The 57671-nt window shown below is 42.8% G+C and carries 47 protein-coding genes (1 of these 47 running past the window's edge); 23 read left to right on the top strand and 24 right to left on the bottom strand.

Going from position 1 to position 57671, the window contains the following annotated elements:
* Window positions 1–1090: the 3' portion of a DUF1176 domain-containing protein gene (locus tag G561_RS0108540; protein WP_028859174.1), read on the top strand. The gene continues 80 nt to the left of window position 1, outside the view; only the last 1090 of its 1170 coding nucleotides appear in the window; its start codon lies off the left edge, out of view; it ends in the stop codon at window positions 1088–1090.
* Window positions 1091–1120: 30 nt separating this feature from the next.
* On the opposite strand, the gene G561_RS0108535 is transcribed toward G561_RS0108540, so the two are convergent.
* Window positions 1121–1351: a DUF2788 domain-containing protein gene (locus G561_RS0108535; protein WP_007394386.1), complete on the bottom strand. Its 231-nt coding sequence runs from the start codon at window positions 1349–1351 to the stop codon at window positions 1121–1123.
* 242 nt (window positions 1352–1593) lie between these two features.
* On the opposite strand from G561_RS0108535, the gene argS reads away from it, so the two are divergent.
* The 3 genes from argS (at window position 1594) to G561_RS0108520 (ending at window position 5169) form a co-directional block, all read left to right on the top strand.
* Window positions 1594–3426, top strand: a complete 1833-nt coding sequence (gene argS / locus G561_RS0108530) for an arginine--tRNA ligase (protein WP_028859173.1) — start codon at window positions 1594–1596, stop codon at window positions 3424–3426.
* 143 nt (window positions 3427–3569) lie between these two features.
* Window positions 3570–4376 (top strand): SPOR domain-containing protein, encoded by an 807-nt coding sequence (locus G561_RS0108525; RefSeq protein ID WP_028859172.1) that lies wholly within the window; start codon window positions 3570–3572, stop codon window positions 4374–4376.
* A gap of 34 nt (window positions 4377–4410) precedes the next feature.
* A complete protein-coding gene (locus G561_RS0108520; RefSeq protein WP_028859171.1) occupies window positions 4411–5169 on the top strand; it encodes an IclR family transcriptional regulator in 759 nt (252 codons plus the stop codon).
* 137 nt (window positions 5170–5306) lie between these two features.
* Here the strand turns inward: G561_RS0108520 and mmsB are convergent, their stop codons facing one another.
* The 12 genes from mmsB to rdgB all read right to left on the bottom strand — a co-directional run bounded on the left by mmsB (window position 5307) and on the right by rdgB (window position 21517).
* Window positions 5307–6251, bottom strand: a complete 945-nt coding sequence (gene mmsB / locus G561_RS0108515) for a 3-hydroxyisobutyrate dehydrogenase (protein WP_028859170.1) — start codon at window positions 6249–6251, stop codon at window positions 5307–5309.
* Window positions 6252–6317: 66 nt separating this feature from the next.
* Window positions 6318–7562, bottom strand: coding sequence for an enoyl-CoA hydratase/isomerase family protein (locus G561_RS0108510; protein WP_028859169.1), 1245 nt, complete (start codon window positions 7560–7562; stop codon window positions 6318–6320).
* Between the two features lie 71 nt (window positions 7563–7633).
* Window positions 7634–8416: an enoyl-CoA hydratase gene (locus tag G561_RS0108505; protein WP_028859168.1), complete on the bottom strand. Its 783-nt coding sequence runs from the start codon at window positions 8414–8416 to the stop codon at window positions 7634–7636.
* A 120-nt stretch (window positions 8417–8536) separates the two neighbouring features.
* On the bottom strand, window positions 8537–9703 hold the full coding sequence (locus G561_RS0108500; protein ID WP_028859167.1) for an acyl-CoA dehydrogenase family protein: 1167 nt from the start codon (window positions 9701–9703) through the stop codon (window positions 8537–8539).
* Between the two features lie 255 nt (window positions 9704–9958).
* Complete coding sequence (locus G561_RS0108495) at window positions 9959–11446, bottom strand: CoA-acylating methylmalonate-semialdehyde dehydrogenase (RefSeq protein WP_028859166.1); 1488 nt, start codon at window positions 11444–11446, stop codon at window positions 9959–9961.
* A gap of 210 nt (window positions 11447–11656) precedes the next feature.
* Window positions 11657–13669 (bottom strand): propionate--CoA ligase, encoded by a 2013-nt coding sequence (locus G561_RS0108490; protein ID WP_037032048.1) that lies wholly within the window; start codon window positions 13667–13669, stop codon window positions 11657–11659.
* A 261-nt stretch (window positions 13670–13930) separates the two neighbouring features.
* Entirely contained in the window at window positions 13931–15067 is a 1137-nt protein-coding gene (locus tag G561_RS0108485; protein ID WP_051584470.1) for an MFS transporter, read from the bottom strand.
* Window positions 15068–15306: 239 nt separating this feature from the next.
* Entirely contained in the window at window positions 15307–16233 is a 927-nt protein-coding gene (locus tag G561_RS0108480) for an SDR family NAD(P)-dependent oxidoreductase (protein WP_051584469.1), read from the bottom strand.
* A 263-nt stretch (window positions 16234–16496) separates the two neighbouring features.
* Entirely contained in the window at window positions 16497–17774 is a 1278-nt protein-coding gene (gene clpX, locus G561_RS0108475) for an ATP-dependent protease ATP-binding subunit ClpX (protein WP_028859162.1), read from the bottom strand.
* Between the two features lie 173 nt (window positions 17775–17947).
* Entirely contained in the window at window positions 17948–18574 is a 627-nt protein-coding gene (clpP, locus tag G561_RS0108470; RefSeq protein WP_028859161.1) for an ATP-dependent Clp endopeptidase proteolytic subunit ClpP, read from the bottom strand.
* A gap of 479 nt (window positions 18575–19053) precedes the next feature.
* Window positions 19054–20391, bottom strand: coding sequence for a trigger factor (gene tig / locus G561_RS0108465; protein WP_028859160.1), 1338 nt, complete (start codon window positions 20389–20391; stop codon window positions 19054–19056).
* Window positions 20392–20878: 487 nt separating this feature from the next.
* On the bottom strand, window positions 20879–21517 hold the full coding sequence (gene rdgB / locus G561_RS0108460) for an RdgB/HAM1 family non-canonical purine NTP pyrophosphatase (RefSeq protein WP_028859159.1): 639 nt from the start codon (window positions 21515–21517) through the stop codon (window positions 20879–20881).
* Between the two features lie 638 nt (window positions 21518–22155).
* Between rdgB and G561_RS0108455 the strand changes: the two genes are divergently transcribed.
* The 6 genes from G561_RS0108455 (at window position 22156) to G561_RS0108430 (ending at window position 26143) form a co-directional block, all read left to right on the top strand.
* On the top strand, window positions 22156–22785 hold the full coding sequence (locus G561_RS0108455) for a superoxide dismutase (RefSeq protein WP_028859158.1): 630 nt from the start codon (window positions 22156–22158) through the stop codon (window positions 22783–22785).
* A 268-nt stretch (window positions 22786–23053) separates the two neighbouring features.
* A complete protein-coding gene (locus tag G561_RS0108450; RefSeq protein WP_051584468.1) occupies window positions 23054–23314 on the top strand; it encodes a hypothetical protein in 261 nt (86 codons plus the stop codon).
* Window positions 23315–23396: 82 nt separating this feature from the next.
* Complete coding sequence (gene sodN, locus G561_RS0108445; RefSeq protein WP_028859156.1) at window positions 23397–23885, top strand: superoxide dismutase, Ni; 489 nt, start codon at window positions 23397–23399, stop codon at window positions 23883–23885.
* Between the two features lie 63 nt (window positions 23886–23948).
* On the top strand, window positions 23949–24422 hold the full coding sequence (locus tag G561_RS0108440) for a hypothetical protein (protein WP_172462158.1): 474 nt from the start codon (window positions 23949–23951) through the stop codon (window positions 24420–24422).
* A gap of 209 nt (window positions 24423–24631) precedes the next feature.
* A complete protein-coding gene (locus tag G561_RS0108435; protein ID WP_028859154.1) occupies window positions 24632–25801 on the top strand; it encodes a Na/Pi symporter in 1170 nt (389 codons plus the stop codon).
* Between the two features lie 60 nt (window positions 25802–25861).
* Window positions 25862–26143 (top strand): hypothetical protein, encoded by a 282-nt coding sequence (locus G561_RS0108430; RefSeq protein ID WP_028859153.1) that lies wholly within the window; start codon window positions 25862–25864, stop codon window positions 26141–26143.
* A 231-nt stretch (window positions 26144–26374) separates the two neighbouring features.
* On the opposite strand, the gene G561_RS0108425 is transcribed toward G561_RS0108430, so the two are convergent.
* Window positions 26375–27292: a DUF72 domain-containing protein gene (locus tag G561_RS0108425; protein ID WP_037032051.1), complete on the bottom strand. Its 918-nt coding sequence runs from the start codon at window positions 27290–27292 to the stop codon at window positions 26375–26377.
* Between the two features lie 375 nt (window positions 27293–27667).
* Here G561_RS0108425 and hemA point away from each other — a divergent pair, with 375 nt between their 5' ends.
* The gene (gene hemA / locus G561_RS0108420) at window positions 27668–29029 is read left to right on the top strand and encodes a glutamyl-tRNA reductase (protein ID WP_028859151.1); all 1362 of its coding nucleotides are present in this window, start codon (window positions 27668–27670) and stop codon (window positions 29027–29029) included.
* Between the two features lie 125 nt (window positions 29030–29154).
* Here the strand turns inward: hemA and G561_RS0108415 are convergent, their stop codons facing one another.
* On the bottom strand, window positions 29155–29775 hold the full coding sequence (locus G561_RS0108415; protein WP_028859150.1) for a rhomboid family intramembrane serine protease: 621 nt from the start codon (window positions 29773–29775) through the stop codon (window positions 29155–29157).
* Between the two features lie 400 nt (window positions 29776–30175).
* Here G561_RS0108415 and G561_RS0108410 point away from each other — a divergent pair, with 400 nt between their 5' ends.
* Window positions 30176–31783 (top strand): OmpA family protein, encoded by a 1608-nt coding sequence (locus tag G561_RS0108410; RefSeq protein WP_028859149.1) that lies wholly within the window; start codon window positions 30176–30178, stop codon window positions 31781–31783.
* 149 nt (window positions 31784–31932) lie between these two features.
* Here G561_RS0108410 and nagZ read toward each other — a convergent pair whose 3' ends face one another.
* A complete protein-coding gene (nagZ, locus tag G561_RS0108405; RefSeq protein ID WP_028859148.1) occupies window positions 31933–33000 on the bottom strand; it encodes a beta-N-acetylhexosaminidase in 1068 nt (355 codons plus the stop codon).
* 254 nt (window positions 33001–33254) lie between these two features.
* Here nagZ and G561_RS0108400 point away from each other — a divergent pair, with 254 nt between their 5' ends.
* Window positions 33255–35462 carry a carboxy terminal-processing peptidase gene (locus G561_RS0108400; RefSeq protein ID WP_028859147.1) on the top strand — a complete coding sequence of 736 codons (2208 nt, stop codon included), beginning with the start codon at window positions 33255–33257 and terminating at the stop codon, window positions 35460–35462.
* A 717-nt stretch (window positions 35463–36179) separates the two neighbouring features.
* On the opposite strand, the gene G561_RS0108395 is transcribed toward G561_RS0108400, so the two are convergent.
* The 3 genes from G561_RS0108395 to G561_RS0108385 all read right to left on the bottom strand — a co-directional run bounded on the left by G561_RS0108395 (window position 36180) and on the right by G561_RS0108385 (window position 39894).
* On the bottom strand, window positions 36180–36383 hold the full coding sequence (locus G561_RS0108395) for a CsbD family protein (protein WP_028859146.1): 204 nt from the start codon (window positions 36381–36383) through the stop codon (window positions 36180–36182).
* 1141 nt (window positions 36384–37524) lie between these two features.
* The gene (locus G561_RS0108390) at window positions 37525–39192 is read right to left on the bottom strand and encodes a sensor histidine kinase (protein WP_028859145.1); all 1668 of its coding nucleotides are present in this window, start codon (window positions 39190–39192) and stop codon (window positions 37525–37527) included.
* A gap of 30 nt (window positions 39193–39222) precedes the next feature.
* Entirely contained in the window at window positions 39223–39894 is a 672-nt protein-coding gene (locus tag G561_RS0108385; RefSeq protein WP_028859144.1) for a response regulator transcription factor, read from the bottom strand.
* 371 nt (window positions 39895–40265) lie between these two features.
* Here G561_RS0108385 and G561_RS0108380 point away from each other — a divergent pair, with 371 nt between their 5' ends.
* Window positions 40266–40811: a Spy/CpxP family protein refolding chaperone gene (locus G561_RS0108380; protein ID WP_028859143.1), complete on the top strand. Its 546-nt coding sequence runs from the start codon at window positions 40266–40268 to the stop codon at window positions 40809–40811.
* A gap of 107 nt (window positions 40812–40918) precedes the next feature.
* On the opposite strand, the gene ygfZ is transcribed toward G561_RS0108380, so the two are convergent.
* Complete coding sequence (gene ygfZ / locus G561_RS0108375; RefSeq protein WP_028859142.1) at window positions 40919–41662, bottom strand: CAF17-like 4Fe-4S cluster assembly/insertion protein YgfZ; 744 nt, start codon at window positions 41660–41662, stop codon at window positions 40919–40921.
* 245 nt (window positions 41663–41907) lie between these two features.
* On the opposite strand from ygfZ, the gene G561_RS0108370 reads away from it, so the two are divergent.
* Together G561_RS0108370 and ppk2 are read left to right on the top strand one after the other, a co-directional pair.
* Window positions 41908–42264, top strand: a complete 357-nt coding sequence (locus G561_RS0108370) for a zinc ribbon domain-containing protein YjdM (RefSeq protein WP_028859141.1) — start codon at window positions 41908–41910, stop codon at window positions 42262–42264.
* A gap of 356 nt (window positions 42265–42620) precedes the next feature.
* Entirely contained in the window at window positions 42621–43730 is a 1110-nt protein-coding gene (ppk2, locus tag G561_RS0108365; protein WP_028859140.1) for a polyphosphate kinase 2, read from the top strand.
* Between the two features lie 127 nt (window positions 43731–43857).
* On the opposite strand, the gene G561_RS14995 is transcribed toward ppk2, so the two are convergent.
* The 3 genes from G561_RS14995 to cydD all read right to left on the bottom strand — a co-directional run bounded on the left by G561_RS14995 (window position 43858) and on the right by cydD (window position 47937).
* Window positions 43858–44256 carry a hypothetical protein gene (locus tag G561_RS14995; protein ID WP_051584467.1) on the bottom strand — a complete coding sequence of 133 codons (399 nt, stop codon included), beginning with the start codon at window positions 44254–44256 and terminating at the stop codon, window positions 43858–43860.
* 98 nt (window positions 44257–44354) lie between these two features.
* Window positions 44355–46121, bottom strand: coding sequence for an amino acid ABC transporter ATP-binding/permease protein (locus tag G561_RS0108355; protein ID WP_028859139.1), 1767 nt, complete (start codon window positions 46119–46121; stop codon window positions 44355–44357).
* Window positions 46114–47937, bottom strand: a complete 1824-nt coding sequence (gene cydD / locus G561_RS0108350; RefSeq protein WP_028859138.1) for a thiol reductant ABC exporter subunit CydD — start codon at window positions 47935–47937, stop codon at window positions 46114–46116. The genes G561_RS0108355 and cydD overlap by 8 nt, the downstream gene beginning before the upstream one ends.
* Window positions 47938–48597: 660 nt before the next feature.
* On the opposite strand from cydD, the gene G561_RS0108345 reads away from it, so the two are divergent.
* The 4 genes from G561_RS0108345 to hemL all read left to right on the top strand — a co-directional run bounded on the left by G561_RS0108345 (window position 48598) and on the right by hemL (window position 53149).
* Window positions 48598–50196 carry a cytochrome ubiquinol oxidase subunit I gene (locus G561_RS0108345; protein WP_028859137.1) on the top strand — a complete coding sequence of 533 codons (1599 nt, stop codon included), beginning with the start codon at window positions 48598–48600 and terminating at the stop codon, window positions 50194–50196.
* Entirely contained in the window at window positions 50189–51325 is a 1137-nt protein-coding gene (gene cydB / locus G561_RS0108340) for a cytochrome d ubiquinol oxidase subunit II (RefSeq protein WP_201586251.1), read from the top strand. Before G561_RS0108345 ends, cydB begins: the two co-directional genes overlap by 8 nt.
* A 26-nt stretch (window positions 51326–51351) precedes the next feature.
* Window positions 51352–51504 carry a cytochrome bd-I oxidase subunit CydX gene (cydX, locus tag G561_RS15190; protein ID WP_028859135.1) on the top strand — a complete coding sequence of 51 codons (153 nt, stop codon included), beginning with the start codon at window positions 51352–51354 and terminating at the stop codon, window positions 51502–51504.
* A gap of 343 nt (window positions 51505–51847) precedes the next feature.
* Window positions 51848–53149, top strand: coding sequence for a glutamate-1-semialdehyde 2,1-aminomutase (gene hemL / locus G561_RS0108330; RefSeq protein ID WP_028859134.1), 1302 nt, complete (start codon window positions 51848–51850; stop codon window positions 53147–53149).
* A 97-nt stretch (window positions 53150–53246) separates the two neighbouring features.
* Here hemL and G561_RS0108325 read toward each other — a convergent pair whose 3' ends face one another.
* Window positions 53247–54221 carry a c-type cytochrome gene (locus tag G561_RS0108325; protein ID WP_028859133.1) on the bottom strand — a complete coding sequence of 325 codons (975 nt, stop codon included), beginning with the start codon at window positions 54219–54221 and terminating at the stop codon, window positions 53247–53249.
* Between the two features lie 466 nt (window positions 54222–54687).
* On the opposite strand from G561_RS0108325, the gene ppx reads away from it, so the two are divergent.
* From ppx to G561_RS0108310, 3 genes are all read left to right on the top strand, one after another.
* Window positions 54688–56211 (top strand): exopolyphosphatase, encoded by a 1524-nt coding sequence (ppx, locus tag G561_RS0108320; protein WP_028859132.1) that lies wholly within the window; start codon window positions 54688–54690, stop codon window positions 56209–56211.
* Between the two features lie 62 nt (window positions 56212–56273).
* A complete protein-coding gene (locus G561_RS0108315) occupies window positions 56274–57077 on the top strand; it encodes an acetyl-CoA carboxylase carboxyltransferase subunit alpha (RefSeq protein WP_028859131.1) in 804 nt (267 codons plus the stop codon).
* Window positions 57078–57473: 396 nt separating this feature from the next.
* Window positions 57474–57671 (top strand): cold-shock protein (locus G561_RS0108310; RefSeq protein ID WP_028859130.1); only part of this gene is annotated, 198 nt, incomplete at its 3' end.

The raw sequence follows: 57671 nt of genomic DNA, 5'->3' as shown, positions 1-57671 counted from the left end.
GTATGGCAAACCGTTTGAGGATTGGGGTTACAATAAAGACGATTGGCAATTGGTCTGTGATAATACGTTGACCTGCCGAGCAGCAGGCTATTCAAGTGAGGATAACTTTGACAGGCCAGCCACAATTTTAATCACTGCCGTACCCAAGCAGATGACACCTAAGGCGGAAGTACAATTTTTACCCCCATTAAAGTCGGCCGATAAGCAGGATATTGAGCTGTGGCTGAATGATAAGTTTTATGGTCAATTAAGCGTCAGTTCAGATGGCGATGTTTATCAGTTAAACCAAAAGCAGACTCAAGCGCTGCTTAAGCAGGCGAGTCAAAATACTAAAATTGAGATAGTGGCTGTCTCTAATGTGGGTAGTACACGCTGGCAAGTCAGCGACAAGGGCATGAGTGCGGTATTACTCAAATTAGATGACGTACAAGGTCGAGTAGGTAACTCGTTGGCGTTGGTCAGTCAGAGTCATCGTAATAAACAAGTCCCTAAATCAGCGGTAACAAAACCTATTATTCATAAAGCGTTTGCTTTTTCTGGTAAAAAACAAACAGCGCTTGCGCCGGCAAAGCTTAACTACTTTCAGTCTAATATTGAAAAGTGGGTAAAGGTAGACTCTAAAAGCCTAATGGGTACCCAAGATGAAATGGGAGAGTGTGAACTGGTAAACCCTAAGTCGGAACAATATCGATCCTTTAAACGGTATGACTCAAACCGTCTCGGCTGGACCTTCACTCGAGTAGATAGTAACCATACGTTGGCCAGCCATTTGTGCTGGAGTGGCGCTTATAATATGGGATATGGGTATTGGCTGATAGACGACGCTAAACCCAGTAAGCCTCAGCTTATCACCACTTCTGGTTCAGATTATGCTAAGGGTGAGATTTGGTCGACTCAAAAGGGTCGCGGGTTAGGTGACTGCTGGGGACAAAAACAGTGGGTATGGAATGGGAAAGCTTTTGTGATTTCAAAAGAGGCAACCACGGGCATGTGTCGCGGCTTTGCTGGTGGTGCGTGGCAATTACCTACTTACGTTAGTGACGTTTATAGTAATCAGGTAATCGACCCTAAAGCGTCGAGTGTCCATTAGCCATCGACGCTTAAATAGACATCGTTAGGGTTAAAGAACCCATCTTTCAAACACAACTTCTAGTAGAAGTTTTAATAAGAAACCAACAAAACCTGCCCCTAACGCTAGGAAAATCCAGAAAGTTCCTGCACGACCAGCGTCAGATTTCTTGGAGATGTCCCACATAATAAAGAACAAAAAAGCGATAAAGATAGGCAGTAAAACGTATAGGCCCCAATTGGTAACAGTTTCAGCAGCAATAGCAAATACAGTAGCAATCATAAATTTATCCAGTTATAAAAGAGTTTAAAATACAGTGCCCATTATAGAGGAGTGGGCTTGTAAAATGCTATCAACGCTGTATAACTCTAACAAAATAACAAACATCAAAGTTTATGGAAAAAACAAGCAAACCTTGATATATTAAAGGGTTGCTCCAAATATATTAGCAATACATTATCGGTCTGTATTGCTGTAAAATCGTTTACATCTAATATTCACTTAACTTCAGAGTTTAATAAATTATGTCGCAAGCTCAAATTGATGAAATCTTTGCGTTATTAGATAGCGCAGCCAAGGTACTGATTGATCAAGGTATATTGCCGAATGACTGGCAAAACAACAGCCAAATCACGCGCAGTAAAAACCCTGAGCATGGCGATTATGCCAGTAACATTGCTTTAACTGCTGCTAAAGCTGCAAAGTCTAACCCCCGTGCTTTGGCAGAACAGCTGACTGCCGCTTTGCCTGAAAATGACAGCATCGCTAAATTAGAGGTAGCAGGCCCTGGCTTTATTAATATCTTTTTAAATAGCGACGCGAAATTTGCGGTATTAGACGCTATTTTTGATAAAAATGAGCGTTACGGTTTGACCGATGAGTTTTCAGATAAAAAAATTCAAGTGGAGTTCGTTTCTGCCAACCCAACTTCAAGCTTACATGTAGGTCATGGTCGCGGTGCTGCCTTTGGGATGAGTGTGGCTAACTTGCTAGAAGCCGTCGGTTATCAAGTGACTCGTGAATACTATGTCAACGATGCCGGTCGTCAGATGGATATCTTAGCGACCAGTACTTATTTGCGTTATTTGCAGGTTTGCGGTGAAGAAATCAAGTTTCCTGTCGGCGGTTATCAAGGTGATTATGTCACCGATATTGCCAAAAAAATTAAAGCCGAAAGTGGTGACAAATACCTCCATCCGTATAGCGTGATTAGTGATAATGCGCCTGAAGATGAAGTGTCTGAGGTGAATGAGGCTGGAGAACAACAAGTGGTCTCTGGCGACAAAAATGCCCACATTGATGTGCTTATTGCCAACAGTAAAAAGGCGCTTGGTGATGAAGGATATGAGGTATTTTTAAACGCTGCCCTTAATGAAATTCTTGACGATATCAAAGATGATTTAAATGACTTTGGGGTTCGTTTTGAACAGTGGTTTAGTGAAAGATCTATTGCTGATGAGATTGAGCCGGTATTGGCAGAGCTTGAAAGCAAAGGTCATCTATACGAAAAAGATGGCAATACTTGGTTCCGCTCAACTGATTTTGGCGATGAAAAAGACCGTGTGGTCCGTCGTGCCAATGGTTTAACCACTTATTTTGCCTCTGATATTGCTTATCACAAAAATAAATTCGAGCGTGGCTTTGATACCGTAATTAACGTTTGGGGCGCTGACCACCACGGCTATATTGCCCGTGTTCGTGCAGCGTTAACGGCTTTAGGTATCGATGAAAAGCGTTTGGAAGTGATTTTAGTACAGTTCGTAGCGTTATGGCGCGGCGAAGAAAAAATCCAAATGTCTTCTCGTTCAGGTAAGTTTGTGACTTTACGTGAGCTGCGTGAAGAGGTGGGTAATGATGCGGCTCGTTTTTATTATGTGGCTCGTAAGCCAGAAGTTCACATTGACTTCGATCTTGAGCTTGCCAAATCACAAAGTAAAGACAACGCCGTTTATTATATTCAGTACGCTCATGCGCGTGTATGCAGTGTGCTTGAAAAGATAGCTGCCAAAGGTTTTGATGTGGATGATGCACAAGGTAAAGCCATGCAAAGTCTACTAAACGCAGAAGCGGAAAGTGAGCTAATTAAATTGTTGGCGGCTTATCCTGCGACTTTAAAGCGCGCAGCTACCGGTTATGACCCTCACGTATTGACCAATTACCTAAAAGATTTGGCCTCTTTATTCCATGCTTGGTATAACGACAATCGTATTCTGCCGGTCAGTATTATTGCCGATGAAACCCCAAGCCAAGAAGAGCTAGATTTAATGCAAGCTCGCTTACGCCTGTCTAAAGCTGTGCGTCAAGTATTGGCCAATGGCTTGAGCTTATTAGGATTATCAGCCCCTACCAGCATGTAAGTCCGTTGTTTAGCTTGGGCTATTTGTTTTCTATGCTAAGCACCCTATAAGTTAGTTGTAGATTTTATTTGCTATGATTAACTTATAGGTCTATAAACCATTCTAAAAACATGGCCTGACTGAATTATAAATGGAGAAAATTAATGTTAGCAAAAAGACCCAAAGGTAAAGGTACTGTAGAAAGACGTCAAAGTGGTGGGGCTGCAAGCTTACTATGGATGTTCGTTGGCGCAGTGCTTACCGTAGGTTGTATATTGGTACTGTATCTATGGAATCCATTTGATATTGGCTCAGAGTCTAAGGTCGAGGAGCGTACGGTTGAGCCGATCAATCAGCCTATGTCTGAAACTAATGACTTTGAATTCTATGATTTGCTGCCCGATCAAGAAATGATTAGCTTGCCGGATGAGGCGATATTTATAGAAGACGAGCCTGCTGGCAGTGCTGGTGATTTGCAGCCAGATGTGGTGTTGACTCAGCCAAATACGGAGGCACGAGACAGCAGCGATCGCGGTTCTGATAACTTCGGTATCTCAGAAGAAAGAACCATTAGTCCAGCTCCTAATCAGCAGGCGCCTAGCGGTGAGCAGGATATTGTCATTGTTGAGGAAGAAGGCACCTATGATGATCCAACCGAGGGCAATCAAGGGGCTGCTACTCGAGTTAACAAGAGCAATAGTGCGTCACAAGCCGCTGCCAAATCTGCGCCAGCAAAAAGCTATATCTTACAGATTAATAGCTTTAGCAGTGCAGAAGAAGCAGATAAGCGTCGGGCGCAAGTGCTAATGGCCGGGGTGGATGCTCATGTAGTAAAGAGCAAGATGGCTAATGGTCAGGTGGTTTATCAAGTGGTTTCACCCACTATGACCAATCGTCAAAAGGTGATGGCTGCCCAGCAAAGATTGCAAAATAACGGTATTGATTCTTTGGTTGTTGAACAACGCCGTTAAAATATATAGCCCTTAATCTAAAGGTGGGTTAACTATGGCAAAAGTTTCTTCTATTACTCGAGTACTGCAAATTATTGAAGCAGTCTCTTATTCAGCCAAGCCGATCACACCGCTAGAGCTGTCGCAGCAACTTGATATCCCCAAACCAACGATTCATCGCTTGTTACAGCAGCTGATAGAAGAGGGGTTTGTTATGGTAGATATTACTGGTGGCATTGTCGCTGGACGCCGAGTACGTAATATGAGTGTCGAGCTGTGGCAGCAGCGCCAGTTTTATAGTGAGCGTCATGTTATTTTGCAGCGTCTGGTACGCGATGTAAAAGAGACTTGTGGCATTAGCGTACCTCACAATATGCACATGATTTATACCAATCGTGCTAAGACCGATTTGCCATTACAGATTTATTTGCCAGTGGGCGCCAAATCACCGATGTGGTGTACTGCTACGGGTAAGCTATATCTGAGTCAACTTTCGCCTGAGCGTCGTAGTAAAATGCTACAAAACTTAAGCTTAGATAAGTTCACTAAGAATACCATCACTGATATTGATGAGCTTAATAAAGCATTAGATGCCATTGCTGAAACAGGGGTGGGTATCGATAATGAAGAGTTTATATCAGAGATGGTCGCCGTCTCGGTGCCTATTTTGGATAAAAAAGACCGCTACTTAGCTTCTTTATATATGCATGCTCCCACGGTACGGGTATCGCTTGAGGATATGATGCAGTCGGTCCCCCGCTTGCGTGAGGCGGCCTTAGACATTCAGACTTTGGTTTATGAGCTGCAAAGCTAAAGCCGCTTTAACTGAAATTGAAATAAAATGAATAGCAAAAAGCCCAAGTTATTGACTTGGGCTTTTTGTTTATAGGGCTACTATTGTTTATAGGGCTCTTTTATTTGTATAGTTACTATTTATGCTGTGTCAGCCAACTAGGATTGATTAAGGACACTACTATCGAAATGAGCCATGATACTCGAGAAGTCTTTGTCATTATACTGTTTGACATGCTCATCATACAAAGCAGTGGCTTGAGCGCCCATAGGCACTTCAACGCCGATATCTTCAGCGGCTTGTAAAGCTAAATGCAAGTCTTTGTGCATGTGTTGACTCATAAAGCCCCCGGTGTAGCCACGGCTTGAAGGTACTTTTTCTAAAATACCAGGGTAGGGGTTGTAAACTTCCAATGTCCAGTTGCGGCCTGAGCTTTGTAGCATAATCTCTGATAGAACCCCCGCATCTAAGCCGTTTTTAACCCCAAGGTTAATGGCTTCTGCGGTGCCACTCATCAAGATACCCAACAGCATATTGTTGCAAATCTTAGCAACCTGTCCGGCGCCACTGCTGCCGGCATGAAATATGTTTTTACCCATGGCTTTTAGGATAGGCTCGGCTCGTTTAAAAGCACTGTCTTCACCGCCTACGATAAAGGTAAGAGTACCTGCTTCTGCGCCAGCCGTACCGCCAGAAACTGGGGCATCAACGATGTCAATGCCCTTAGCTGTGGCAATTTTAGCCACTTTTCTAGCTTCTGCTGCATCAATGGTAGAGCTATCAATAACAAGAGTGCAACTGGGTAAATCTGACAATAGTCCTTGCGGCGTTAGCTCATTGGCTTCAGCGTCTCCTAAATAAACCGTTTTGACATGTTTACTGGCAGGGAGCATGGTAATGACTACCTGAGCCCCTTTTGTCGCTTCTTGTGGAGAGCTCGAGGTTTTTGCACCGGCATCAGCCAGCTGCTGCTGTGCTTGCTCTGATAGGTCAAAGACAGTGACGTTGTAACCTTGTTTTAGCAAGTTTTTGGCCATGGGTCCGCCCATATTACCAAGACCGATAAAGGCTATATGGGTATTATTATTAGTTTTCTCTGTCATATCATCACTCCTTGATGAGTATAAGGGATAAGTTGTTTTGTATTTGTTATATAAGATAAGCGACCGTTAGCTGGTTAGAGATTGAGCAGCAAATGAGTCTAACCCCAACCAGTCTGCAAAGATGTGCTCACCAGCAGGGTAAGGATTGTCAAAATGGCTGGCTATATAACGACTGCCCTCGTCATCCAAACAGGCCTCTAATGTGCGTGACCAGTTTGGATTTTTATCTTTATCAATCAGTAGCGCTCTAACCCCTTCTTTGAAGTCTGGATTATTGGCACAATGCACTGCCACATTGGCTTCTAAATACAGAATCTGTTCAAGCGAATAATCTTTAACTCGGTGGTACAGCTCATAGGTCAGAGCAGCGGTTACGGGACAACCGGCACGATAGGTGGCTAGGGCACGCTGTGCCCATTTGTCTGCAGCAAACTTTGGATCAAGTTTGGCTATTGCTTCATCATCTTGAAGTAGAGCATCAATCTCTTTTAGGCCACCGCTGACCATCAGCTCTTTGATGGTTTGCCAATGCTCAGCCAGTTTGCTCGGTGCTATATCGATCGGTGTGTCTTGCGATAGCGTGGCGAGGCAGTGGCTAGTCAGATGACTGGCATTACTGGTTACGCCATGCGTGTTTGAGCCTGTAGCCCAGTCCACTTTGCTCAAGGCTTGTATGACTTGTGAATAGCTGTCACTGGGTAGGGCATACTCGGCAAGACTGGCAAACTGAGCATCGTTACCATTACACAAAGCACCAGTTAATCCCAAAAATAAGCCAGTTTTTGCCGGCATACGCTGTAAGAACCAACTGCCAGAGGCATCGGGGAATAAACCAATGCTAATCTCAGGCATCGCAAACTTGGTGGTCTCGGTCACGATACGGTGACTACAAGCGGCCATTAAGCCCATACCACCACCCATGATAATGCCATTACCCCACAAAATAATGGGCTTATTATAAAAGTGCATTTGGCGATACAAAGCGTATTCGCTACCAAAAAACTCTGTGGCATAAGGATTGGGCAGCGGTGGATTATCGAGCATGCTGTCATACAGCTTACGGATGTCACCGCCGGCACAAAAAGCTTTGTCACCGGATCCGCGCAGTAGAATCGCCACAACTTTGTCATCATTTTGCCACTGCGTAAGCTGCTCGCTCATCAGCTGGCACATATCAACACTCAAAGCATTGAGCGACTTAGGAGAGTTAAGGGTCATCTCACCAATCACATGACCTGAGTCGGTGTTATGAGTGGCAAATAGAACACAGGGCTCAGTGGAAGCGGTATTTGGGGTGGTGCTATTGGTCATATCGGTCACCTTGTTATCAATCATGAGCGAAGAGGGCTATTTATAAAATTGGTACAAACCAAAATCACAAGTTATTTATTTTGCCAAGTGGGTTTACGCTTCTCCAAAAACGCATTGACCCCTTCGGTTTGATCGCTGGTATCAAACAGTTTGACAAAAGCTTCACGCTCATTGATTAAATTATAAGCAGGTGGGGTATATCGAGCCGATTGCACCAGTTGCTTTGATAAGGTCACGGCAACAGGCGACTGCTTAGCGACCTTTTGTGCCAATTCGGTAGCGATGACTAACCCTTGACCTTTTTCGACCACCTCTTCGACCAAGCCGATACGTAGGGCGGTGTCAGCATCAACACGCTCACCACACAAAATCATACGCTTCGCCCAACCTTCACCGACCAGCCACGGCAGGTTTTGAGTACCCCCAGCGCAGGGCAATAAACCAACACCCGCTTCAGGCAAGGCCATTACCGCATGCGACTCAGCGATACGAATGTCACAAGCCAAAGCACACTCTAGGCCTCCGCCCATGGCGTAGCCATTGATAGCAGCAATGCTGACACCGCGGTAATTGGATAGCGCTTCGAAGGCTTCACCAAAAGCAATAGCCATTGAAATGGCATTGCCTTTATCGCCATCGGCAAAGGTGTTTAAATCCGCACCGGCTGAGAAGAACTTCTCGCCGTCACCATGGATAACTAGCGCATAGACCGAGTCGTTGTCATTTAGGTCTGTAACCAGCTGTTTAAGCGCAGCCAGACTGTCAGCGGTCCAAGTATGGGCTGGCGGGTTATTAAGGGTTAATGTTGCAACGTGGCCATCGATATTCAGATCTAAATTGGTATAGTTTGTCATAGGTTTGCCTTCTATCATTCCGTGTTTTGAGCCGTCCGTGTTGTTAGCAGTGCTGGGTAAGTTGCTTTATATAAGCTACTTTACATAAGCCGCTGGTGGCTCTAAAAGGTATAGCTAAGTTTAACGTAAACTGTCTAACGCCCCGTCACGCATCATGCTACGTGACACAATGACACGCATAATTTCGTTGGTGCCTTCTAAAATTTGGTGCACCCGCAGATCTCTTACATGACGTTCAAGCGGATATTCATTGAGATAACCATAGCCACCATGTAGTTGCAGCGCTTCATTGGCAACGGCGAAGCTCAAATCAGTGGCTAGGCGTTTGGCCATGGCGCAGTAGGTGGTAGCATCACTGTGTTTTTTATCGACTTTATTAGCTGCTAAATACAACATCTGACGGGCAGCAATGGTTTGGGTCAGCATATCGGCCAGTTTGAATTGCACTGATTGTAATTCAGCGATAGCACTACCAAACTGCTTGCGCTCTTGCACATAATTTAGCGCCGTTTCTAACGCAGCTTGAGCGGTGCCTACGGCGCAAATACCGATATTGATACGGCCACCATCAAGGCCCTTCATGGCAAATTTAAAACCTTCGCCCTCATTACCCAGTAGATTTCTGGCAGGCACTTTCACGTCTTTGAAATGGATGGTGCGGGTAGGCTGAGCTTTCCAGCCCATTTTGTGCTCGTTTTTGCCGTAGCTGATGCCTTCACTATGCGCATCGACCACAAAGGCCGATACACCTTTAGGACCAGCATTACCGGTGCGGGCCATAACCACTAAGATATCGGTGGAGCCGGCTCCTGAAATAAAGGTTTTCTCACCATTTAATAAATAGTAGTCTTCGCCGTCTTGTTTGACCGCTTTGGTAGTTAGCGAGCCTGCATCAGAGCCAGCGTTTGGCTCGGTAAGACAGTAACTTGAAAGCAGCTCGCCACTGACCAGTCTAGGTACTATATTGGCACGGACTTCGTCTTTGGCATATTCGCCAATCATCCAAGTGACCATGTTATGAATACTGATATAGGCAGCAACCGCAGTATCACCCCGAGCCAACTCTTCAAAAACAATGGCAGAATCTAAGCGAGGTAAGCCAAGACCATCATAATCTGGGTTGGTATACAATCCTAAAAATCCTAGTTCGCCTGTTTTTTTAATCACATCAATCGGGAAGTGGCTGTCTCTATCCCACTGAGCGGCGTTAGGTTTCAATTCCTTTTGGGCAAATTGGCGGGCGGTTTGCTGATATGCTAACTGATCGTCTGTTAATGCAAAGTCCATGATGCATCCTATTTTACTAAGAGTATTAAAATATTAGTCTTGTTACAGTACCAAAAATTGAGCTTTGATTGGTACTTTTGCTATTAATATTAAATGTCTTATATTAAGTAACTTATATTAAAAGCTGCTATGAAACAGTACGTATTAAAAGGCTTTAACACCGCCCATATAGCGCTGTACTAGCTTGGCCACTCTAGGGTTATAACCTACGCTGTGATAAAGAACAAAGCTAGTACAAGTACAAAATATCGATATTTACATTGAAATCGTGGTATTAACCTTGCCTTTACTGGCTTCATCATCAAACCAGCGTGCAGTCACAGTCTTGGTCTGGGTATAGAACTGTACTGCCTGCTTACCATAAGGACCTAGGTCGCCCAGCTTACTGGCACGTGAGCCTGAGAAGGAGAACATAGGTAGAGGCACAGGAATTGGTAAGTTAATACCCACTTGACCCACATCGATATCTTGCTGGAATTTATGAGCCGCAGCACCTGACTGAGTAAAGATAGCGGTACCGTTGCCATTCGGGTTGGCGTTGATGATCTCAATGGCTTCATCAAGTGAGTCTGCACGCATGATGCACAGCACAGGACCAAAAATTTCTTGGCTATAAATCTGCATATCCGTGGTCACATTATCAAAAATCGTTGGTCCCACGAAGTTACCGTTTTCATAACCTTCAACGGTAATACCGCGTCCATCTAACAGTAAGGTAGCCCCTTCATCTACGCCAGATTGAATCAGACGCTCGACACGCTCTTTGGCTTGCGGACTGATTAGAGGACCCAAGTCCTTATCATCTTTACCTGCTGCGACCACTAGGCTTTCTGCTTTGGCTTTGATTTCATCTACCCAGTTACCTGCTTCGCCAACCAGTACCACTACCGATAATGCCATACAGCGCTGACCTGCTGCGCCAAATGCAGCACCGGCCAGTTGGTTTAAGCACTGTTCTTTATTGGCATCCGGTAGGATTACCGCATGGTTCTTCGCGCCCATCATACACTGTACACGTTTGCCAGCTTTGCTCGCACGGTCATAGACATGATGGCCGACATTGGTTGAACCCACAAACGAAACCGCTTTAATATCAGGATGATCACAGATGGCATCTACCGTTGGTTTGCCACCATGCACTACGTTCAATACGCCTTTAGGCACACCCGCTTCTAAGGCCAGCTCTACCAAACGTAGGGTAACCATCGGGTCTTGCTCTGAAGGTTTTAAAATAAAGGTGTTGCCAGTGGCAATTGCCATAGGGAACATCCATAAAGGAATCATGGCAGGGAAGTTGAAAGGAGTGATACCGGCACAAACCCCTAATGGCTGCCAGATGCTATAAGTATCGACGCCATTAGCAACGTTTTCAACGAAATCGCCCATTTGTAGATTGGCAATACCAGCCGCGTGCTCTACCACTTCTAGGCCGCGGAATACATCACCACGGGCATCGGCAATAGTCTTGCCTTGCTCTGAGGTTAATAGCTCAGCAAGCTCATCCATGTGCTCACGGATAAGGGCTTGATAGGTTAAAAAGATACGGGCACGAGTGTTGATAGGAGTTTTGCGCCAAGTTTTGAAAGCTTCTTTGGCGGCGGCCACAGCCTCGTTGATTTCGTCATCGGTGGTTTGAGGAACTTTGGCGATAACTTGTTGAGTAGCAGGATCAGTTAAGTCAATCCATTGGTCGGTTTTTGAGTCAACGAATTCGCCATTAATGAGCTGTTTTACGTGATGCATGAGATATCCTTATCTTCTTAATTTAATGAGGCATAACAATTAGCTTTTATTTTGCCTATTGGTTAAATCCCTTTAATAATGATAAATAACGTATCATTATAGTTGTTTGTTACTATAGCAATGCAATTGGCCATTGGTCAAGAAAAAGTTGTTAAATATTGCGTATTTACCAAGAGCATTGCTATTAATAGCGATGCTACGCTTGTCAGCTTAATAACTGTCTAAAGCGGCCTTAACCGCATCGATAGCAGTTGGGTCTTCAAGCGTAGACATATCGCCAGTGTCTTTGCCCTCTGCTAAGGCTCGAATGGCTCGGCGTAGAATCTTGCCTGAGCGGGTTTTGGGCAGTGCTTTAGGGAAATAAATAGCCGCAGGTCTGGCCAGTGCGCCCAGAGATCTAGCAACCACGCCCATGATTTGTTGCTCTACACGGAAACGGCCTTCGGTATCATCAATAATAGAGGGATCACGCAAGATACAAAAAGCGATTGGCAACTCGCCTTTTAGCTCATCCTTGATGCCGACTACGCCAACCTCAGCCACTTCAGGGTGCTCACTAATGGCAGCCTCAATCTCCTGGGTACCCAAACGATGACCGGCAACGTTAATGACATCATCGGTACGACCCAAGATATGATAGTAGCCCTCCTCATCAATCACCGCATAGTCGGAGCTTGAGTACTGCTTACCATTAAATAAGTTGTAATAACTTTTGATAAAACGCTCATCATTGCGCCATACCGTGGTCAAGCAGCCAGGAGGTAGCGGTGCTGCAATGGCAAGCAGACCCTTTTCACCGGGCTGGCAAGGCTCCCCCGTCTCTTCATGTAATACTTTGGCGTTATAGCCATACATTGGATAGCCGGGAGTACCTGCTTTATGCGGCTTGTGATTGAACTTAGGCGCATGGCTTAAGATGGGCCAGCCGGTCTCAGTTTGCCAATAGTGGTCGATAATTGGCACGCCCAAGTGTTCCGATAACCATTCACCTGTAGGTTCATCAAGAGGCTCACCGGCTAAGAAGAAAGATTTGACGCTGCTAGTGTCATAACGGGTTAGCCAAGTTTCATCCTGCTTCTTCAGCATACGCACCCCAGTTGGAGCGGTGAACAAAATATTAACCTTATTGGCCTCAACAATACGCCACCAAATACCGGGGTTAGGATTGTGGGGCAGGCCTTCGTACATGACACTGGTCAAGCCGGCAAGCAGTGGCGCATAGATGGTGTAAGAATGACCAACAGCCCAGCCGATATCAGAGATGGCCCAAAAGGTCTCCCCTGGATTGCCATCATAGATATAGTCCATGGTGGTGGTCAGCGCCACAGCATAACCGCCCGTATCACGTTGTACGCCTTTTGGTGTGCCGGTAGTGCCTGAGGTATATAGCAAATATGACGGTTCATTGGACTCTAGCCAAACAGGCTCAACCACGGCACGATTGTCGCAGCTGATGCGTCGCTCGGTGGCAAAGTCAATATCAATGGGCTGAGGCTCAAAAGGTAAAATACCGCGGTCAACGACCAATACTTTTTCAGGTTTATGCTGGGCTTGCTCGACCCCTTGATTGACTAGGTTTTTATAATTAATAATCTTGCCACCACGCAAGCCGGCATCAACAGTAATGACCATCTTGGCTTCAGAGTCATCTATACGCACCGCCAAGTTATGGGCTGCAAAGCCGCCAAACACCACAGAGTGAATAGCACCAATGCGGACACAGGCCAGCATGGCGTAAGCGGCTTCTAAAATCATCGGCATGTAGATCACAACGCGGTCACCCTTGCCAACACCTAAGCGCTGCAGGACGTCAGCGAAATAATTCACTTCTTTATATAGGCGGTTGTAAGTTAGACGGCGCTTGGCGTAATCGGTATAAAACTCAACATGGTTGTCGAGTGCTTTAAAGGCTTCTGCCACACCAGGATGATTATCAAGAAGCTCTTGGTTAATCTCAGATGACACCCAGACGAAAGCATCTTGCTCTGCACGATCTTGCAGATGGCGATCGACACAGTTATAACATAGGTTGGTCTCACCGCCCACAAACCACTTGGCAAAAGGCAGTTTGCTGTCATCTAATATTTGCTCGGGCTGTTTGTGCCAATAGATACGCTCAGCTTGCTTTGCCCAAAAATCACTAGGGCTATTAAGGGACAAGTTATACAGGTCTGAAAATGATTCGGTGGAGGTAGCGGTATAATTGCTATTGGATTGATTCATGATGCTGTCCTTAGCTAAAAAAAGGAGAATTGGACCAAAGCTTCGCCCAATCGTTCATTAAACTAGCAGTCCTTGCTAGGATGATATAAAGGGGTTAATAAAACAAAACCCTGATTATAAACTCAGTACAATCGGTTTTTTATTAACGATACAAAACATATCGTTTTATCAGGGTTTTAATCTAACAAAGTTAGTCGCTATTGGTCAACCTAATTATTGCCCCCTATTAGGAAATAATTAACGCCGCCTTCGCAGAGAGGTTTAGGCTCTTTGCATCGGTGTTTTTATCATACCAAAAGCTGCAATACATAAGGCCAATATTTGAACCGCTATTAACAATATAACCGTGGTTGACCATTCGCCATAGGCATAAGCCAGTCCACAAGCCCAAGCTCCTGCAGTGCCACCTGCGTAGTAACCCATATAATATAGTCCCGAAGCCAATGAGCGGCCTTCACTGACATTGGTAGCGATATAGCCTATGGTTGCCGACTGAGTAATAAACACCCCTGATGACATGATGGATAAGCCGGCAATGATTAACCAGAGCGGCGAGGCTAAGGTAATCAAGACCCCTAACATAGACATAAGCACTGCAACAATGATGGTCCGTGCCGAGCCAAAGCGCTGTATTAGTTTTGTGGCCAGTGGGGTGATAACCACTCCGATAAGATAAACCGCAAAGATATTTGCCAATTGACCGGTAGTTAATTGATAAGGGGCTTGGGCTAGGTGTAGATTGATAAAGGTAAAGCAGCCCACCAGTGAGAACAGTACACAAAAACCAAGCAGGGTTGCAGATATTACGTAACGATTGGTGAGATGACGCGATAGAGTGCCTAATGCAGTCCGGAATTTAGGACTGGGGACAAAGTTTTTTGAAGCGGGTAAGGTCCTAGCTACCCAAAGAGCGCCTGCTAATGTTACGGCTGCCATAACGTAAAATCCTGAACGCCAACCTATCCACTCGTGCAGATGTCCTAAGGTAAAGCGGCCTAAAAATCCCCCAAGTACTGAGCCAGATACGTAATACGCCATCAGCTCTGCTATGGCACCGCCTTTAAATTCCTCGCCCAAATAAGCGATGGTCACCACCGTAATGCCTGGTACCGACAACCCTTGTAAGAAGCGCCAAAGCGTCAGGGTATGTATGTCATTACTGCCCGCAATTAAAGCCGTTGGTACTGCTAAAAATAGCAGGGAACCAACAATAATGGATTTGCGGCCAATGGCATCAGACAGCATACCCAAAAAAGGTGACATCAAGGCAATCGCCATGACAGTGGCCCCAACCGCCATACCTACTTGCACCTCACTGGCACTAAAATCTTGCATTAATACCGGCAAAACAGATTGAATAGAATAGACTTGTAAAAAAGCAAACATACCAATCAGCATAGCCGTGGCTTTGAGCACAAAGCTAGGCGCAGTGGCTGTATTATTAGTAGTTGGAGAGGGTTGGGGCTGGGATGAGGGGGTAGTGTTTTGCATAAATGACCAGTCTACGTTGCAGTAGGGCACCTCGAGCTATCGACATGCCCCACTTTAGGATAGAAGAGCTTAAATTCTTCGTTAATTGTATAACTCTCTAATAAAGCAAACTATTGTTTTTGCGTATTTTTTGCATTAAGAGTGGACTATTTAACAGAAGTCTTTTTAGCAGCGGCTTTTTTCTTTGATTTGGCTAGCCTTCGCGTGGCTTTATGCATCACTTGACCATAATTAGAAGGGAAGACCCGCTGTATCAGATCAATTATTTTAGCATCATCGCCAATTAGGCAGCGCGCTTGATTGTTGGCTGCGGCCATCAAGATAATTTTCGCCGCCATATCGGGATCAAATTTAAGCAGTTTGTTAAAGTTTCTTAGGCCTTTAGCTCCGGTTGCCATACCTAAAGTGCTAATGCTTTCGTTACCGCGAGCATTGTTGGCAATATTGGTTTTGATGCCACCAGGATGCACCGAAGTAATGGACACGCCGCTGCGCTCTATATCCAGCTCTTGACGCAGGCTTTCATTAAAGCCACGAATGGCAAATTTACTGGCGTTATAGGCGGATTGTGCGGGCTGAGCAATCAGTCCAAATAAACTTGAGATATTGATAATATGGCCATTTTGAGCTTTGTTGCTTTGTTGCACACTTTGCTTAATCAGTGGCAAAAAGGCCTTGGTGCCATAGACCATGCCCCAGAAGTTAATGCCCATAACCCATTCAATCTCTTCAATACTTTCGCCTTCAACCGTCGATGACAGCGCCACTCCAGCATTATTGAAAATAAAGTTCACTTGACCATGGTGCTGTATAACCTCATCGGCCCATTTAAAAACCGCCTGTTTATCAGAGACATCAAGTACTTTAGTAGTAACGGTCACGCTATACTGTTGTAGCAGCTGTTCGGTCTCTGCCAAATTTTTGGCATTGATATCAGATAAAGCAAGGTGACAGCCAGCTTCGGCCAAGTTTAAGGCCAGTGCACGACCAATACCTGATCCAGCGCCGGTAACGGCTGCAACATGACCATTATAGAATTTAGTGAGCAGCTGCTTATCAATATTGGGTGCCATAAAAGGGGTAATAGGCGATAGGCGTTGTATCAGCGGCTGGGCAAGCTGGTTTATCACTGGGAGTTGAGGTAGGGTCAGGCGAATTGACATACTGCTGTTCATCCATGAATGAGAGAATAAAAGAGAAAGGATTAAGTTGGTCTTTTATCATAGGTCAGTTGTTCGGCGCTGACAATAAAAAAAACGCTTACCGGTCAGGGTAAGCGTTCTTTTTAACTATGATGGCTAATTATATGATGGCTAATTAACTAGGACCGCTAAACTTATGCAATCTTAGGTGCAGCGCCCTCATTAATGACGCTTTCATCTACTACTACTGTTTTAGCATCACTCATAGATGGCAGCTCATACATGGTATCAAGCAGCGCATTCTCTACGATTGAGCGCAGACCACGAGCACCAGTTTTACGCTCCATAGCTTTGTGCGCAATAGCCTTCAAGCCTTCCTCAGTAAAGGTTAGCTCTGCATCTTCCATCTCAAATAAGTACTGATACTGCTTCACAATGGCGTTTTTTGGCTCAGTTAAAATCTGCATTAAAGCGTCTTCATCTAGTTCCTCTAAGGTCGCAATAACTGGTAGACGACCAATTAATTCTGGAATCAAACCAAATTTAATTAAATCCTCTGGCTCAACTTGCTTAAACAGCTCAGACAGCTGCTTGCCATCTTCTTTTGACTTAACTTCAGCATTAAAGCCAATGCCTGTCTTTTCAGTACGCTGCTGAATGACTTTATCTAGACCTGAGAAAGCCCCGCCCACAATAATCAAGATATTGCTGGTATCCACTTGGATAAGCTCTTGATTAGGATGTTTACGCCCACCATGTGGTGGAATGGCAGCCACAGTTCCCTCAATCAGTTTAAGTAGCGCTTGTTGTACGCCTTCGCCCGATACATCACGGGTGATAGACATGTTCTCGCCTTTTTTACTGATTTTGTCAATTTCATCCACGTAGATGATGCCCTGTTCCGCTTTTTCTACATCATAGTCGGCCGCTTGTAATAGCTTTTGAACGATGTTTTCTACGTCTTCGCCGACATAGCCAGCTTCAGTCAAAGTAGTGGCATCAGCCATCGCAAAAGGTACATCTAGCATACGGGCTAAGGTTTGTGCCAGTAAGGTTTTACCTGAACCAGTTGGGCCAATAAGTAAGATATTACTTTTTGACAGCTCAACCATGGCATCATCAGCACCAATTTTGGCCTGTTTTCTGTCTTCGGCCAATTTGGCGGCTACTTTTAGACGTTTATAATGGTTATATACGGCCACTGACAGGGCTTTTTTTGCAGTCTCTTGACCGATAACATAGCTGTCTAGATGTTCTCGAATCTCTTTAGGGGTTGGCAGTTTTTTGGTTAGCCAAGTATTTACCTCACCCTCTTCTGAATCGACAGCGTCAAGGTCACCCTCTTCAATTAAGTCTGTGCATAGCGCCACACATTCATTACAGATATTGGCGTCATCAGCTGCAATGAGCTTTGCCACTTCGTCTTTCTTTTTACCACAAAATGAACACTGTGGTGTTTTGTCCTTTGCCATGCTTGGCGCTCCTTAATAATTGCATGCTCTGCTATAAGTATAGATTGGGCTGACCTGGCTATACCGTATTTACCCAATTAGGGTATTTAGTTTATCCAGTTATAAGCCCAGTAACAGAGCCATAAATTTGTGAATCGATAGCGTGAAGCTTTAGTCCCTAAACAGTAGGGTTATTATTTTTCTTCTTCAGGACGACGCTCTAATACTTCATCGACTAAGCCGTATTCTTTGGCTTCGTGGGCATCTAACCAGTAATCACGCTCAACGTCTTTTTCGATTTTCTCTAATGGCTGACCGGTACGCTCAGCTAAAATGCGGTTTAAGCGGTCACGGATTTTTAAGATTTCGCGAGCATTAATCTCAATATCAGAAGCCTGACCTTGTGCGCCACCTGAAGGTTGGTGAATCATTACTCGTGAGTTGGCAAGGGCATAACGTTTGCCTTTTTCACCTGCAGCCAGCAAGAATGAGCCCATGCTGTACGCGCCGCCCATACAAATAGTCGATACGTCAGGTTTAATAAAGTTCATGGTATCAAACATGGCTAAGCCAGCACTTACTGAACCGCCTGGTGAGTTGATATATAAATGGATGTCTTTATCAGGGTTCTCAGCTTCTAAGAACAACATCTGTGCCACGATTAGGTTGGCCATGTTGTCTTCAACTTGACCGGTTAAAAAGATAACACGCTCACGTAGTAGACGTGAGTAAATATCAAATGAGCGTTCGCCGCGTGCTGATTGCTCCACAACCATAGGCACCAAGGCTGCTTGAGGAGTGCTTACAGTGGCATCACGCATATTTCTTAATACCGCATCATGAGCGGCCACAAGCTGCTCAAAATGAGGGTTGTTTATGATACGTTCGATATCTTGTTGAGTGTTTGGGTGGTTCATAAATAATCCCTGTCTATTGGTCAATTTTAAAATTTATAGTTAGTAGTTTTGAATTAGTGAAATAGGGGTGCAGTTGGGCGTCATTATTATATGCTGACGACATTGGCCTATGTTGTTTCTTTATATTTTGGGGTACTCAGCAATAAATCAAGCATTAACCGCACATTATCCCTGCTATCTTACTTTATGACAGACGATTAATACACCACTTTAAGGGGTATAAAGTGCAGATTGCTTTTGGTAGGAAAGCTTACACTGTCTATTTAGACAAAAATGCCCTAACAGTATTGTCAGGGCATTTTTAATCAATTACCTACTTAATCAATTATCTATTAAATCAAATCAACAGATTAAATTTGATAAGTTTTAAGGCAAGCAATGAATTACATCATGCCTTGTTGCTGAGAAGCTAGAAGCTCTTGGTAACCTACTTCTTTGTCAGTTACTTTGCCTTGCTCAAGTAAGAAGTCAACCACTTGGTCTTCTAGAACTACTGACTCGATGTTAGCGCGCTGCTGAGCATCGTTGGTGTAGTATTCGATAACTTCAGCTGGGTCTTCATAGTTTTCAGCCGTTTCTTTGATGAAAGTTTCAACACGATCTTGGTCAACTTTAAGCTCGTTCTCTTCGATAACGCGTGATACTAGAACGCCAAGACGCGCAGCACGGATCGCTTGCTCTTCAAATAGTTCACGTGGCAGCATGTCTTTGTCGATGCTGTTTGCGTTACCACCGAATTGCTGAGCAAAACGCTGCATCATTAGGTTACGCTGACGGTCTACTTCTTGATCAACCATGGCGCTTGGTACTTCAAATTCGTTTTTCTCAAGTAAAGCATCAAAAGTAGCTTGCTTAACTTGGTTACGAGCTGCATTCTTAACTTCGCGAGTCATGTTCTTACGAACGTCTTCTTTAAGCTGCTCTACGCCGCCCTCTTTTACGCCGAATAATTCTAAGAACTCTTCGTCGATTTCAGGAAGTTTGGCTTCTTCAACGGTTTTAACGTTGATTTTGAACTGAGCTTCTTTACCCGCTAGGTTTTCAGCTTGATATTCTTCTGGGAAAGTCACGTCGATGGTTTTTTCATCACCGGCTTTCATGCCAACGATACCGTCTTCAAAACCTGGGATCATTTGGCCGCTGCCTAGCACAAGTTTGAAGTCTTCAGCTGCACCGCCTTCAAATTTTTCACCGTCGATAGAGCCTTCAAAATCGAAAGTTACCTGATCGCCTTCAGCTGCTTCACCTTCTTTTTCAACAAATTCTTGGCGCTGCTTGCGTAGGTTTTCGATCATAGTATCAACGTCTTCGTCACTGATAGTGGCAGTATGACGTTCTACTTCGATATCGCTGATGCCTTCAACTTTGATCTCTGGGAAGACTTCAACAGTGGCTTGATACACTAAGAACTCGTCTTCAAGTTTTACGTCATCGATGTTTGGCATACCAACCGCACGTACGTCTTCAGCTTTAATAGCTTCAAACACTGTGTCACGAATTACATCGTTGATAACTTCTTGTTGAATACCAGCACCATACTGAGCGCGGATGTGTGAAACAGGCACTTTACCTTTACGGAAACCATCAATTTTGGCAGTTTTTGCTACACTGCGGATACGGCTTTCCACTTTGTTTTGGATTTGTTCGACAGGTACTTTAACTGTCAGTTGTGTTTGGTTGTCATTTACCTTGGTGGTGGTAATCTGTAAGTCTTTTGCCATGGTTATTAACCCTGTATGTTAATCGTTTGATTTTAATGATAAGCAATACTCAAGCGATATCAGATAAATAAACTTGAGGTATCATCAATGAGAATTGCCAAGAATATTACGCTAAAACTGGTTTTTTTTGGTTGTAAAAAACACAACCTTAAAGCCTATAAACTAGATGTGATGGCTAACCCACAACCCAAATTGCCGCCTACCAGATATATGAGATAACTTTATATATCAGCGGGGCGAAATTTAAGTATAAAAGAGCATCCTATTTAGCTTTTATTAGGTCTTTATAAAGGCAGTTGTTGCATCCGACAATGGCTAACTTAGCAAAACTGTCATAAATGCAAAGTCCACTACCATAAAATAATAAAAGTAGAACAGTATAGTCTATCAGTCAATCAAAGTAAAAATAAAGTAAAAATTACTCAAGTTTACGCTTTAGTTTGCCCTGTAATTCGCCTCAAATGTAGAGAGTTATAATTACAGAGTTTTATTGGCTGCTTAGTTGTTGTAACAGGTTATTGATAGCTAGACCGCGGTGACTGATTTTGTTCTTTTGTTCAGCAGTCATGGCCGCAGCTGTGAGCTGCAAATCAGGAACCCAAAATAGGGGATCATAGCCAAAGCCATTCTCCCCTTGAGGTGCCTCCAGAATTTCACCTTGCCATAAGCCTTGAGCAATAATAGGTAAGGGGTCATCAGCGTGACGCACAAAAGCTAGAACACAGACGAAATAACCGCTAATAGGAGCGTTTTGCTGTTGACGAAGGGGCTTTAGGTCGGCGATGAGCTTGGCGTTGTTATTGGCATCATTGCCATGCTCACCCGCATAACGCGCTGAATAAATACCAGGCGCATTGCCCAAAGCAGGAACACAAAGGCCTGAGTCATCGGCAATGGCGGGTAGGCCACTAATACGACTGGCGTGGCGGGCTTTAATAAGGGCATTCTCAATAAAGCTCAGTCCATCTTCAACGGCATCTTCAATATCAAGCTCACCTTGAGGCACGATATCAATATTGAGGTCGGCGGCTTTAAATAAGCGTTTGAACTCATTTAATTTGCCTTTATTGTTACTGGCCAAAACCCACTGTGGGTTTACAGAATCTGGGTTAAGAGTAGCAGTCATACAAAGGGTCCTTTAGTTAGAAAACTGGCAATAATAATAGTAACGATTCATTTTATTAATCATAATAATTAAAAATTTAACTACGAGACATAACATTCGGTAACTGAGTTAACAGCTTGTCTTTGCTATACTATATGGCAAGAATTAGCAATTATAGTCTTTACTTCACAATTTAATACTAGCTTAATAAAAGGGGTATTAACTGTGGATAGCAGTTAAATAACTTTGAGCTAATTTTTAAGTAACTTCTAATAAGCGGCTTTTTATAAGTAGCTATTTTATTAGTCACTATTAATAGGTTCTGTTGTAAGTTATTTAGTAAGTTGTCTCGTAAAACTGTAAAGAGTATGATTGTAATCGTGCAAGTTTTGCGTTCTAGAGGTAGATTAATAGAGCTCAGTGAGCTTGCATGCGTAATGGTATGGATATCAACTTTGCCTATATTTATTTGTCTATTGTAAGTAAAAATATGTTTAAGCAAAGATGAGTGAAGGCCGTACGAAATTAAGGATTTTTTTTAATAACAATAAGCCACTTAGCCCGATGTTATATGCGTTCTTTAGCAACAGCATCCTAGCTCTTTACATTTAAGTAAAGCAGCTTAGAGCCGGGTTAACATAGCCAAAGGATAAAATAATATGTCAAATATAACTCTACCAGATCTTCCTTATGCAAAAGATGCACTTGAACCACATATCAGTGCAGAAACTCTAGAATTCCACCATGATAAGCACCATGCTGCTTATGTCAATAAGCTAAATGAACTGTTACCAGGTTCTGGTCTAGAAGGTAAAAAATTAGACGAGATCATCACAGCAACTGCTAAAGATGACAGCAAACAAGGTATGTTCAACCAAGCAGCTCAAGTTTGGAACCATACATTCTACTGGAACTGCATGACACCAGACAATGGTGGCGGCGAACCTACTGGTGACCTTAAAGCAAAAATCGAAGAAGATTTTGGGTCATATGACAAGTTCCGTGAAGAGTTCAAAAATGCAGCTACTTCACAGTTCGGTTCAGGTTGGGCGTGGTTAGTAGCAGATTCTGTAGGTGGCAAACTATCTATCATGAAAACTGCAAACGCTGACACTCCACTAGCACATGGTAAAGTAGCCGTTCTAACTTGTGACGTTTGGGAACACGCTTACTACATTGATTACCGTAACCGTCGTCCTGACTATGTAGATACTTTCCTAGACAAGTTAGTAAACTGGGACTACGCAAACGCTAAGTACAAAGGTCAAGACGCTGGTGTTGAAGAGTAATTAACTTCACTCCAATATTTAAGTCTTTGACTTAAAGTAAAGAGGATACCTTCGGGTATCCTTTTTTTTGTGCCGAATTTTGGTCAATCCGCTGCTTATGAGTAAAAAATAATAAATTTACAATTTAATAAATATGAATGATTATTATTTACAATTAATATAAATCAGGTTATGGTAATTGAGTAATTCTTAATCACAACTTTACAGTTAAGAGTCGTGCTTATGTTTATCTAATTGCTCGTTTATATTTAATAAGGAAAAGAGGCTTATGACAGACTCTAATACAGACAATTCAGAGCTATCAAGAACTTCAAAAAGACCGGGACTCCTGAGCGGATTATCTACAGCAGCCATCGCCTTGTTTGCCATGCTTTTTATGCTAAGAAGTGCAATGGCTCATCCTGGCCATGACCATGCCGCTAATCACTCTATGCTAATGCATGCCTTATTTTATGGGTCAATTGTGGTTGTCACAGCTGCCTGTGTCTGGTTTGCTTATCAGTATTTCACTAAGCAAAAGAGCAAATAGGCAGCTGCTTTTAAGGAGTATGCCTTTTAGGTATATCAATGAACAGCTATGACCATTCCCAAGCAATAATAAGGAAATTATTATGTTACATGCTCTATTAACCAAGATGGATGATGTCCGAGCATTCCCACAACTATCAGCCCATTGCGATATTCCTTGTGGTATTTATGACCCCACGTCCGCTCAAATTTATGCTTTAAGTGTTTTGCGTTACTGCCAACAAATCGCTGGATTAACGGACAGTCGTGAAGACATGGCAAAATTTGTACGCTTGGTCGCAGATAAAGAGAAACATACAGAATCAGTCAAACATGAAGTTCGTATTATTTGGGGTGATTATTTTAAAGGCGAGTTAATTGAAAGATACCCTCATATTCATAGCTTAAGCCATGACATTATGCTTGCTGGCTCGACTGTAAAACAAAGTGTTGCTATCGATAAAGCTGAAGAGTTAGTAGCTTTAGTAAATGAATTTGCCGAAACCTTTTGGGAATCTAAAGGGGTAGAAACATATCGAGCAATATGCCCTTATGAGCCAAAAGTGGAAACTGTCTATACCCAACTAGGTTAAATACATAGCCGGTAATGACTCAATGATATGAAATTCACTATTTTGAAAGTTAAAGGCAATAGCATGCACCCGATCATAGAATCGGGTGCTTTTGTATTGGTGTGGCGTTCAAAGTGGTTATTAAATCGAAATAAGTTATGGCAAAAGCTATTTATTACCAAGCTTCTTATTACCCAGATTGTTGGGAAAACAATACCATTGCCAGCTTGTCTTAATATAACTGCTATCCAGCTAAAGGTTGGAGATGTGATCGCGGTAAATCATAAGCAATATGGACTGATTGTTAAACGGGTGGTTCAGATTTCCAATACGCTGCAAAGTACCGATGCCAATGATAGAAATATAGGAGCTAATAAAGACAAATACAAAACTTCGCGGCTTAAGAGCTTTGATAAAAAACAACAGCACACCTTAGTGCAATTTAGACTCCAAGGAGATAACACCGCACAAAGTGTTACTGAAAATGATATGGGCTGGGTCGATGCTGATGCCCTTATTGGAAAAGTGCTGTTTGTCATTAATAACAATTACAAGTAATAAAAATCATAAGCAATAAACATCACAAATGAATAGTTAAAATAAACTTAATTTTATTAAAATTCAGTTTAGATAATTAGTAATATTAACAGAACTGAAACAATCCAACTTTATAATCGCCTTAACTTTTAGACAAAAACTTACAATATTGCAAAGTAGCAGCAATATAGAGGTAAGTTATAAAACAAGTATCCTCAATAGGAGTATTTATGTTAGGAACTATATCCTCAGTTCCCAAGCAAGGCGGTAATGTGGCTAGTCGTTGGTTATTAGTGGCAGCTTTGGTGTATACCTTAATTTGTGCTGTGGGCATGATTGGCTCAGGATTTAAAGGAGCGACGGCTGGAGAGGCCAAAGAGCTATTTGCTTTTGCAACCAATCCATTTATGGGTTTGATTATTGGTATTGTTGCAACCGCATTGATTCAATCTTCGTCTACAGTGACTTCGATTATCGTAGGTTTGGTAGCAGGGGGATTGCCAGTTGAGCTTGCAGTGCCGATGGTAATGGGGGCTAACGTAGGTACTTCTATTACCAATACCATTGTTTCGATGGGACATATTACTAATAAAGAAGAGTTTAAAAGGGCTTTCGCAGCAGCAACCATTCATGATTATTTCAACTTATTGTCAGTGGTGATCTTTTTACCACTTGAAATTATGTTTGGTTTGCTCGAGAAGATCGGCACTTACTTAGCCTCTTTCTTGGTCAGTTCATCGGCGGCAAGTGCCGAGGTGTCGGTAGGTTCGTTTAACTTTGTCAAAGCAGCCACCAAGCCAGTTGTTAATACCTTCAAAAGCTTAACGGGTATGCTAGATCAGCCTTTAGCAGGTATTCTACTGGCCATATTAGGGGTGACCCTAATCTTTGTCTCAATCACTTACATTGGCAAGCTGTTAAAACAGCTTATGGTTGGTAAAGCAAAAGATATTATGCATACCACTGTGGGCCGTGGTCCAATCAGTGGCATCGCCTCTGGTACAGTCATTACCGTGTTGGTGCAATCCTCTTCTACTACCACTTCATTGATGGTGCCCCTTGCTGGTTCAGGTACCTTTGGTTTGAGGCAGATTTATCCATTTACCCTAGGGGCAAATATAGGCACTTGTATAACCGCCCTTATTGCTTCCTTTGCAGTTGAAGGAAATATGCAAGCAGCGGTCACCATTGCTTTAATCCATCTTACCTATAACGTCATCGGTGTAATCGTGATTTATGGTATTCCTGTGCTACGTAATATACCTATTAAACTAGCGACTTGGTTGGCTGAATTAGTTTCTGAAAAGAAAGTTTATGCCTTAGTATATATATTAGGTGTGTTCTTCGTGATTCCTTTATTGTGTGTTGGTATCTCTTACGCGGTAGGGGCTACTGCCTAACGACTTTTCAATAAAAATATAGAATTAACATAAATTAATACCATAAATCAGGAGAGAGCTATGACCGAGGGATTGCCTAAAAATACGGTTGAGCAGATTAATACGCTAGATAAAATATCTAGCAATGTTGAGCTCAAGTCTAATGAAGAGATTAATAGACTAATTACCGAAACAGAAGAAACCTTATCGGCCTTAATGGGAGAGCTTAAGCGTCGCCAAGAAGATAAAATGCACCATGAAATTGAAAATCTAGATGTGTATATGCAAGAAGCTGATATTAGCTTTAAAAACTTGCGTAAATTTATTGCAATGGCGTTGGCTGAGCTTCGTAGTGATAAATAGCTTTCCACACTAGATGCTAAATGCTAAATGCTAAATGGCAGTCGAGCTAAGTGGCAGACGAGCTAAGTGGCAGTCGAGCTAAGTGGCAGTCGAGCGAAGTAACAGTCGAGCTAAGTAATAGGCAAAGTCAGTTTATAATTTAGATAATAAAAACCCCGAAACCTATTGGATTCGGGGTTTTTTTAAGTGTTTTTTACTTCAAAGAATATAAATACAAAAGGAGTCAAAGATTTATAAAACTTGAAAGCCCAAATCTATCAATGATTGTCTTAACATCGCAATATTGTAATAAGCATGGGCCTTAGTTGTATTTTGAAAAAACACATAAAGCTCATCGAAGTGCTGGCGCTGATTGGCAATGGCTTGGGCCCAGCCTTGCATTTCTTGAGGTGTGTAGCGGTAGTCATGACGCTCGCTTGCGGACAGAGCATCCCACCAATTTAGATTGTTGCCATGCATTCGTAGATAGCCAGTGCGTGTCTGCTGTGCCAAACTTTTGGTCTGACTATTACTTTGACTATCGCTATTTTGACTGCTGCTATTTTGATGGGCATTTTGGCCCGTGCCTTGAGTAAATAGTAACCGCGAATTAGGTAGGCCATTGACTTGTGGATAGTCAACGCTGCACCATATAAGCCCAAACTGCTGGAAGCTGTGCTCTACTTGAGGGATATGCCAGCTGGCGTGTCGAAACTCAATAGCCAGTGGATAGTCGCTGAACCAGTCAGCAAGTTTGGCTAGATAAAGGCGATGGGCCTTAGTTCTATCGAAGCCATGTGGGAACTGAATCAGTAGCGGTGCTAGTCTGTCTGTCTCAATCAACGGCTGTAGAGCTTGTATAAAGGCAATAGCATGCTCTGCAGTGGCCTTTAAGGTATGGCTAAAGTCTTGGTGCAGCTTGATGGCAAATTTGACCTTACCATCAGATTTTCTAAGCATGCCTTCATATGCCTTATGCCCAAGAGGGGCATAAAAGCTGCTATTAATCTCAACTGCGCCATAGTGCTTAGCGTACTCGGCCAAAAAGTCTGTTTTTTTGGTACCAATCGGGTATAGCGTTCCGAGCATGTCGCTATCGCTATAGCCCCCAGTACCGAGATAAACAGTAGGGGTAGGTGCAGTTGAAGCCTTTGGGGTAGGGGTAATCATAAGCGATAAGCTAAGCCAATATGTATCTGCTGTCAAATGTTGGCCTAGATTGGCCCTATAGACTCCGTATCGGTAACCTTAATCTCTAAAGCCACTAAAACTAACAAGCTATTTAAGCTCTAAAGCTATAAAAGTATAGCATTCGTGAATGTATTGGCATTCAATGCTATAATTCTCTGTTTATATCTTCAGTGGTATTTTCTTATATTACAAACCTTCCTGTAAGCCCAGTCGTTTACAGGCTCAGCCATGCTTACTATTGATAAAGACCAATAAGCCCTTATCTATAAGCTGTAGTGAGTCATTTTTATAGCGGTACTTTTTATAAGTACTTAATATTAGCAGTTTAACCTCAAATTAGTTGGTAGATTTTACATGAATCTCGTAGTCATCGGTGTGAACCATAAAACTGCCCCCGTCGCGCTGCGTGAACGGTTAGCATTTGTGGGCGGCGACATACAGGTGGCGCAAGCACAACTGCAATCTTTAACCGCAGGCAGCCTCATTATATCGACTTGTAATCGCACTGAAATTTATGCTTTAGCGCCCAATACCCAAGCATTAGTAGATCAGGTTCCCAGTGCAGACTCTTCGACCGCCGATTCAGAAAAACCACCAATTGAGCCTATTACTACTGCTGAGCTAACCGAACAACTTATTCAATGGTTGGCCAACTTTAAGAGCTTGCCAGTTGAGCAAGTGCGTCCTTATTTATATGACTATATTGATGGCCAAGCATTAACCCACTTACTAAGGGTAGCGGCTGGACTTGACTCTATGATATTGGGTGAGCCGCAGATTTTTGGTCAAATAAAACGCTCAGTGGCAGATGCCAAAGAGTATGGCTATTTGACCAATCAATTAAACTGGGTTATCGAGCAAATATTTGCTGGGGCAAAAAGAGTGCGTAATGAGACAGACGTCGGTACACAGGCCATCTCATTAGGGTATGCTGCCTCAAAGCTTGTGACCCAAATCTTTGATAAACCGCAAGAGGCTACTTTTTTGTTGGTAGCAGCGGGTGAGATGAACCGCTTAGTGGCTCAGCACATTGCTGCGTTAGGCGTAAAAAAAATTCTGATTTGTAACCGTACCCCGCAAAGAGCTCAGGCACTGGCAGAAGAGCTACAACGTCCTGGTTTGAAGATTGAAGTACACGCTTTAAGTGAGCTGGATAATTTATTGTACCAAGCCGATATAGTCAGTAGCTGTAGTGGTAGCATGGACATGCTTATTGATAAGAACATGACCCACCGAGCCCTGAAAAAACGTCGTTATAAGCCAATGCTAATGGTGGATTTGGCGGTGCCGAGAGACATTGATTCTAATGTAGGCAAACTGGATGATGTATATTTGTATTCAGTTGATGACCTGCAACACGTTATCGCCGGCAATCTAGAAAAGCGTCGTCAAGCTGCGGTTGAAGCCGAGCTTTTGGTCAGTCATTTAGTGGTTGAAATTGAGCGCCGTTTCCAAGTGCGTAAAGTGGGACAAGATATCTACGATTATCGCAATACTAGCCAACAAAAAGCCAATGCAGTATTACAAGACATGCTGCATCAATTGAAGACCACAGACAGTAGTCCTGAGGAGATGATGATTGAGTTGACGCGACGCTTAACGCAAACCCTCTCGCATGCTCCTTCCTCTTTAATGCGCCGTGTGGCCCATGATGGGAACTCGGAGATGTTAGATGTGATCATAGCTGGACTCAAAGATGCCTATCGCAAAAAATAGCGGTCCAATATGAGATGGCCTAGTGGATGCAAAAATAGTTGATGCGAGAAATAAAAAAAGGAGTGCTTGAAGCGCTCCTTTTTTTATTAAAAGCTGTTATTAAAAATCGTTATTAAAAGCTTTTATTAAAACGAGGGGTGCATTAAGGCAGATAAAAAGTGGGGCAATACATTTGGGGATAATAAGATAGTTGCTAATACTCCAAATCCACCTCCCCACAGATGGGCCATATGGTTGATATTTGAGTTGCCTTTATTATTAGCGTGAATGCTATAGGCGACATAGGCAATAGCAAAGACGATAGCTGGGATAGGCAGTATCCCAAATAGATATAACATACTCCAAGGTGCCATTAATATAAATGAGAACAAGATGGCTGAAACCCCACCAGATGCTCCTAGGCTACGATAACGAGGGTCATTCTTATGTTGTAAATAACTGGGAATCATTGCCACGATAATGGCCACCAAATACACAGCCAAAAATCCAAAGCCACCCAAAAACTGATTAAAAAACCTTTCGACTACTCGGCCAAAGAAATATAGGGTGAACATATTGAATAGCAAGTGAGTGCCGTCAGCATGGACGAAGCCGTGGGTAATAAAGCGATACCACTCGCCCTTATTCACCGCAGGGGGATAAAAAATAAGCTTGTCCATGAGTTCGTCTTTTTGCCAGGCTAAGAGACTGATAATGACGGTGATAATAATAATTAAAGTGGTATGACTGCTTAATAAACTGTTCAAAGTGTATCCTTAAAGATGGGGTATAAAAGACTTGATAGCTAGGTTAATGCAACTAAGTAGCTTTACAATAGATCGCTTAGCTTTTAGCTATCCTATGTAATAATTACCCCATTAATATGACTAAATTATAGGTAAATGTTTTATCAGTTTGTGACCAAATCACAACTCTGTAACAAGCCTTAACTGAGAATTTACTTGAATATAACGTACTATTGTGAGGGATACTGTATTGTAATACACAAGTTTGGTAAATAAAAAAGCTTAACTTGTATCAAACCTCGACGACTTAGTCGTATTCATCATTCAAAATGTTAATTTAAAAAACTAAAACTTGATGAGTAAGAGGAATTATTTATTTTAAATTTACCAAGCATTTTTTCACTATTTAGGAGAGTATTCAATGGATATCATTGGTCATTTAGCCCGTACCGTTACCCCTGCTGTTTTAGGGGACAATCATAGCCCTCAAAATGAAAGCTTATTAAAACAGTTCTATGCTTTGTTTGCCGCAAAACTTGCGGATAACGATAGTTTTAATCGTCTTGGCACCCAAGAGATTAATCGTGAAGACCTAGGTCTATTTGATCGTTTATGGACCGATGAAGCCCAAAAGACAGAGATTGCCAATGAGTTAGCTGCTCATAACAATGTCGAGGTCATTTCTGTAAAAGGTCTATTGGCTTCTGCTGCTCCTCTAGCTTTTAATGAAATCAAGAGCTTAGCAGGCAGTACGCCGATTCCTCAGTTCTTACGTGAGAACTTAAATTCGTTCCGTGACCATATTCCAACTTGGGCTACTGCTGTGTTACCAGCAGGTCTGTTAGGTGCAGGTGCTGCCGGAGCAGCTCATGTGGCAAATACCAATACAACTCCTAATGCTGCGGCTCACGCTAATACTGCAGGTCATCGTATTTCAGACACTACCAGTACCGCTCCTTTACAGCGTGAAGAAAAAGAAAGTGGTGGTTTCTTGAAGGCATTATTGCCTATTATTGGTTTAATTATCTTAGCTGCTCTAGCTTGGGCGCTATTAAAAGGCTGCCAAAAAGATCCGGCTCCAGTAGCCACACCAGAGCAAACCATGGAGCAGCCAGCTGAAACTGCTGTGACCGGTAATACTGAGCTTGACCCTGCAGTGTTAACCCTAGCAACAGGTTCAGGTAATGAGTTATTTGCTTGTCGTATCACTGCTGGTAACCAAGACCTAGGTAATACAGTTACCACTGCAGTAAAAGATGTATTCGGTGCTGAGGCTGATGACTGTCGTGCTGAAGTTTACAGCAACGTTGCTACTGATATGCCTGCAGCAGCTCATTTAGGTGCTATCTTACCACTGGTTAAAAATACGCCTAATGCTAACGTAATCATTGAAGGCAATGACGTACGTATTGATGCGCCAGACCAAGCTCAGCTTGATAAGTTGGTAGCGGATATTAAAGCAGCCGCTCCTGAGCTTAACGTTATTGCAGCCGGTCCTCTAGATTTAGATGCTGAGATTGAGCAAAGTATTGCCGATTCAACTGCAGCAATGAATAAATTAGGTGATAATCCAAATCCTAATGATGTTGCACGTGCTTTAAGCTTACAAGTTATCAACTTTGAAGTAGATAAAGCTGATATTCCAGAAGTTAACAAAGCAGTACTAGATCGTGCAGTAGAAGTTATGAAAAACGTTCCAGAAATGGAGCTAATGATCCTAGGTCATACTGATAGTGATGGTGATGATGCTTACAACAAAGAATTGTCTCAACGCCGTGCCGAAGCAGTAAAAGCTTACTTAGTATCTAAAGGTGCTGATGCTTCTAAACTAATGACTAAAGGTATGGGTGAAACTGATCCTATCGCTACCAACGAAACGGAAAATGGTAAGTTCCGTAACCGTCGTATCGAGTTTACAGTATATGATGAAACTGCAATGGGTACTCAAGAAATTGAAGTGACTCAAGATGCAGCGAACGTAGCAGAAACGACTGATGTAGAAATGGCTAAAGAAGCTGAAGCTCAATAATTGGCAGTTAATTCATAGAGTCATTGATGACCTCTATTAATTAAATATCTAATTAAGCTAAGTGCTTAGTCAAAAGAAGACCGTCCTCGAAGGGCGGTCTTTTTTCGTATAAGATCTTTATGTTTAATGTCTCTATGTTAGACATTTCATTAACAATAATTAGTAGGGTCTTTTTCTTGATTAATGCTTTGCTGCTCAGCAAAAAAAGCTTCAACTACATTTCGCTTAGCAGTAGCCCAGTAGTCGAATTGGGCGCAAGTGGCCTCTAAGCTACCTTGCCACTGCGGTATCTGGCTACACATGGCTTGCAGGCGTTGTTGGTTGGGAGTAGGCAGTTTAGAGGCGGTTTCAATTGCCTTTATGGCAGCCTCCCGATCATTACATACTAATGCCATATCACAGCCGGCTGTTATCGCAGCAGTCACTCGAGCACCGATATCACCAGCAGTATGAGCTGCTTTCATGGATAAGTCATCAGAGAACAACACGCCTTTGAAGCCTAACTGCTGACGGGCAATGTCTTGTAGCCAAATCTTAGAGAATCCGGCAGGCTTATTGTCCACCTGGCTGAAGATTACATGGGCGGGCATAACCGCATCTAGCCAAGGTTGGCACTGAATAAAGGGTTGTAGATCAGTCTGCTTAATCTCTTCAAAACTACGCTCATCGATGGCATCAGCCACATGCGAGTCTGGAGCAATAGAGCCATGACCTGGGAAGTGCTTGCCTGTGGTGGCCATGCCTGCTGTCTTCATACCTTGCATAAACTGCATAGATAGCGCCACAATGGCTTGGGTATTGGCATGAAAGCTTCTATCCCCAATTACTTGGCTGACCCCATTTATATCGAGTACTGGGGCAAAGCTAACATCGATGCCCACCGCCATAACTTCAGTCGCCATTAAATAGCCACAATCATAGGCTAGGGATAAGGCACGGCAGGGATCGGTATCGAACAAATCCCCCAGTCTTCCCATCGCCGGTAGGGGAGTAAATCCTTTACGCAATCTGGCCACGCGGCCACCTTCTTGGTCAACCCCAATGAGGATCTGTGGTTTTAGTTGATGAATCTCATCACATAGTTGGCGTACTTGCTCGGGGGTGTCAACGTTACGGGCAAATAAAATTATGCCACCAACCTCTGCACGACTTAATACTGAGCGATCTTCTGCTGTAAGCTCAGTGCCGGCTACATCTATCATTAAAGGTCCGTACATAAAGGTTCCCCTTGGAATTTATTACACTAAAAATGAATGAGGTATTATTACAGTAAATGTCAGCAATACCAATACCTAAGCTCACTATGGTTTGTCTTATTATTGGTAATTTACAGTCAGCTTATTAAAATAGTTTCAGTCTAAATGTAAAATTAGGTAAGAATGCTTATACAGTTTTAGACAGTCAAGGACTGATTGTTGTGCTAATATCAAGTCATTATGTCCATATCAAAAATAATGAGCGAGAATAATTTATGAGATTTCAACCAACACAGCTGGTGTTAAGTGCCGCCGCTATTGGTGTAGCCGGAATAGTTTTTTCACAAAGCTACACTACGGCAATGGCATCAGACAAGGCTGCTTTTGTTGCCACTCCAGAACAAAAATTGACTACAAGGCAAGTGGCAGCTCTATTAGATAGGGCGCATTATTCTAATAAGCGTTTTGATTCAGAAATGGGTATGCAAGTATTAGAGATGTACTTTGATCGCTTAGACCCAAATCATACTTTATTTTTACAGTCAGATATTGATGAATTGACCAAAAAATATGGCGCCTCTTTTGCGGACAGACTAAAGAAGGGTGATTTGACGGCCACGCAAGATATCTTTAACCGTTATATCCAGCGTTCAGATGAATATTATAATTTTGCCGATAAGTTCTTGAGTAAAAAAGTTAATCTGAACCGCAACGACTCTGTGATATTAGATAGAGAAAAAGAGCCTCGATTTACTACGGCTGACGAACAGAGAAAATACTGGGAACGTCAACTTACGTTGCAAATTATTAACCTAACGTTAGGTCAAGAAGAAGACAAAGCTCGCGATGAGTTATATACCAAATATCCAGAATTAACCAAGGGTAATGATCTAATCTTAGGAGAGGACAGAAATCCTAGAGAGGTATTGTTAAGCCGCTTACATCGCCAGCAAGAACAGTTACAACGTATTAAAAGCGATGAGATTATGGAGTCAGTACTAAATACTGCGATGCTGACTTATGACCCACACAGTAACTATTATGCTCCTGTGCAATCTGTTGAGATGCAAGTACAGTCAAATCTGCAGTTAGAAGGCATCGGCGTCACTATTCGTCCTTATCGCAAAAATCCAGACTATACCCAAATAGTAACTTTGGTAGAAGGGGGTCCAGCGGCTAAATCTGGCAAAGTACAGCCCAATGACTTAATCATGGCTGTGGCTAAAGATGGAGAAAACCTGCAAGATGTGGTGGGCTGGTCGACTCGTGAAGTGGTGGCGTTAATTCGAGGGAAGCGGGGCACTGATGTCACTGTAAAAGTGAAGCAGCCCAATAGTCCAGATGCCGCTGCGCGTACTATTGTGTTGACTCGTGATGTTATCGAACAAGATGATGCAGGGGTTACGCACCGTGTAATTACCGTTAAGCCTGATGGTAGCAATCAAGAGAAGCGCATTGGGGTATTGGAGATTCCAAGTTTTTACTTAAACTACCAAGCCCGCCGCAGTGGCCAAAACTATCGTAGTGTTAGCATCGACACTCAAAACGAGCTAAAGAAGCTTAATGAGAAAAATATCGATGGCTTAGTGGTTGACCTACGTAATAACCCAGGTGGTTCGCTTGATGAAGTGGCGAAGATGTTAGGGTTATTTATTAAAGAAGGGCCTTTGGTCCAAATTCGTGATAACCGGGGTAATGTCCAGGTTTATCAAGATGAAGATGGTGGTAAGCAGCTGTATTCTGGAGACATGGTAGTGATTACCAATATGGCTTCAGCCTCTGCTTCTGAGATTTTTGCCGCCGCCATTCAAGACTATGGTCGCGGCTTAGTAGTGGGTAGTACTACTACCGGTAAAGGCTCGGCGCAGATTCAATTAGACAGTTTGGCGCTAGGCTCTGCCACTTTAACTCAGCGTAAATTCTATCGCGTCACCGGTGGTAGTACCCAAAACAAAGGGGTCGTTCCTGACATTCCTTTAATTAACATCTATGAAGGCGCAGAATTTAGTGAGCGTGATCAAAAGAACGCTATGGCTTGGGATACCATTAAGACTTCTCCTTATAAGCCAGAAGGTAAGTTTAGCAGCAAAACCTTAGCCACACTTAACCAGCAGTCTAAGATTCGTCAAACCACCAACCCGCAATTTGTGTATTTAGACACTTTAAATAAAGTGCGTAATATGGATGACGATAAAAAAGCGGTGAAACTTAATATTAATGAGCGTCGTGCTCGTCAAAAACAAATTGAGCAAAAAACTTTGGACGCTGAGAACGCACGCCGTATAGCTACCGGCCTCAAGCCTTACGATACTTGGACACAGTATCAAGCCGCTGTTGAGTCAATGTTTGAAGAGCGTAGTCGCTTAAAGAATGATGAGCGTCCCAAACTGCCAGAAGATGAAGTGTATGTTATCGAGGCCGCTAAAATTATGTTAGAGGCCAATAAGCTACAAAAGTTTCAGCAGTTAGAGGATTCTAAATAGTTTTAATAAAGTTTTTAAGACTGCAAGCAAGTTAGTTATAGAGTTGTGTTTTTTGAAAACCTTTATGCCTCAAGGGGTGTAAAGGTTTTTTTGAACCATTTTTTGGACCGAAAGTAGGGGAGCGGACTAAGAAAAAGGATGTGTAAGCATATGCTTACAACACATGACGCTTTGGCGACTTACATGGGGGCCATCAATTTGAGATTATAGCTTCACGGCATCAAGGATGATGACTCAAAGGATTGAGTGCTTTATTTGATTGGTCTAAGGTTATAACTTAGGTTATAAGCCCCAAAACAACGAATAAAGATACCGGGTTAAGGATGAGCGGCTGTTAATAGAGTTTAAAGGTTTTAAATTTGATAATAGCCACCTATGAACTTTTTAGCGAGTACTTAATTTAGTGAGTACATAAGTTAAAGTGCTTTAGTTAAAGTATTTAAGCTAAATAGTATCTAGGCTGATACGGAGTCATAGGGTTAGTAAGGAAACATCCCCTTTGTTTTAGTATGACAGGATGTGATATTTAAGATCAAAGGGAAAGGTACTTTAGAGCAGGATGCTCGCTATAGTCGACTATTCTAGGATGGGGTAGAAGGCAATAAGGTGTCAGGATGACAACAATAAAAGCCGCATAACAGGAGTTATGCGGCTTTATTGTTTTGATCATTTTGTTTCAGATTCAAATAAATGGGCCTTTACCTTTAGATGCCTGAATTAAACATCATGCTTGGTACGCCATTCTCGCACTTGTTGTTCCACTTTGTCTTTAGTATGGCCGTAACGTTCTTGAATCTTGCCTACCAGTTTATCAACGCTGCCTTCTGCATGCGTTAAATCGTCATCAGTAAGCTCAGCCCACTCTTGTTTTATTTTGCCTTTTAATTGGTTCCATTCACCTTTAAAAGTATCCTTATTCATGGCACTACTCCTTTTTTATATTATAAGAAATTATTAATTTTTTTAGTTCACAATACGGACTTGGTTGGCTATTTACTAAGTTTCCAGCTAATTAACTGTTAACTGCTTTGCTTTTAAGCGCCATAGCTCTTTCACCAACCAAGAATTAGTATGCGCTTTATTTACCTAAGTTGTGTAGTAACTTTTAGCAGTTATGAGGGGAGTTGTGTTGTTATTGTTAGTGAAATTTAACTTCAGTAAACATAAGCTATGATTGGGCTTAGTTAATGGCTTATTCGGATCTTTTGCACCTCATCTTTAAGCTTTAGCTGTTGATTGTTAATAGGCTATAGAATAACGTTTGTAAGCATATGCTTACATACCTTGACGCTATTACGTCTTACATTGGCTTCATTAATTTGAGAACATAGCTTTACTGAATCAAGGATGATGAATCAGGATAAAGAGGGTAACTCTTATATCAGGATCTATAGTAAGGACACACACTTTAGCTAAGCATTCATAGGATGTGAAGTTTGGTTTAAAGTGATAAGTACACCCAGAGCAGGACGCTCATATTATTATCTATTCTAGGATGGGGTAGGAAATAATAGACTGTCAGGATGACAATAACAAAGCCGCATAATAAACGTTATGCGGCTTTGTTGTCTCTGGCCGTTGAGCGATAAATAGCTTTGTAAGCATATGCTTACAGCAACTGACGCTATTACCACTTACATTAGATTGGGTAATTTGAGATTATAGCTGTACGGCATTAAGGATGATGACTCAAAGGAATGAGTGGTTTAATTGGTTACAATGATAACTTCCGTTATAGGGATAAGCAGCTATTAAGTTAGCAAGTATGAGCAACATATCTAGGATGATATAGAGCCATATTGAAGTAGGGACACATAACTTGGACTGACTGTAATTATTACAGTGACCGAGGGTGAGAACAGAGCAGGATGCTCGCTAGTATTAACTATTCAGGGATGGGGTGGTTAATATTATAGTTAGGATGACGCAAATCGAAAGCCGCATAACGTGAGTTATGCGGCTTTGTTTGTTTGAGCAAACATGGATGCCTAGGATTGTTAAATTGTTCAAACAAGCTGGCAGGGTAGCCAAGCTACCTATTTGTGCTGAGCCTTGAGGTTGCCTATTTATGCTTAGTTGGCTTGTTATGGGTTGGCAAAGTCGCTTCAATAACTAATCCAGAGACACCATCTTGGCGGTTATAAGCGACAAGCTCCCCTTGATGTACCATAATAATGGCATGGGCAATGGCCAATCCTAGGCCATAACCATTGTATTTTTTTTGAGGGGCCTGAGAGGGGTCATCCTGCTGTTTTGGTTGAGGTGGGTTTAAGCGCTCTCTAGAAGCGCTTAATCTGACAAAGGGTTGAAAAATACGCTGTAAATCTGCTTCAGCTACCCCACTGCCTTCGTCAATAACTTGTATCCTTAGATAAGGTATCTGATGCTCAGGGTGTGTAAAAGTATCTAAGCTGACCTTGACACTAGATTCAGCTGCCGTGTGGGTAAAGGCATTACGAATGATGTTTTCAAAAGCACTGTGTAATTGCTGCGGGTCTCCCATTAACTTGTAGCCATTTTCAGATGCAGAGTTTGGCGATTTTGCGGGTTTTCCTTCATTTAAGAACAGCCACTGCCAATGAACCGCCTTATCCTGAAACTCAAAGCAGACATCCTGCCTAATCTCATCAATAAGAGCATATAAGTCAATATTTTGGTAGGCCTCTATATCCAAAGTATTTTGGCGCATTTGCAGGGATTGAATTTGTATGATGTGCTCAATAAGCTCGTTCATACGCAGCGATTCTTTTTCAATACGATCTAGATAATGCCCCGCTTCAGGTGCGAAGTCACGGGTAAGCTCTGTAGCCACATCTAGTCTGGCCAAGGGTGAGCGCAGTTCATGAGAGATATCACTAAGCATTTGCTTTCGAGCCAGCTCACTATTGGCTAGGCGGCTAGACAGCTTGGAGACATCTTTTGCTAATAGACCTAACTCGTCATTGCCTAGATTTTTTAGCTCCTCTCCGGCGGTAAATCGGCCTTCACTCATTAGATGCACCGCTTTTTGTACCCGCTGAATACGGCCCGTTAAAGCTCGGCTTAACCAATAACAGACCAAGATGCTAAACAGTAAAATCAGCGATACTCTAATTAAAGTATGGTCTTTACGCAGGGAAATAAGATCCCGCAATGACAGCCTAGGTTGTAACTGTACGATATAAGTTTTTCCACTGTTAGAGTTTACGGTGGTATCTTCTAATTCAGGATAGTTAGCAATGTCAGCACTTACTTGTTGCCAAGGTTGCTCGCTGAAAGTTGAGAAGAAACGTGAATATTGCTGCTGCGAATAAGGATACTGCTGCGATTGCGCATCATTGGTAAGCGGCGCAGCATGTTGAAACTCAGAGCGGGTTGCGGGTCTATAGTGACCTTGTTGACTAAATTCAGAGTGAAAACGCCCAAACTTGGGGAGGACTTGCTCACCTTTTTCATCCACAATACGCATTTGTGATAATAGCCATCGATTTTCACGATATAACTGCTTAACTGTCTGTAAATCATCATTCGTTAAAGCGGTGACAGTCTCTTGGCGGGCGATAAGTAAGCGTGCCACTTGCTGCTGCATCCTATTATTGAGCTCTTTTGCATTGATCCAACGCTCGATACCTACTGATAAGGCAGAGGTCAGCAGTAAAATAGCCAACATGCTAAGAAATAGCCGCCAGAATAAGTTGAGAGGCTGATAAAATCGATGTCGACGTGCTTTTTTTGCCGCAGTTTTATTCATAAAAGTACTACTCTATAACATCAGCTAACACTATAAAACCAGCTGATAGCCTTTACCGCGAACGGCCTTAATGGGGTCTTCATGGAAAGGCTGTAATTTTTTTCGCAGCCGAGAGACATGAACATCTAAGCTTCGATCAAGGGGCTGCAGTTCCCGTTGTAACACGGTTTGTGAGAGCCACTCTTTACTTGCCACATTGCCTTGCTGCTGTAGTAAGGCCACCAGCAAATCAAATTCAGTACCAGTAACTTGTAGGCTTTCACCATCTACCTTACAAATGCGGTGTACTTGATCTAGCTCTAACCGCTCATGTGTTAGCGGAGCAAATTCGGAGTTTTGAGCCGTAGTGCGTTTAATAACGGCATTGATGCGGGCTAATAGCTCACGGGGGTTACAAGGTTTGGCAATATAATCATCTGCCCCTAACTCCAAACCAATAATGCGATCAATCTCATCGCCTTTTGCGGTCAGCATAATGACCGGCGTTTGAGTTAAGGTGGGCAGTTGACGCAGCACACTTAACCCATCAATTTTGGGCATCATAATATCGAGCACAATTAAGTCATAATTGTACATTTTAACTTTTTCTAAAACCTGCTCTCCATTATAGACACAGTCACACTTAATTCCATGGTTGGTCAGATACTCTGCCAATAAGTCAGATAGCTCTGTGTCGTCATCGCCTAATAAAATATGTGTCATGAACAAGTCCTAAAAATTAAATAATTAAAGGCCCTAAACGTACAACTTTTGCCCACCAGTTTAAATAAAATCTTTGCACTTGATAAGGGCTAGGAATACTAACTAGGGTTGTTGCCACAAGCAAGTATAGAAGTAGCCCGCTGTAGCAATTGTTACCTTTCTTAAACTTTCATCAAACTAAGTTACGTGGAGCTGTCCTATCATAACTTCATCAAGCAAAAGGTTAGGTAAATAAGAGTTAAGGCTCACTAAATTCAACCAAACCACGTTAAAATTCCACCAAACCAAATTAAATTAAATGCCAGCTCTTTTTTAGAAATCTAAAATTAATAAATGGCAGTTGATTAACAAAGGCGTTAAGGGTAAATATTATGAATAAATTAGTATTAAGTACTGTACTAGCTGTCTCAGGTAGCTTAGCAATGGTAGGCTGTACTCAGGCTAGCGCTGTTTCTGAATCTCAAACCACAGCAGCCACTAAAATGCAGCATGGAATGCATGGCCAGCATCATAAAGGGGGCCCAATGGGCAAACGTGGTGGTGGCTATGGCTATCAGCAGCTTAATCTAACCGCTGAACAACAAGCTCAAATGCAAGCCTTAAGAGAGGCACAAAAACAAAAGCACCAGGCCAATCGTCAACAGCACCAAGCTCAAATGCAGCAGCTGCATGCCCAGACTCAAGCTTTAATAAATAGCCCTACTTTAAATACCACTAGCTTAAATAACTTAGCAGAGCAACAAGCTGCTTTTTCAAAGCAAAGATTTATTGAACGCGTTCAAACTCAGCATGCTATGGCGCAAATTCTGACTGACGAGCAAAAAGCTCAGTTACAGAAAATGCGTGAAGAAAGACAAGCTAAGTTTAAAAGCAAAATGGCCCAAAGAGCCGATAACGCTAATGCCTCTGCTAAGTAACTAAGGTATTAAAATAAAAGATAATCTCCAAAAATCATCTCTAAAAAAAGCGATCTTAGGATCGCTTTTTTTATGGATTGTGGAAAGGGGATTGCGCTTAGACTTAGTTAAGCTTCACGGGCTACGCTGGCTTGTAGTGCAGGGGGCAACTCTAATAGCTGTAGCTCTGAGTCCTCTAGATGCTCAGGGCGCGCCACAACCAGTGCTTCAAAGCCTGAATAGTCTTCGGTAGCTATGGCATTTACCACCTGAATTTTATCAAGGTTCTCACCAGCTTGTGGCACATCGCCCTGACCTTTAACGCGGTGTAAAAACGCTTTTGGCGAGGCCTTGAAATAGATACGAGCGATGACTTCTTGTCCGATATAGCAGCCTTTATCATAGTCTACGCCGCCACGCTGATGTAATCTTAACTCTTGCGGCTGGAACAGGCCTTGTGTGGCTTCCACAATCCAGTAATTACCGGTGGCAATACTTAATGCTTGCCATTTATTGATATCACAATTATCCGCAGCTTGGCTGAAGGTGGCCTCTTCAGTACCGGTCTCTGAGCCTAAGACGCAAGGGTAGATATCAATAGGTTCAGAGGTGGTGATTTTTGAGAAGGCACCATACTTTTTTATATGGGCTTGCAGGCTTGGCAAGCAGTCAGCAGCGATAACAATATCAAAGTTATCTTCAGAGTGTTTTTTTACCCAAATGCCAAACTCAATACGTCCTTTCAGGTTAGCAATGGCAGCAGGGAGATAGCTTAACCCTATTTTATTAACGTTGACAGTAAGCTGGCTTTGCAAGAATTTTGCAGCATCATCACCTTGCAAAGTGAATTGTTTAAAAGATAAATTACTCACAATTAGAATCCTTTGTTAGTTGCTTTGATTAAGTTGTTGTAATAGAGAGTGATAAATGTCTTTCCTATAGTGCCAGTTATTATAGAGGCTTAGCAATTAAGCTATGTAATTAGCTGTATGCAAAAGGCTACTGTTGCTTATTTTGGCAAGGTTAAAGGGGTTCGAGCAAAAAGCTGTGGTTTAGGCTACAATACTAAGCGATATTAATTCAATACTATATCTTAAATAATGGAAATGAGGATAAAATGAGCCTACCTAATTGCCCAAGTTGTGATTCTGATTTAACTTATGAAGATGGTGCCTTATTGGTTTGTCCAATGTGTGCTCACGAGTGGACAGCTGCCGAGGCAGATGGCACTGTGACTACAAATGAGCCTGATAATGTGATTCGTGATGCGGTTGGTAACGAGCTACAAGATGGTGATGCTGTGACTGTGATTAGAGATCTAAAAGTAAAAGGCTCTTCCACACCGCTTAAAGTAGGTACTAAGGTGAAAAGCATTCGCTTAATCCATGACGCGCCAGATGATCATGATATCGATTGTAAGATTGATGGCTTTGGTCAAATGAAGCTTAAGTCTTCTGTGGTAAAAAAAGCCTAAGACAGTGACAGCTAAAGTAATAAATTTGCTGTATTAACCGCGCTATTAACGCTCTATTAAAAATAAACCTCGTAGTCACTTACTACGAGGTTTATTTATTTTTTTATTGAACAAGAGAGCAGTAACCAATCTCACTAGTAATCCAACCGATACTCCAAGCAAAAAGAAAATCAAAAGTCAGCTTAAACTGGTAGCTTATGATTTATTCCATAAAAAAATTAAGGGTTTGGACAAAAACTGCATAAAACAATTCATAGATAGTAATTTTGACTAAATAAAGCCCTTAGTATTTGCTATAATTATAGTTAAATAAATCTATCTAATTATGATTAGATAGTCAATGATGAGGAGTAAGTATGTCAAAGAAAAGCAGTAAGCCCGAAAAGATTAGTGATGACTATGTAACCAATAGTAAAAAGATTGAAAAGTACGAAACGCAGAAGAAAAAAGATGGCTCACGAATCAAAACTAAAGAAGTGATCGATCAAGTTCTGCTAAAAGACCTAAATGAAGGGAACTTTGAGGGCATCTCTGACCACTTACAAGCTCTAATTCACGACGCGTCGCCTGATGATCTCGAAAAGCTTAAAGACTTATTTGCAAAGCATGCCCTAGCCAATACGGTTAGAACAGGCACTGAAAAAGATGATGAGTTGTCAGACAATTGGCGTGAAGGGGGTTACCCTTATAAAAACCGCCTATCGCGTAAAACTTATGAAAAACAAAAGTACCACCTGCAAGTAGAGTTGCTTAAACTTCAAAAATGGGTTCGTGAAAACGACCAAAAAGTCGTTATCATTTTTGAAGGCCGCGATGCTGCTGGTAAAGGGGGCTCTATTAAACGCTTTATGGAGCATTTGAACCCACGTAGTGCTAGAGTAGTGGCGCTAGAGAAGCCAACCGAACGTGAAATGGGTCAATGGTATTTCCAGCGTTATGTACAGCATCTACCTTCTGTAGGGGAGATGGTATTATTTGATCGCTCTTGGTATAACCGTGCCGGTGTTGAAAGAGTAATGGGCTTTTGTACTAATGAGCAGTACGAAATCTTTATGAAGCAAACTCCTGAGTTTGAAAAGCATTTAATTGATTCAGGTATTCATCTGATTAAATTCTGGTTTTCTGTGAGCCGTGAAGAGCAACGTCGCCGTTTTAAGCAGCGTGAGGCCCATCCATTGAAGCAGTGGAAGCTATCTCCTATTGATATGGCATCTCTTGATAAGTGGGATGACTATACCTTAGCGAAAGAGGCTATGTTCTATAATACTGATACCGCAGAATCCCCTTGGATTGTTATCAAGTCAGATTGTAAAAAGCGTGCCCGTCTAAACGCCATGCGCTATGTGCTAAACAAACTTCCGTATGAAGGCAAAGATCAAAAGCAGGTAGGCCATGTTGATCCACTAATTGTAGGCCGTGCAGGTGCTTTATACGAATTGGGTGAAAAGTCTGATTTGACCATCTAATAACCAGGTTTGATCTGGTAATTAATAAATAAGGAGCAATCTATGATTGCTCCTTATTTTATTTTTTATAGTAATTCTAGGACTGCGTTAACTATACCACTGACTTTAGGCTAAGGCTGGCTTTAAGCTAGGCACTTATTTTGCCCATTTTAACCAATCTAGAAGTGATAGAGCCTTTGGTACGCTGATGACGTTCCGCTAGAGTATCTACGCTATCGCCATTATCAAACCCTGTATTGAGGTTATCCTCTTCCTCTGCCTTCCAGGGCTTACCTGCATTGACTGGCAATTGTGCTTGGCGCTCAATCCATCTGATACGCGCTTGAAGTGCAGGAATAGCTACTTGCAAAGCCCGTTGAATATCATCATTTAAACACAGGCTCTTGGGCGCTAATGGCTCATCGGACAGAGGGTTAATGCCTTCACTGAGCTTTTCAATAATACGAAAAGCTTCAAAAGTATGCATAGGTGCCACTACTGCGTCGGGTTGGGCCGTTGATTCTACAGCTGTTTTTTTATCATCCATGAGGTATAAACATTCCTTTTAATAAAGTGAGCTTCGATTGATTTAAGTTTTTACTGAGTGTCAATAGTTAAATTAACTAAATTATCTTAGCATTAAACCTAATCAATAAAAACATTTTCTTTTAAGGTTAGCACGTCGCACTGGCCCATATCCCACTCATGGTGACTGACGACGATTAGCAATCCTTGCTTTTGGTGCTCACGCACACTGTCCCAAACTCGTTCACGGGTCTCAGTATCTAGTCCGGCAAAGGGTTCATCAAGCAGTAAAACTCGGCGCGGCTTTAGCAGCAGTCTAGCTAGAGCAACGCGTCTGGCCTGACCGCCAGAGATGGCTGCTCCATATTCGCCTAAGGCAGTCTGTAACCCTTGTGGCTGTGCTTGCAGCCAGGGCAGTAAACCAACCTTATCCAAAGCAGACAGTAGCTCATCTTCAGTAGCGTCAGGTTTACCAAGGCGGAGGTTAGCAGCTAAGGTCTGATCAAAAATATCCAATTGTTGCCCAAGATAGCCCAGTTGATCTTGCCAGTCATAAGCAAACCAATTTTGCTCATTGAGTGTTATTTCACCTGATTGCACTGGCAACTCACCGGCCAAAGCTTGTAGCAGAGTAGATTTACCACATCCTGAAGGGCCTTTGATAATCAAGGGAGTACCAGACTGGATGCTGACACTGACTTCTTTGGCCCCTACCAAAGCCCCTGCAATTTTGGCAGAAACATTACGTAGCTCAGCGTGCATCGCGCCCGTTGGTAACGTTAGCCCGGTTTCAATATCCGTAACAGCTGTATTATTAGGCTCTGATTGATCGGCTGCAGGGTGTAGCAGCGCATTGAGTCTGTCTTTGGCAGAAATACTGTTGCCCAAGGCCAGATAGTGCTGCCCCAGAGGCACAATAATCTCTTGAATACCCAGTAATCCTAAAGTTACTGCCAGCGCTAATGACACGTTGATGTCAGTGGTTACAACCGTAGCTGAAGTGACCTGATATATCGAAAATAATACCACCAATACTGCGGTATAACAGAACCACTGAATAAGCAGCATATAGCTGGAACGATGCTTCTGTGCCTTCCATTCCAAGGCTTGTAGCTTATCGTCTTGGGCAATATAACTCGCAGTTTGCATTTGCCATTGTTGCCAAAGTAGCAATTGGGTAATGATTGCCAGTGGTGCCAATAACTTCTGGCGTCTAGATTCTGCAACTTGTGATAACTGCTTAGCGCTATGAATACCTTTAAGGCTAGCGATGAAAGGCAGTAGTAAGGCGGATAATAGCAATAGATAAATCACAACCTTACTGAGGGCACTTAGTGGCAGAGCCCAACCAATGAATGCAGCTAACAATAGCATCGACACACTACCAATGAGCCAAGGGGAGACGACCCTAAGAATAAACTCATCTAACTTATCAATATCACTCACCAAACGGTGCATATATTGTGAGGCGTGTAAAGTATTGCGCTGCTGGATTAAGGGTAGGGCGGCTAATCGATTAAAGAAGCGTAAGCGCAGTGTCTTTAATAAGTCAAAAACTGCGTTGTGCGATACCATCAGCTCACCATAGCGCCCAGCTGTCCTTGCCATGGCAAGCATCCGAATAATGCCGGCGGGCAGCATATAGTTAAAGCTGTGTGAGCCAACCGCAATCATCCCTGCCAAAGCCGCACCGGTAATGAACCAACCGGAGATCATTAGCAAAGCAATCATAGAAATGGCGGTGACCAATCCTAAGATCCAAGATATCACCCACAGATCAAAAGAGGGCTTAAACATATCACGTAGGCGGAATACGGGAGGATTGGCCGTCGATAGAGACTGCTGATCTAAGCTTGTATCAGGTTTGGCTAAAGCTTGTTTAGTCATGATCTTCTCCGCTTACCGTTACTGCTGCAGGTAGTGACAGCTTAATGACGTTATCTAACCAACTAAGTTGTTGGTGGGCGTGCGTGATCCAAATCACCGTTTTGCCTTTACTAACCCGTTGCAGCAGCTGATGGATTCTATCTGCAGTGTCAGGGTCTAGATGTTCTGTGGGCTCATCTAATAGCCATAAGCTGTCTTGTCTAAGCAGTAATTGAGCAATCCCCAAACGCTGTTGTTGACCGCCAGATAGACCTTGGCCTCTATCCCCAAGCTGGGTATCGAGTCCTTGTGGTAACCGTTTAATAAGCTGCCATAATTCAACCTCTTCTAGTGCGGCAATTAACTGTTGGTCACTGGCATTCGGGTTGGCGAGTCTTAAGTTCTGAGCAATGGTTAACGGCATAAGGGCCACTTGTTGTGCCAGATAGCCAATGTGTTGTCTTAGCTGCGATTGAGGTACTTGTGTGATATCAACGTTGTGCCCATTGGCAAGGTTAATCTCAATTTGACCTTGATAGTCAACAAAGCCCATTATGGCTTGCAGTAGGCTGGATTTTCCGCTACCACTGTCGCCCACTAGAGCCACTCGCTGAGCGGGTTGTAGCGTAAAGCTAACCGGAGCCAAGCGGGTACGATAAGCTTGTGCCTTCGAGTCAGAAGACTCAGCGTCATTGGCGCTGGCTGGGTCAGTAATGGCAGTGCGAATGCTCAACTGGTTAATGTTTAACCCAAAAGCTTGCGATAAATCTACAGGGCTTGAGCTATTAGTAGCCGCTTGTGATAAGTCTGTGGCACTATCAGTGCTGGATTGGGCCGCTTTAATAATAGGCAGTAGGCTTTGAACTGCCCCTTCAGCTTCCGCTTTGGCATGATAGTCTGCCCCCAGTTGACGCAGGGGAACATAAAACTCAGGAGCCAATAGTAAGATAAATAACGCCCCAAAATAAGCCACTGGGACATGACCTTTATCCCATGGCAAAATTCCCATTAGTCCAAAGCCAAGATAAACTGCGACTAGAGCAATGCTCAGTGCAGCCAACAATTCCAAAACAGCACCATTTAAAAAAGCAATTTTTAATACATCCATAGTGCGGCGACGGTAATCTTCACTGCTAATGGCCAGGTCTTGCTCGGCAATAGAGGTGGCTTGTAAGCGTTTCAGCGTCGGCATCCCCCGAATCCAATCCAAAAAACGGCCACTTAATTGCGACAAAGCACCAAACTGGGCGGCGCTTTTTTTGGCAGTAAGGTGGCCGATAAGAATCATGAATATCGGTACCAGTGGCGCGGTCATTAATAGTAGGGCAGCGGCAAATTTGCTTTGCCAAGCCACAGCAATTAATAAGATAAAAGGGGTAGTCACGGTAACTTTCTTTTGGACACTAAAACGGCTAATAAAGCCATCTAAAGCATCGGTTTGATCAATAATCTGACTGGAGATGCTGCCATCACTACCAAAGTGGCGCAAATTAGGTCCTAAGTGAGCCATGGTGGTCAATAGCGACTGTCTTAACTGCGTTCGGACTTGTAAGCTGGCACGAGCACTTAATAACTCCCGTCCCATATTTAGTAAAGGGCGCAGTACAAAACAAGCTGCCAATGCCCAAAACCACATTAAGTTAATCCCACTAGATAGAGGCACCTCATCAAAATAGTTGGTTAGCCACAAGCTAAATATATTAGCAAGAAGCCAAGCTTGCCCTACAAATAGAAGGGTACTAAGGATTGTGAGTAGCCACGCAAGATTTAAAGGGCGGCGCACAGTATTTATCAGCTGTTTTAAAAAGCTTTTTTCGGCAGTTGAAAGGGTGGCCATAGTAGTTTCTGTCTTAAAAAAAAGAGAAAATTATGAGAGGCAAAAGTTAAAAAAAGTGCAACAATAAGAGTATACTTTAATAAGCATTCTAAGCTTACTGCTTGGAAAAGCCAATGTATGTTAATGTATCTAACTAATGTGGCAAGAAGCACCGGTCACTGATTACTTACTTATCAAGCTAAGTAAATAAGGTCATTAAAAGTTACATTAATGAGGACTGTGAAAGAAAGTTAAATGATATCTGGAACAAATGTTAATATTTAGGTAATATACGCACAATAAATCCATAAATTAATAATGGGTATTTTTAAATACCTATTTCGTATCATATTTATAATATTTTATTAAATTGTATATTATAATATAAGAGTTAAGTTTTCTGAGTAAACGTTTATTAGCAGTGTTGTTTTAAGTAGTTGCTTTTTGAAATTGTTCAACGACATCTTAAGTATTCAATAGCCATCTGTGTTCTATAGGGCTTAAGTATTTTATAGGTGTTGAAACTTATCGGTAATGCAGGGTTGATCATTCAGTTAGTTTAATGGTGTAAAGGGAGGGGGTGCATTAGGGTCAGCAAGCAAGGATGTGAGCGATAGAATGCCCTAAGTTATGCAAATCAAATAACAGTGTGAATTGATCCTGCTTTTTAGGAGGTTTAGTATGATTACTGAACATCTAGTTGATATATCCCGCTTGCAGTTTGCGGTGACAGCGCTTTACCACTTTCTATTCGTCCCATTGACTTTGGGAATGGTATGGATTCTAGTTATTATGGAATCTGTCTATGTCACGACCGGTAATCAAATCTGGAAGGACATGACCAAATACTGGGGCAAGCTATTTGGTATTAACTTCGCTCTAGGGGTAACCACAGGGATTACCATGGAGTTCCAGTTTGGTACCAACTGGGCTTACTATTCACACTATGTGGGTGATATCTTTGGTGCCCCGTTAGCCATCGAAGGTCTAATGGCTTTCTTCCTAGAATCCACCATGGTGGGTCTATTCTTCTTTGGTTGGGACAGACTGTCTCGTGCTCAGCACCTTATCGTTACCATACTAATGGCGCTGGGAACTAACCTTTCTGCGTTATGGATCTTGATTGCCAACGGTTGGATGCAAAGTCCAGTTGGGGCTTCGTTTAGCTACGAAACCATGCGTATGGAAATGGACAGCTTCGCGACCATCTTACTTAACCCAGATGCCCAAAACAAATTTGTGCACACAGTATCAGCTGGCTACGTCACAGCGGCTGTCTTCGTTTTAGCCATTTCAGCACTATACCTATTGCGTAAACGCGACGTGGAATTTGCGAAACGTAGTTTCCAAGTTGCTTCGGCTTTTGGCTTGGCGTCAATTTTAAGTGTCATTGTACTTGGTGATGAGTCAGGCTACTCGATTGGTGCTGCTCAGCAAACTAAGATGGCCACCATTGAAGCCATGTGGCATACCGAGCCAGCTCCTGCTTCATTCAACCTAATTGCAGGTATCAACGAAAAAGAGCAGAAAAACGATTGGCAAATCCAGATTCCTTATGCAATGGGTATTATCGGTACCCGTTCTTTTGATAAAGAAATTCCCGGTATTCATGAGATTAAAGAAGTTAACCGAGGACGTATTATCAACGGTATTCAGGCGGTGAGCCTACTAGATCAACTGCGTGAAAATCCAGAAGATAAGACCTTAGTAAGTCAATTCGATGAGGTTAAAGAGGATCTAGGCTTTGGTTTATTGCTCAAAAAATATACTGAAGATGTGACGCAAGCTACGCCAGAGATGATTCAAAAAGCAGTGGATGATACCATTCCTGCAGTAACTCCTATGTTCTGGTCGTTCCGAGGTATGGTAGGTCTTGGCTTCCTAATGCTAGCTTTATTTGCGGCGGCTATGTGGTATACCGTGAAAGGTAACTTCGCTGAGAAAAAGTGGCTGTTAAAGTGGGCGGTAATCATGTTGCCAGCGCCTTGGATAGCTGTTGAGTTGGGTTGGTTTGTGGCAGAGTATGGCCGTCAGCCTTGGACTATCTATGGTGTTTTACCAACTCACTTATCAGTGACAAACTTTAGTGTGGCCAACGTTTATGGTTCTCTTGCTGGGTTTGTTGGTTTCTACACCATACTGTTAATCATTGAGGTTTATTTGATGATTAAGTATGTAAAATTAGGACCAGCAAGTTTGGGTACAGGTCGTTACGATGGTGAAACACCACGTGATGTCACTCCTGTTAATGGTAATAAGGAGGTAGACCATGTTGTTTGATTATGAAACGCTAAAAATAATTTGGTGGTTGCTTGTTGGGGCATTACTCATTGGTTTCGCCATCATGGATGGACACGACATGGGGGTGTGTACGTTACTACCTTTCGTTGGTAAAAACGATGATGAGCGCCGAGTTATTGTGAATACTGTTGGACCACACTGGGAAGGTAACCAAGTTTGGTTTATTACTGCAGGTGGTGCTTTATTTGCTGCATGGCCCTTAGTTTACGCCCTAGCTTTCAGTGGTTTTTATTGGGCAATGATGGCAGTACTTTGGGCATTATTTTTTAGACCCGTAGGCTTTAAGTACCGTAGCATGGTCAAAGACCAAAGATGGCGTAACGCTTGGGATTGGGGCTTGTTTGTAGGCTCGTTCGTTCCAGCGGTAGTATTTGGCGTGGCTTTTGGTAACTTATTCTTAGGGGTACCATTTAACTTTGATAATCATATGGTATCTACCTATAGTGGTACATTCTGGCAGTTGCTAAATCCATTCTCGATTCTTTGTGGATTGGTTAGTGCAACCATGCTTATTATGCAGGGAGGTACTTTCTTAGCGCACCGAACTGAAAATGGGATTCAAGAGCGAACCAAAAAATACACTATGATTTCGGCAATAGCGATGGTGGTACTATTCGTTGCTGCTGGTGTTTGGCTTCAGTATATTGACGGTTATGCGATTGTGTCACAGATTGATCCAGCTGCTGTAGCAAACCCACTGACTAAAGAGGTAGTGGTACAACCAGGTGCTTGGATGTCAAACTATCAGAAATATCCATTAGCATGGATATTCCCAGCACTAGGTATCTTGATGCCGTTGCTAACAGTAGGTCTGTTAAAAGCAGGCAAAACGCTAACCGCTTTTGTCACCTCAAGTATTGCGGTACTAGGGGTAATTATGACGGCTGGTGTTTCGCTATTTCCTTTCGTCATGCCATCATCAACCTACCCAGATGTTAGCTTAACCGTTTGGGACAGCGTATCTAGTCACTTCACATTAATGGTGATGTTGTATGTCGTGGTGCTGCTACTTCCCATTGTGGTATTCTATACTGGCTGGGCTTATAGCGTGATGCGCGGTAAGGTGACTGTGGCCTATATTCGTGAAAACGATCACACCTCGTATTAAGCTATTTACTTATCTAGGAGAAAGTTATGTGGTATTTTGCATGGATATTAGGTCTTGGATTTGCCGTACTTTTGGCAATCGTGAACGCCATTTGGTTAGAGCACGAACAAGGTCGTCTAGACTCATATGATGCTCAGCGTAAAAAGATTGACCCTCACTTAGAGAAGACACCTAAGTAGTAAGGGGGAGATCAAACTAACAGATTTTGGTGGTTATTCACTGATCTCTGTTAGGGATGATAGTAGAATAATGATACAAAGTGGGCTCATAAGAGCCCACTTTTTTTTGCTAATATAGTGGGATTATTGTAGCAACTGCTACACCATATTTGGCTATGAGGCCCAAACCTTGTAGTATTATGGCAGTGATGCGGGGGAAATTGGATTTTTGACCTTGAATGTAGTCGCTGCTAACACAATTCTTATAACTATTACCCTTAAAGTCAGTACCCTTAAAGTCATCTTTCTTATAATCAAAAGACCTAATAAAGGTCTCTTTCATCTGTAAAGTAGAGTTATTATTATGAGTACTAAAAACGAACAACTATTCTTACAAGCCAAAAAGCACATTCCAGGTGGCGTTAATTCACCAGTTCGTGCCTTCGCTGGTGTGGGCGGTACCCCAGTGTTTATGCACAAAGCCGCAGGCAGTAAAATTTATGATACCGAAGACAACGAGTACATTGATTACGTTGGCTCATGGGGGCCTATGATCTTGGGGCACGCACATCCCAAGGTGATTGAAGCTGTGAAAGCGGCCGCTGATGATGGCTTAAGCTTTGGCACTCCAACCACTTTTGAGACCTCAGTAGCAGATACCATTTGCGATATCGTGCCAAGTGTTGAGATGATCCGTATGACCAGCTCAGGTACCGAAGCCACCATGAGTGCTATTCGTCTAGCCCGTGGTTATACAGGTCGTGATAAGATTGTTAAATTTGAAGGTTGCTACCATGGTCACTCAGACAGCCTGTTAGTAAAAGCAGGTTCCGGTATGCTAGATATCGGTGAGCCAACCTCACAAGGCGTACCCGCTGACTTTGCCAAGCATACCATCACCTTGCCTTATAATGACCCGCAAGCGGTAAAAGACTGCTTTGAGAAATGGGGCGATGAGATTGCCTGTGTAATCGTCGAGCCTATTGCTGGCAATATGAACATGATCATCCCAACCCAAGAATTCCATAATACCTTACGCGAACAGTGTACCCAAGGCGGTGCGGTATTGATTTTTGATGAAGTGATGACCGGCTTTCGTGTGGGCCTAAAAGGGGCACAGGGTCACTTTGGTATTGAACCAGACTTAACTTGCTTTGGTAAAATTATCGGGGCAGGCCTGCCGGTAGGTGCCTTCGGTGGTAAGCGTGAAATCATGGAGTGCATTGCACCTATGGGCGGCGTATATCAAGCAGGTACATTATCAGGTAACCCACTGGCCATGCGGGCAGGTATTGCCATGTTTGAGGACTTAACCCAAGAAGGCTTTTATGAGGGTGTGGCGGACAAGGTAGCTTACCTAGTTGACGGCATTCAAGCCGCTGCTAAGAAGCATGGCATTAAGCTACGCTCAACTAAACTTGGCGGCATGTTTGGTCTGTTTTTCGTTAAAGAGGAAGCCACCGAGGTACCTCAAAACTTCGATGAAGTGACTGCTTGTGATATGGATAAGTTCAACACCTTCTTCCATGGTATGTTACAGCGCGGTATTTACTTGGCACCTTCGGCCTATGAAGTGGGCTTTATGTCGTCTAAACACTCAACAGAGGACTTGGACGCTACTATTAAAGCGGCTGAAGAAGTGTTCGCTGAGATGGCGTCAGCATAACCGAGTAATAACCTGTTAATAAAAAAGTTACGTTAATAAAAAACCATCCTGCTAAGCAGGATGGTTTTTTTTATTGCTCGGAATTTTACCGGATTCATTAACGGCGAACGTCTTTAGGTGCGCCGCCTTTAGGCCAGTCTTTGTCTTTATTAGCTTTTACTGGACGGTCTAAATGAGTGAAGTAAGCAGCAATGTCAACGGCTTCTTGATCGGATAGGGTATTGCCCTGACCAAATGGCATCTTACCTTTAATAAAGGCGGCTGCTTTATAGGTGCGAGCCATGCCTGCACCATCGTTAAACGAATCTGGACCGGCTACTGCAGGGTAAATATAGCTTCCATCTTCTTTAAACTGACCTTGGCCATTATCACCATGACATACAGAACATTTTTCAGCAAAAAGCTGTTTACCATTTTCTGGGTTAGGCTCAAGGTTGGTATCGACTTCAACAAAGCCACGACCTTCAGGAGAAACACCGGCCGGTATACCCTGTGATAGCCAGCCCATGTAAGCCAGAATAGCGTTCATGTCATCTGAGGTGGGGTCTAATGCTTTCCCGTTCATAGAGCGCTCAAAACATCCATTAATACGTTCTTGTAAGGAGTTCACACGAGCACCTCGAGAGCGATAAATTGGGAAAATACCGGTTAAACCATTCCACGGAGCAGCATAGGCTTCTGAGCCATTGGCTAGGTGACAACTGGTACAGTTTAAACGGTTACCCACATTATCTGGCAACTCGGTATAAGTATTATTCACTAGATGTAGACCGCGGCGAATAGCTGCACCCAACTCATCATCTGGAATAGTCGACTCATCTGGCATCTTGATTGAGGCGGTGGAGGCTGCACCATCACCAACGGGCGCAAAGCTGCTATTGGCCTCAGGCATGCCGTCTTCAAGAGCTTTAGCTTGGGCTTCAAGAGATTTAACTCTGGCGAGAGCGGCCGCTTCTTCGGTACGGTCTACAGCTTTAACTTGATTGTCATTACTACAGCCTACGCCAAATAAGGTGGAAGCCACAATAAGGGAGGCGGCTAGTGGCAGTTTAGTTGATTTTAGTTTGGTCATGGCGAGTCCTTAATTCTTTATAATAAAAGCGCGGTATACCTGCCTATATAAAAATGGATAAAAAAGTGGAGGTACGCTAATAAAACTTACAATTGACATCCAATATAAGTTAATAAAAAAATATTATATGACATAGTATTCTTTTTTAAAAGAAGCAAAGTATCAATGCCGCCTTAATCCCTTTCAAAGCATTATTAATCTAAGCTTGCTTGCCACTTTTTGGCATAAGTGATTTAATGAGGCAGCTGTCATCTTTGCAGAAAAAGGCTTTTAACTTAATTTAGTAAGCAGTCAGCGAATTTGGCTCAAGAGTTTGTTAAAATACAGCTCTACTAATAAACTTTAAATTTGATTGGTTTTTTGCAAGATGTTGGCAAACAAAGTCATTCGTTGCCTATATTTTTAATATTTAATAATAAATCACACTCTCCTATATCTATATTAATCTAAGGTAAGACAGTCGCTTATGCCTAATAACTTTCTAGCGAATAATGAATTAATGGCAGCCATCGATATTGGCTCAAACAGCTTTCACTTGGCTATCGCTCGCTTGGATCATGGTGAGGTTCGAAAAATTGCCTCTATGTCTGAAAAGGTTCAATTAGCTGCCGGCCTAGATGAAAGAAAATACCTAAGTGAAGAAGCTCAACAAAGGGGGCTTGATTGCTTGGCTCGGTTTATGGGGCGACTGGATTCAGTCTCAGCAGATAGGTTGCGGATTGTCGCGACTAATGCCTTGCGTCAAGCCAAGAATGCTGACGAGTTTATTAGACGTGCCGACGAAATACTGCCTAAACCCATTGAGATTATTTCAGGTCGAGAAGAGGCGCGTCTGATTTATTTAGGGGTGTCACATACCAATGAGAGTATTGATAAAAGATTGGTAATTGATATCGGTGGTGGCTCAACCGAGTTTATTATTGGTCAAGAGTTTGACCCGATATTGACAGAAAGCTTACAGATGGGGTGTGTGGCATATACCCAGCGGTTCTTTGAGTCAGGTGATATTACTGAGGCGGCCTTTAATGCAGCCATTGCCGATGCGCGCAAAGAGATCTTGCGTATCAGTACTACCTACCAAAAGACAGGCTGGACCAGTGTGGTAGGCTCAAGTGGTACCATTAAAGCTGTGCGAAATGTATTGGTATCAAAGGGATGGGCAGATGATCAGGAGCGCATTACCTATCAAGGTGTGAAAAACCTGCAGCAATTACTGCTTAAAGTGGGCCGGGTTGAAGACATTGACTTAGAAGGTGTGAAAGAGCACCGAAAAGCTGTCTTCCCAGCCGGTGTGTCTGTGTTGCTAGCCGCTATGAAGGTACTTGGCATTGAGACCATGACTTATTCGGATGGAGCGCTGCGTGAAGGGGTCATGTATGACATGCTGGGCCGCTTTGCCAGTGAAGATGTGCGCGACCGGAGTGTTCAAGCTTTAGTAGAGCGTTATTCAGTCGATAAGCGTCAGGCAAGACGTGTGGTAAAAAGCTGTGAGCGTCTTTATGAACAAGCTCATGAGGCCTTAGAGCTAAGCAGTGAAGACAATGACTTGCTGCGTCGTACCGCCTATTTGCACGAAGTTGGTCTGGCCATTAGTCACAGTGGTTACCACCATCACAGTGCTTATTTACTAGAGTTCTCAGATATCCCAGGATTTTCACAAGTGGATCAAGTGCGCATGGCGCAGTTGGCCCGTAACCATCGCCGCAAGCTAAAGTCAGAAACCTTAGAGCAAGTGCAAGAAATTGGCGGTCGAAAGCTGGTGTACCTGTGTCTGCTACTACGCCTAGCGGTGCTAGTCCATCGCAGCCGCAATGACCATGACAAGAGCGATCTTAAGCTAAATATTATCGATAAAGAGCATTGGCAAGTAAGGGTTGAGTCTGAGCTTGATGAGTATGCCTTGCTTATACTGGATCTTAAAGATGACATCGCTCAGTTCAAAAAGTGGGGCGTGGAATTAACTGTGGTGCAAGAGAACTTAGAATCATAACTTAGGCTGGATGGCCTAACGTAACCGATAAACAAACGATAATAATATTTTAAGGACTTATCATGAGTGCAGTTTGGGATAGCGTTGGCTTGGCAAGACACGCCAAACGCCCTTTATTTTTAGATTATGTCGGGCAGCTATTCACTGAGTTTGATGAGCTTCATGGGGATAGAGCATTTGCTGATGATCGCGCCGTAATTGGGGGTTTGGCTCGATTTAATGGCCAACCGGTGATGATCATAGGTCAGCACCGAGGACGTAGCACCCGTGAACGTATCGCCCATAACTTTGGTATGGCCTACCCAGAAGGGTACCGTAAGGCCATTCGCTTAGTGAAGTTAGCTGAGCGCTTTAAGTTACCTGTACTGACCTTCATTGATACTCAAGGTGCCTACCCTGGGGTGGAGGCTGAAGAACGTGGACAGGCCCAAGCCATCGCAGAAAGCATCGCGACTTTTAGTAGTTTAAAGACGCCGATCATTGTGACCATTATTGGGGAAGGGGGCTCAGGCGGTGCTTTGGCTATTGGCGTTGGCGATAAGGTCAATATGCTGCAGCACAGTATTTACTCAGTTATCTCTCCTGAAGGCTGTGCCTCTATTTTATGGAAGACCGCTGAGAAAGCGCCTGAAGCCTCTGAAGCTTTAAAGCTAAACTCAGATAACCTGTATCAACTGGGATTGATAGATGCCATCGTTGATGAAGGCGAAGGTGCACACCTTGATGCTAAGCCGGTTATGGAAGGTCTGCAGAAGTTGTTGGCTGAGCAGTTGGCGGAGCTAAAACAGATAAAAATTGATGAGCTGGTTGAGCAGCGTTATCAACGTCTAAAACATTTTAATTCAACCTTAAGCCTTCAAGCTTAATAAGTCATAAGGCAGTTCGTTGAATTAACCTTTTTTAATCTTATTGACCCGTTAAGGAATTAAGCGCTACGGAAAAATGGAAAATAAGACAGACTTAGTGCTGTCTTTTTTTTATTTTAATCTTTTTAAAATGCTGCTAAAGGTAGTAAATATAAGCGCTTAGTCTAGCAATGTTAAAAATAATTTAATATTATTTGGCATTATTTTAAGTTTTTTTAAAATAAAGCTTGCTTAAAGGTAATAAGGTCCCTATACTACATTCCTGCTTAAGAGAAACCCGCAGCAAATCATTACCTCGTAGTATTAGCATTAATCCTCCGTTTTAAGATTTACCGTAGTTGCTCAAGCGTTACCCGACCAAATTGGTCATTATGTTTTAAAATTAGGAAGATGAATATGTCAGATACTATCAAAGGTACAGTAAAGTGGTTTAACGAAGCTAAAGGTTTTGGCTTTATTGCTCCAGAAACTGGTCCAGACGTTTTTGCTCATTACAGCGAAATCGCAAGCTCAGGTTTCAAGACCTTAGCTGAAGGCCAAGAAGTTGAGTTCACAGTAACTCAAGGTGCTAAAGGCCCACAAGCCCACGGTATC

This window comes from Psychrobacter phenylpyruvicus DSM 7000 = NBRC 102152, from assembly GCF_000685805.1.
GTDB classification, from domain to species: domain Bacteria; phylum Pseudomonadota; class Gammaproteobacteria; order Pseudomonadales; family Moraxellaceae; genus Psychrobacter; species Psychrobacter phenylpyruvicus.
This window is presented reverse-complemented; position numbering and strand designations above follow the sequence as displayed.

What these genes read in the sequence shown, in the direction of transcription:
- clpX (WP_028859162.1), bottom strand. Translation starts at nt 17,774, where the DNA reads ATGGCAAAGGACAAAACACCACAGTGTTCATTTTGTGGTAAAAAGAAA.
- G561_RS0108505 (WP_028859168.1), bottom strand. Translation starts at nt 8,416, where the DNA reads ATGACAAACTATACCAATTTAGATCTGAATATCGATGGCCACGTTGCA.
- tig (WP_028859160.1), bottom strand. Translation starts at nt 20,391, where the DNA reads ATGGCAAAAGACTTACAGATTACCACCACCAAGGTAAATGACAACCAA.
- nagZ (WP_028859148.1), bottom strand. Translation starts at nt 33,000, where the DNA reads ATGTACGGACCTTTAATGATAGATGTAGCCGGCACTGAGCTTACAGCA.
- ppk2 (WP_028859140.1), top strand. Translation starts at nt 42,621, where the DNA reads ATGTCAAAGAAAAGCAGTAAGCCCGAAAAGATTAGTGATGACTATGTA.
- G561_RS0108385 (WP_028859144.1), bottom strand. Translation starts at nt 39,894, where the DNA reads ATGACACATATTTTATTAGGCGATGACGACACAGAGCTATCTGACTTA.
- cydD (WP_028859138.1), bottom strand. Translation starts at nt 47,937, where the DNA reads ATGGCCACCCTTTCAACTGCCGAAAAAAGCTTTTTAAAACAGCTGATA.
- cydX (WP_028859135.1), top strand. Translation starts at nt 51,352, where the DNA reads ATGTGGTATTTTGCATGGATATTAGGTCTTGGATTTGCCGTACTTTTG.
- hemA (WP_028859151.1), top strand. Translation starts at nt 27,668, where the DNA reads ATGAATCTCGTAGTCATCGGTGTGAACCATAAAACTGCCCCCGTCGCG.
- G561_RS0108525 (WP_028859172.1), top strand. Translation starts at nt 3,570, where the DNA reads ATGTTAGCAAAAAGACCCAAAGGTAAAGGTACTGTAGAAAGACGTCAA.
- G561_RS0108490 (WP_037032048.1), bottom strand. Translation starts at nt 13,669, where the DNA reads ATGAATCAATCCAATAGCAATTATACCGCTACCTCCACCGAATCATTT.
- clpP (WP_028859161.1), bottom strand. Translation starts at nt 18,574, where the DNA reads ATGCGTGATGCCACTGTAAGCACTCCTCAAGCAGCCTTGGTGCCTATG.
- G561_RS0108370 (WP_028859141.1), top strand. Translation starts at nt 41,908, where the DNA reads ATGAGCCTACCTAATTGCCCAAGTTGTGATTCTGATTTAACTTATGAA.
- G561_RS0108500 (WP_028859167.1), bottom strand. Translation starts at nt 9,703, where the DNA reads ATGGACTTTGCATTAACAGACGATCAGTTAGCATATCAGCAAACCGCC.
- G561_RS0108455 (WP_028859158.1), top strand. Translation starts at nt 22,156, where the DNA reads ATGTCAAATATAACTCTACCAGATCTTCCTTATGCAAAAGATGCACTT.
- G561_RS0108440 (WP_172462158.1), top strand. Translation starts at nt 23,949, where the DNA reads ATGCACCCGATCATAGAATCGGGTGCTTTTGTATTGGTGTGGCGTTCA.
- G561_RS0108315 (WP_028859131.1), top strand. Translation starts at nt 56,274, where the DNA reads ATGAGTGCAGTTTGGGATAGCGTTGGCTTGGCAAGACACGCCAAACGC.
- mmsB (WP_028859170.1), bottom strand. Translation starts at nt 6,251, where the DNA reads ATGACAGAGAAAACTAATAATAATACCCATATAGCCTTTATCGGTCTT.
- sodN (WP_028859156.1), top strand. Translation starts at nt 23,397, where the DNA reads ATGTTACATGCTCTATTAACCAAGATGGATGATGTCCGAGCATTCCCA.
- G561_RS0108325 (WP_028859133.1), bottom strand. Translation starts at nt 54,221, where the DNA reads ATGACCAAACTAAAATCAACTAAACTGCCACTAGCCGCCTCCCTTATT.
- G561_RS0108510 (WP_028859169.1), bottom strand. Translation starts at nt 7,562, where the DNA reads ATGACCAATAGCACCACCCCAAATACCGCTTCCACTGAGCCCTGTGTT.
- argS (WP_028859173.1), top strand. Translation starts at nt 1,594, where the DNA reads ATGTCGCAAGCTCAAATTGATGAAATCTTTGCGTTATTAGATAGCGCA.
- G561_RS0108410 (WP_028859149.1), top strand. Translation starts at nt 30,176, where the DNA reads ATGGATATCATTGGTCATTTAGCCCGTACCGTTACCCCTGCTGTTTTA.
- G561_RS0108435 (WP_028859154.1), top strand. Translation starts at nt 24,632, where the DNA reads ATGTTAGGAACTATATCCTCAGTTCCCAAGCAAGGCGGTAATGTGGCT.
- G561_RS0108430 (WP_028859153.1), top strand. Translation starts at nt 25,862, where the DNA reads ATGACCGAGGGATTGCCTAAAAATACGGTTGAGCAGATTAATACGCTA.
- G561_RS0108425 (WP_037032051.1), bottom strand. Translation starts at nt 27,292, where the DNA reads ATGATTACCCCTACCCCAAAGGCTTCAACTGCACCTACCCCTACTGTT.
- G561_RS0108400 (WP_028859147.1), top strand. Translation starts at nt 33,255, where the DNA reads ATGAGATTTCAACCAACACAGCTGGTGTTAAGTGCCGCCGCTATTGGT.
- hemL (WP_028859134.1), top strand. Translation starts at nt 51,848, where the DNA reads ATGAGTACTAAAAACGAACAACTATTCTTACAAGCCAAAAAGCACATT.
- G561_RS0108345 (WP_028859137.1), top strand. Translation starts at nt 48,598, where the DNA reads ATGATTACTGAACATCTAGTTGATATATCCCGCTTGCAGTTTGCGGTG.
- G561_RS0108450 (WP_051584468.1), top strand. Translation starts at nt 23,054, where the DNA reads ATGACAGACTCTAATACAGACAATTCAGAGCTATCAAGAACTTCAAAA.
- G561_RS0108520 (WP_028859171.1), top strand. Translation starts at nt 4,411, where the DNA reads ATGGCAAAAGTTTCTTCTATTACTCGAGTACTGCAAATTATTGAAGCA.
- G561_RS0108485 (WP_051584470.1), bottom strand. Translation starts at nt 15,067, where the DNA reads ATGCTGATTGGTATGTTTGCTTTTTTACAAGTCTATTCTATTCAATCT.
- G561_RS0108495 (WP_028859166.1), bottom strand. Translation starts at nt 11,446, where the DNA reads ATGCATCACGTAAAACAGCTCATTAATGGCGAATTCGTTGACTCAAAA.
- G561_RS0108390 (WP_028859145.1), bottom strand. Translation starts at nt 39,192, where the DNA reads ATGAATAAAACTGCGGCAAAAAAAGCACGTCGACATCGATTTTATCAG.
- rdgB (WP_028859159.1), bottom strand. Translation starts at nt 21,517, where the DNA reads ATGACTGCTACTCTTAACCCAGATTCTGTAAACCCACAGTGGGTTTTG.
- G561_RS0108535 (WP_007394386.1), bottom strand. Translation starts at nt 1,351, where the DNA reads ATGATTGCTACTGTATTTGCTATTGCTGCTGAAACTGTTACCAATTGG.
- G561_RS0108355 (WP_028859139.1), bottom strand. Translation starts at nt 46,121, where the DNA reads ATGACTAAACAAGCTTTAGCCAAACCTGATACAAGCTTAGATCAGCAG.
- G561_RS0108480 (WP_051584469.1), bottom strand. Translation starts at nt 16,233, where the DNA reads ATGGCACCCAATATTGATAAGCAGCTGCTCACTAAATTCTATAATGGT.
- G561_RS14995 (WP_051584467.1), bottom strand. Translation starts at nt 44,256, where the DNA reads ATGGATGATAAAAAAACAGCTGTAGAATCAACGGCCCAACCCGACGCA.
- G561_RS0108395 (WP_028859146.1), bottom strand. Translation starts at nt 36,383, where the DNA reads ATGAATAAGGATACTTTTAAAGGTGAATGGAACCAATTAAAAGGCAAA.
- G561_RS0108380 (WP_028859143.1), top strand. Translation starts at nt 40,266, where the DNA reads ATGAATAAATTAGTATTAAGTACTGTACTAGCTGTCTCAGGTAGCTTA.
- ppx (WP_028859132.1), top strand. Translation starts at nt 54,688, where the DNA reads ATGCCTAATAACTTTCTAGCGAATAATGAATTAATGGCAGCCATCGAT.